The sequence below is a fragment of the Arthrobacter zhaoguopingii genome, from assembly GCF_009828595.1.
GTDB lineage: Bacteria > Actinomycetota > Actinomycetes > Actinomycetales > Micrococcaceae > Arthrobacter_D > Arthrobacter_D zhaoguopingii.
In genome coordinates, this window is record NZ_WPNY01000009.1 from 56713 (window position 1) to 113504 (window position 56792).

At 68.9% G+C, this 56792-nt stretch carries 51 protein-coding genes and 3 pseudogenes (2 of these 54 only partly in view); 22 read left to right on the forward strand and 32 right to left on the reverse strand.

All coding sequences use genetic code 11. From position 1 onward, the window contains the following. Both GVV86_RS12610 and GVV86_RS12615 read left to right on the forward strand, forming a co-directional pair. On the forward strand, positions 1-213 hold the 3' portion of the coding sequence (locus GVV86_RS12610) for a LacI family DNA-binding transcriptional regulator (RefSeq protein WP_159802987.1). 846 nt of this gene lie to the left of the window's left edge; the window shows 213 of its 1059 coding nt (coding positions 847-1059); its start codon lies beyond the left edge, outside the window; the stop codon is at positions 211-213. 88 nt (positions 214-301) lie between these two features. Then, entirely contained in the window at positions 302-2212 is a 1911-nt protein-coding gene (locus tag GVV86_RS12615; protein WP_159802988.1) for a glycoside hydrolase family 2 TIM barrel-domain containing protein, read from the forward strand. A 70-nt stretch (positions 2213-2282) separates the two neighbouring features. Here the strand turns inward: GVV86_RS12615 and GVV86_RS12620 are convergent, their stop codons facing one another. The 3 genes from GVV86_RS12620 to GVV86_RS12630 form a co-directional block, all read right to left on the reverse strand. Continuing rightward, positions 2283-3506 carry a helix-turn-helix domain-containing protein gene (locus GVV86_RS12620; RefSeq protein ID WP_159620599.1) on the reverse strand — a complete coding sequence of 408 codons (1224 nt, stop codon included), beginning with the start codon at positions 3504-3506 and terminating at the stop codon, positions 2283-2285. Between the two features lie 115 nt (positions 3507-3621). Then, a complete protein-coding gene (locus GVV86_RS12625) occupies positions 3622-4098 on the reverse strand; it encodes a carboxymuconolactone decarboxylase family protein (RefSeq protein ID WP_246669980.1) in 477 nt (158 codons plus the stop codon). Continuing rightward, positions 4095-4460, reverse strand: a complete 366-nt coding sequence (locus GVV86_RS12630; RefSeq protein ID WP_246199891.1) for a GNAT family N-acetyltransferase — start codon at positions 4458-4460, stop codon at positions 4095-4097. Before GVV86_RS12630 ends, GVV86_RS12625 begins: the two co-directional genes overlap by 4 nt. 212 nt (positions 4461-4672) lie before the next feature. Between GVV86_RS12630 and GVV86_RS12635 the strand changes: the two genes are divergently transcribed. Next, positions 4673-5407: a glutamine amidotransferase gene (locus GVV86_RS12635; RefSeq protein WP_159802990.1), complete on the forward strand. Its 735-nt coding sequence runs from the start codon at positions 4673-4675 to the stop codon at positions 5405-5407. 37 nt (positions 5408-5444) lie between these two features. Here GVV86_RS12635 and GVV86_RS12640 read toward each other — a convergent pair whose 3' ends face one another. From GVV86_RS12640 to GVV86_RS12655, 6 genes and pseudogenes are all read right to left on the reverse strand, one after another. Next, complete coding sequence (locus GVV86_RS12640; RefSeq protein ID WP_159802991.1) at positions 5445-6620, reverse strand: ROK family transcriptional regulator; 1176 nt, start codon at positions 6618-6620, stop codon at positions 5445-5447. A 67-nt stretch (positions 6621-6687) separates the two neighbouring features. Then, complete coding sequence (locus tag GVV86_RS12645) at positions 6688-7836, reverse strand: glycerate kinase (protein WP_159802992.1); 1149 nt, start codon at positions 7834-7836, stop codon at positions 6688-6690. A gap of 91 nt (positions 7837-7927) precedes the next feature. Further along, positions 7928-8068: pseudogene (locus GVV86_RS18915) on the reverse strand (TOBE domain-containing protein); the annotation flags it as partial. 31 nt (positions 8069-8099) lie between these two features. Further along, positions 8100-8498, reverse strand: a pseudogene (locus GVV86_RS18920) (ATP-binding cassette domain-containing protein); the annotation flags it as partial. Continuing rightward, positions 8438-8581, reverse strand: a complete 144-nt coding sequence (locus GVV86_RS18720; RefSeq protein ID WP_246669981.1) for a hypothetical protein — start codon at positions 8579-8581, stop codon at positions 8438-8440. The gene GVV86_RS18720 and the pseudogene GVV86_RS18920, both read right to left, overlap by 61 nt. Before the next feature lie 615 nt (positions 8582-9196). Further along, positions 9197-10711, reverse strand: coding sequence for an HNH endonuclease signature motif containing protein (locus GVV86_RS12655; RefSeq protein WP_159802993.1), 1515 nt, complete (start codon positions 10709-10711; stop codon positions 9197-9199). Between the two features lie 282 nt (positions 10712-10993). Here GVV86_RS12655 and GVV86_RS12660 point away from each other — a divergent pair, with 282 nt between their 5' ends. Both GVV86_RS12660 and GVV86_RS12665 read left to right on the forward strand, forming a co-directional pair. Then, positions 10994-11335 carry an ArsR/SmtB family transcription factor gene (locus GVV86_RS12660; protein WP_159802994.1) on the forward strand — a complete coding sequence of 114 codons (342 nt, stop codon included), beginning with the start codon at positions 10994-10996 and terminating at the stop codon, positions 11333-11335. Next, the gene (locus GVV86_RS12665; RefSeq protein WP_159802995.1) at positions 11332-11829 is read left to right on the forward strand and encodes an SRPBCC family protein; all 498 of its coding nucleotides are present in this window, start codon (positions 11332-11334) and stop codon (positions 11827-11829) included. The genes GVV86_RS12660 and GVV86_RS12665 overlap by 4 nt, the downstream gene beginning before the upstream one ends. Positions 11830-12054: 225 nt before the next feature. Here GVV86_RS12665 and GVV86_RS12670 read toward each other — a convergent pair whose 3' ends face one another. The 5 genes from GVV86_RS12670 to GVV86_RS12690 are packed head-to-tail and all read right to left on the reverse strand — an operon-like array spanning position 12055 to position 17717. Next, complete coding sequence (locus GVV86_RS12670) at positions 12055-12945, reverse strand: CPBP family intramembrane glutamic endopeptidase (protein WP_159802996.1); 891 nt, start codon at positions 12943-12945, stop codon at positions 12055-12057. Beyond that, positions 12942-14015, reverse strand: coding sequence for a GntR family transcriptional regulator (locus tag GVV86_RS12675; protein WP_159802997.1), 1074 nt, complete (start codon positions 14013-14015; stop codon positions 12942-12944). The genes GVV86_RS12670 and GVV86_RS12675 overlap by 4 nt, the downstream gene beginning before the upstream one ends. Before the next feature lie 43 nt (positions 14016-14058). Then, positions 14059-15090 carry a 4-hydroxythreonine-4-phosphate dehydrogenase PdxA gene (pdxA, locus tag GVV86_RS12680; protein ID WP_159802998.1) on the reverse strand — a complete coding sequence of 344 codons (1032 nt, stop codon included), beginning with the start codon at positions 15088-15090 and terminating at the stop codon, positions 14059-14061. Further along, complete coding sequence (locus tag GVV86_RS12685; RefSeq protein WP_159802999.1) at positions 15087-16517, reverse strand: four-carbon acid sugar kinase family protein; 1431 nt, start codon at positions 16515-16517, stop codon at positions 15087-15089. The genes pdxA and GVV86_RS12685 overlap by 4 nt, the downstream gene beginning before the upstream one ends. A 6-nt stretch (positions 16518-16523) precedes the next feature. After that, a complete protein-coding gene (locus tag GVV86_RS12690) occupies positions 16524-17717 on the reverse strand; it encodes a 2-keto-3-deoxygluconate permease (protein WP_159803000.1) in 1194 nt (397 codons plus the stop codon). A 600-nt stretch (positions 17718-18317) separates the two neighbouring features. Here GVV86_RS12690 and GVV86_RS12695 point away from each other — a divergent pair. Then, positions 18318-19829, forward strand: a pseudogene (locus tag GVV86_RS12695) (MFS transporter); the annotation flags it as partial. Positions 19830-19877: 48 nt separating this feature from the next. Here the strand turns inward: GVV86_RS12695 and GVV86_RS12700 are convergent. From GVV86_RS12700 to GVV86_RS12725, 6 genes are read right to left on the reverse strand one after another with little or no spacing between them, the layout of a single operon-like run. Beyond that, on the reverse strand, positions 19878-20219 hold the full coding sequence (locus GVV86_RS12700) for a hypothetical protein (RefSeq protein WP_159803001.1): 342 nt from the start codon (positions 20217-20219) through the stop codon (positions 19878-19880). 23 nt (positions 20220-20242) lie between these two features. Then, the gene (locus tag GVV86_RS12705) at positions 20243-20941 is read right to left on the reverse strand and encodes an SDR family NAD(P)-dependent oxidoreductase (protein WP_159803002.1); all 699 of its coding nucleotides are present in this window, start codon (positions 20939-20941) and stop codon (positions 20243-20245) included. Further along, the gene (locus GVV86_RS12710) at positions 20941-21708 is read right to left on the reverse strand and encodes an SDR family NAD(P)-dependent oxidoreductase (RefSeq protein ID WP_159803003.1); all 768 of its coding nucleotides are present in this window, start codon (positions 21706-21708) and stop codon (positions 20941-20943) included. The genes GVV86_RS12705 and GVV86_RS12710 overlap by 1 nt, the downstream gene beginning before the upstream one ends. Next, positions 21692-23086, reverse strand: a complete 1395-nt coding sequence (locus GVV86_RS12715; RefSeq protein ID WP_159615218.1) for an MFS transporter — start codon at positions 23084-23086, stop codon at positions 21692-21694. Before GVV86_RS12715 ends, GVV86_RS12710 begins: the two co-directional genes overlap by 17 nt. A 1-nt stretch (position 23087) precedes the next feature. Continuing rightward, positions 23088-23972, reverse strand: a complete 885-nt coding sequence (locus GVV86_RS12720) for a polysaccharide deacetylase family protein (protein WP_159615220.1) — start codon at positions 23970-23972, stop codon at positions 23088-23090. 3 nt (positions 23973-23975) lie between these two features. Then, complete coding sequence (locus GVV86_RS12725) at positions 23976-25031, reverse strand: asparaginase (protein ID WP_159803004.1); 1056 nt, start codon at positions 25029-25031, stop codon at positions 23976-23978. Positions 25032-25472: 441 nt separating this feature from the next. Between GVV86_RS12725 and GVV86_RS12730 the strand changes: the two genes are divergently transcribed. Further along, the gene (locus tag GVV86_RS12730) at positions 25473-26534 is read left to right on the forward strand and encodes a LacI family DNA-binding transcriptional regulator (RefSeq protein WP_159803005.1); all 1062 of its coding nucleotides are present in this window, start codon (positions 25473-25475) and stop codon (positions 26532-26534) included. 31 nt (positions 26535-26565) lie between these two features. Here the strand turns inward: GVV86_RS12730 and GVV86_RS12735 are convergent, their stop codons facing one another. The 8 genes from GVV86_RS12735 to GVV86_RS12770 all read right to left on the reverse strand — a co-directional run bounded on the left by GVV86_RS12735 (position 26566) and on the right by GVV86_RS12770 (position 33758). Then, positions 26566-27537, reverse strand: a complete 972-nt coding sequence (locus GVV86_RS12735; protein WP_159803006.1) for a 5-oxoprolinase subunit C family protein — start codon at positions 27535-27537, stop codon at positions 26566-26568. Then, positions 27527-28429 (reverse strand): 5-oxoprolinase subunit B family protein, encoded by a 903-nt coding sequence (locus GVV86_RS12740; RefSeq protein ID WP_159803007.1) that lies wholly within the window; start codon positions 28427-28429, stop codon positions 27527-27529. Before GVV86_RS12740 ends, GVV86_RS12735 begins: the two co-directional genes overlap by 11 nt. Next, complete coding sequence (locus GVV86_RS12745; RefSeq protein WP_159803008.1) at positions 28426-29787, reverse strand: acetyl-CoA carboxylase biotin carboxylase subunit; 1362 nt, start codon at positions 29785-29787, stop codon at positions 28426-28428. Before GVV86_RS12745 ends, GVV86_RS12740 begins: the two co-directional genes overlap by 4 nt. After that, positions 29787-30023: an acetyl-CoA carboxylase gene (locus GVV86_RS12750; RefSeq protein ID WP_159615232.1), complete on the reverse strand. Its 237-nt coding sequence runs from the start codon at positions 30021-30023 to the stop codon at positions 29787-29789. The genes GVV86_RS12745 and GVV86_RS12750 overlap by 1 nt, the downstream gene beginning before the upstream one ends. Positions 30024-30055: 32 nt before the next feature. Further along, positions 30056-30835, reverse strand: coding sequence for a 5-oxoprolinase subunit PxpA (gene pxpA / locus GVV86_RS12755; RefSeq protein WP_246199544.1), 780 nt, complete (start codon positions 30833-30835; stop codon positions 30056-30058). A gap of 78 nt (positions 30836-30913) precedes the next feature. Continuing rightward, positions 30914-31480: a hypothetical protein gene (locus GVV86_RS12760; protein ID WP_159803009.1), complete on the reverse strand. Its 567-nt coding sequence runs from the start codon at positions 31478-31480 to the stop codon at positions 30914-30916. Between the two features lie 217 nt (positions 31481-31697). After that, entirely contained in the window at positions 31698-32564 is an 867-nt protein-coding gene (locus GVV86_RS12765; RefSeq protein WP_159803010.1) for an AraC family transcriptional regulator, read from the reverse strand. Positions 32565-32702: 138 nt separating this feature from the next. Beyond that, positions 32703-33758, reverse strand: coding sequence for an AAA family ATPase (locus GVV86_RS12770; protein WP_159803011.1), 1056 nt, complete (start codon positions 33756-33758; stop codon positions 32703-32705). Positions 33759-34062: 304 nt separating this feature from the next. On the opposite strand from GVV86_RS12770, the gene uraD reads away from it, so the two are divergent. From uraD to xdhC, 6 genes are all read left to right on the forward strand, one after another. Further along, positions 34063-34557 carry a 2-oxo-4-hydroxy-4-carboxy-5-ureidoimidazoline decarboxylase gene (gene uraD, locus GVV86_RS12775; RefSeq protein ID WP_159803012.1) on the forward strand — a complete coding sequence of 165 codons (495 nt, stop codon included), beginning with the start codon at positions 34063-34065 and terminating at the stop codon, positions 34555-34557. Further along, positions 34554-34904 (forward strand): hydroxyisourate hydrolase, encoded by a 351-nt coding sequence (uraH, locus tag GVV86_RS12780; RefSeq protein ID WP_159615242.1) that lies wholly within the window; start codon positions 34554-34556, stop codon positions 34902-34904. Before uraD ends, uraH begins: the two co-directional genes overlap by 4 nt. 2 nt (positions 34905-34906) lie before the next feature. Beyond that, the gene (gene pucL, locus GVV86_RS12785; protein ID WP_159803013.1) at positions 34907-35848 is read left to right on the forward strand and encodes a factor-independent urate hydroxylase; all 942 of its coding nucleotides are present in this window, start codon (positions 34907-34909) and stop codon (positions 35846-35848) included. Positions 35849-35921: 73 nt separating this feature from the next. After that, positions 35922-37433 carry a xanthine dehydrogenase small subunit gene (locus GVV86_RS12790; RefSeq protein ID WP_159615246.1) on the forward strand — a complete coding sequence of 504 codons (1512 nt, stop codon included), beginning with the start codon at positions 35922-35924 and terminating at the stop codon, positions 37431-37433. Then, positions 37430-39823, forward strand: coding sequence for a xanthine dehydrogenase molybdopterin binding subunit (xdhB, locus tag GVV86_RS12795; protein ID WP_159803014.1), 2394 nt, complete (start codon positions 37430-37432; stop codon positions 39821-39823). Before GVV86_RS12790 ends, xdhB begins: the two co-directional genes overlap by 4 nt. Before the next feature lies 1 nt (position 39824). Beyond that, on the forward strand, positions 39825-40712 hold the full coding sequence (gene xdhC, locus GVV86_RS12800; protein WP_159615251.1) for a xanthine dehydrogenase accessory protein XdhC: 888 nt from the start codon (positions 39825-39827) through the stop codon (positions 40710-40712). A 56-nt stretch (positions 40713-40768) separates the two neighbouring features. On the opposite strand, the gene GVV86_RS12805 is transcribed toward xdhC, so the two are convergent. Then, complete coding sequence (locus GVV86_RS12805) at positions 40769-41263, reverse strand: nucleoside deaminase (protein ID WP_159615253.1); 495 nt, start codon at positions 41261-41263, stop codon at positions 40769-40771. A 321-nt stretch (positions 41264-41584) separates the two neighbouring features. Here GVV86_RS12805 and aceB point away from each other — a divergent pair, with 321 nt between their 5' ends. The 4 genes from aceB to allB are packed head-to-tail and all read left to right on the forward strand — an operon-like array spanning position 41585 to position 46742. Next, positions 41585-43183 carry a malate synthase A gene (gene aceB, locus GVV86_RS12810; RefSeq protein WP_159803015.1) on the forward strand — a complete coding sequence of 533 codons (1599 nt, stop codon included), beginning with the start codon at positions 41585-41587 and terminating at the stop codon, positions 43181-43183. Then, positions 43183-44517 carry a DUF6986 family protein gene (locus GVV86_RS12815; protein ID WP_159803016.1) on the forward strand — a complete coding sequence of 445 codons (1335 nt, stop codon included), beginning with the start codon at positions 43183-43185 and terminating at the stop codon, positions 44515-44517. The genes aceB and GVV86_RS12815 overlap by 1 nt, the downstream gene beginning before the upstream one ends. Then, the gene (locus GVV86_RS12820; RefSeq protein WP_159803017.1) at positions 44514-45329 is read left to right on the forward strand and encodes a bifunctional allantoicase/(S)-ureidoglycine aminohydrolase; all 816 of its coding nucleotides are present in this window, start codon (positions 44514-44516) and stop codon (positions 45327-45329) included. Before GVV86_RS12815 ends, GVV86_RS12820 begins: the two co-directional genes overlap by 4 nt. 45 nt (positions 45330-45374) lie before the next feature. Continuing rightward, positions 45375-46742, forward strand: coding sequence for an allantoinase AllB (allB, locus tag GVV86_RS12825; RefSeq protein WP_159803018.1), 1368 nt, complete (start codon positions 45375-45377; stop codon positions 46740-46742). Between the two features lie 25 nt (positions 46743-46767). On the opposite strand, the gene GVV86_RS12830 is transcribed toward allB, so the two are convergent. Further along, positions 46768-49596, reverse strand: coding sequence for an FAD-binding and (Fe-S)-binding domain-containing protein (locus tag GVV86_RS12830; RefSeq protein ID WP_159803019.1), 2829 nt, complete (start codon positions 49594-49596; stop codon positions 46768-46770). Next, positions 49593-50612: an N-acetylglucosamine kinase gene (locus GVV86_RS12835; protein WP_159803020.1), complete on the reverse strand. Its 1020-nt coding sequence runs from the start codon at positions 50610-50612 to the stop codon at positions 49593-49595. Before GVV86_RS12835 ends, GVV86_RS12830 begins: the two co-directional genes overlap by 4 nt. A gap of 232 nt (positions 50613-50844) precedes the next feature. Here GVV86_RS12835 and murQ point away from each other — a divergent pair, with 232 nt between their 5' ends. Genes murQ through nagA form a run of 5 tightly spaced genes read left to right on the forward strand, consistent with a single transcriptional unit; the run spans position 50845 to position 56462 of the window. Continuing rightward, positions 50845-51804: an N-acetylmuramic acid 6-phosphate etherase gene (murQ, locus tag GVV86_RS12840; protein ID WP_246669982.1), complete on the forward strand. Its 960-nt coding sequence runs from the start codon at positions 50845-50847 to the stop codon at positions 51802-51804. Next, the gene (locus GVV86_RS12845) at positions 51801-53000 is read left to right on the forward strand and encodes an anhydro-N-acetylmuramic acid kinase (protein WP_159803021.1); all 1200 of its coding nucleotides are present in this window, start codon (positions 51801-51803) and stop codon (positions 52998-53000) included. Before murQ ends, GVV86_RS12845 begins: the two co-directional genes overlap by 4 nt. Positions 53001-53014: 14 nt before the next feature. After that, positions 53015-54502, forward strand: coding sequence for a sodium:solute symporter (locus GVV86_RS12850; protein ID WP_159803022.1), 1488 nt, complete (start codon positions 53015-53017; stop codon positions 54500-54502). Further along, complete coding sequence (nagB, locus tag GVV86_RS12855) at positions 54499-55281, forward strand: glucosamine-6-phosphate deaminase (protein ID WP_159615271.1); 783 nt, start codon at positions 54499-54501, stop codon at positions 55279-55281. Before GVV86_RS12850 ends, nagB begins: the two co-directional genes overlap by 4 nt. 5 nt (positions 55282-55286) lie before the next feature. Further along, on the forward strand, positions 55287-56462 hold the full coding sequence (gene nagA, locus GVV86_RS12860) for an N-acetylglucosamine-6-phosphate deacetylase (RefSeq protein WP_159803023.1): 1176 nt from the start codon (positions 55287-55289) through the stop codon (positions 56460-56462). On the opposite strand, the gene GVV86_RS12865 is transcribed toward nagA, so the two are convergent. Further along, positions 56437-56792: the 3' portion of a GNAT family N-acetyltransferase gene (locus GVV86_RS12865; RefSeq protein WP_159803024.1), read on the reverse strand. 19 nt of this gene lie beyond the right edge of the window; the window shows 356 of its 375 coding nt (coding positions 20-375); the start codon falls outside the window, past its right edge — the gene reads right to left on this strand; its stop codon occupies positions 56437-56439. The genes nagA and GVV86_RS12865 overlap by 26 nt on opposite strands.

The window sequence follows — 56792 nt, forward strand, 5'->3', positions numbered from 1 at the left end:
CAGTACACGACGCCGAGCCTGACCTCGGTGGCTCCGGACAAATTTGCGCTGGCTTCGACGGCCCTCGAACTGCTGACCGAGCGCATCGACGGCTTCCGCGGTGTGGGCCGGCACCGGATCGTCCCCCATGGACTCACGATCCGGCAGAGCACTCCGTCCGTGCGCTCCGAACTGGCTGTGTCCGAGGGCGAGCCGGCCGTTCCGTCGGCCTGATCGGGCACCTCAACCGAACTAGCGTCATCATTGAACGTTTCGCAAAATCGACTTTACAGCGTTGAAAAATTCGGACAGGATTGACGCCATGCCTAACTCTTCCTCCTTCAGTGCAAGCACCCAAGACGGCACCTACCCGCGGCCCCAGCTCGTCCGGCGCCACTGGCACGATCTGTCGGGGGAATGGGAGTTCGAGCATGACGACTCAAATACCGGGATTGCCAGCGGGTGGGCAGCCGGAACGACCAGCTTCAGCAAACGGATCCTCGTCCCGTTCCCGCCCGAATCCACCCGCTCCGGCATCGGCGCCACGGGCTTCCATCCCGTGGTCTGGTACCGGCGCACCCTCACCCCGGCCGACATTGCCGCGAGCGGGTGGACCGGCGGTGACGACCGGGTGCTGATCCACTTCGGTGCGGTGGATTACCGCGCCTCGGTGTGGGCAGGTGACCGGCTGCTGGGCACCCACGAGGGCGGCCAGACGCCGTTCTCCTTCGACGTCACGGAGCAGGCGAGGACAGGGGAGGACTTCGTCCTCGTCGTCCGGGCCGAGGACGACCCCCACGACGTCTCCCAGCCGCGCGGCAAGCAGGACTGGCTCGAGGAGCCCCACGTCATCTGGTACCACCGCTCGACCGGGATCTGGCAGCGGGTCTGGCTCGAGGCCGTCCCCGCCACTTTCGTCCGCCGGATCGCGTGGCGAACCGACGTGCCCGGCGGGACGGTGAGCCTCGACGTCGAACTGTCCTCTCGTCCGGTCGACGAGGTGAGCGTCCGGGTCGAGCTCAGTTACCGCGGGAAACCCCTCGGCACCCATCAGGCGTTCTCCTCCCAGCCCCGGTTCACCATGACGAGCGCGCTGGCCCACCAGGCGAACGGCCAGGCCTACGAGAACCTCCTGTGGTCGCCCGCCCACCCGCGGCTCCTCGATGCGCGCGTCGTTCTAATGGACAGGGAGGGCAACGTCCTCGACGAGATCTGGTCCTATCTGGGACTGCGCAGCGTAGGCGAAGCCGGCGGCCACTTCCTGCTCAACGACCGCCCGTTCTACGTGCGCTCCGTGCTCGAGCAGGGCTTCTGGCCCGATTCCCTGTACACCGCGCCGGACTCCCAGGCCATCCAGGACGAGATCCAGCTGATCAAGGACCTGGGGTTCAACTCGGCACGGCTCCACGAGAAGGTTGAGGACCCCCGCTTCCTTTACTGGGCGGACCGCCTGGGCCTGCTGATCTGGGGCGAGATCGGAAGCACCTTCGAATTCTCCCCGACCGCCGTCCAGCGGGTCACCCGCGAATGGATGAGCGTCGTCGAACGCGACATCTCGCACCCCTCGATCGTCACCTGGGTTCCGGTCAACGAGAGCTGGGGCGTCCAGCACATCTCGCACGATCCCGCCCAGCAGCACTTCGTGCAGGCCCTGTACCACCTCACCAAGGCCCTCGACCCGACCCGCTCCGTCGTCTCCAACGACGGCTGGGAACACACCGAGTCCGATCTGCTGACCATCCACGACTACACGACGACGCACGACGGGCTGAAGGCGAACTATGCGAACGCTGAGGCGGTCGAGGGCCTCGTTGAGGGTGTGGGTCCGGCCGGCCGCAGGCTGACGACCCTTCCCACCGGTGCAAGCGGGAAGCCGGTGATGGTTTCGGAGTTCGGCGGAGTGACCTATGCGCCGAACAGCCCCATCGTCACCTGGGGCTACTCCACCGTCGATTCGCCCGAAGACTTCGCCGATCGCGTCGGCGGCCTGTTCTCCGCCCTGCAGACGAGCCCGGTCCTTGCGGGATTCTGCTACACCCAGCTCACCGACACGATGCAGGAGGCCAACGGGCTGACCGACGAAAACCGGAAGCCGAAGCTTCCGGTCGAGGTGATCCGTGCCATCGTCACCAACGGTGCGAAGGAAACCCACGAAAACGTCGTGGATGAGGGTGAGATGATCCTCCCGCAGCGGCAGCCGGGGCCCGCAGCCTCAGCCGCCGTCGGTTCCTAGGCCGCCGTTCCGCTTCCGCCCGCCCACCTGCGTTGAGCCGGTGGGCGGGCGGGTTCCATTAAGCGGCCGGTCAGGGGCTTGTGTCCAGCAGTTCGTTGAGGACCTCGGAAGCGGTTTCGGGGTCCCCGGCGTCGGAGTAGTGCTTGGCCGCCCGGAGGTAGTGCCTGCGGGCCGGCACCGGTGCGTCCACGCTGGCGTGGTACTGGCCAAGGAGGCGCTCCCTGAGGCCTGCGGATTCGAACTCAAGGTCCTCCGGCTCCTTCACCTGTTCGATCAGCGCATAGGCGGCACCGAGGTCGCCGCGCAGCGATTGGAGGTGGGCCCAGGCGAGCAGCAGTTCGGACCGTTCGGAGTCCGTGCCGGCGATGCGGAACCCCAGATCGGCGTTGGCGAGACACTGTTCGACGGCGTCGTCCGAGAGGCCGGCAAGGAGGCGTGCCGAGGCCGAGGCCCGGTTGAAGTGCGCCCAGAGCCCCACGTCGGTGTGGGGGGTGAGGTGCTGTGCCGCGATGGCGTGCTGGGCCAGGCCGGTTTCCACGTCGCCGCGGCGGAACGCGATATTGCCGACGACCCAGCCTGCCCTTCCGATCGTGGGGGAGGACATGCCCGGAACCGTTGAGAGGTCGGTGAGTGGAAGGGCTTCCTCCCAGGCCTCCTCGTAGTCCCCCCGCACCGACAGGGCAGCCACGAGGATGAATCCGCATTTGAGGCGGGTCACCGAGTGGTCGGGGAGTGAAGCCGCGGCGGCGACGGCGGAGCGGGCGAGGGTGATCGCCTCGTCGAGGGCTCCGGTGGCGCGTTTGGTTACGGAGAGCGCACTCAGCACGGTCGCCTCGAGCTCGGGCCATTCACCGGTCAGGGGGTGGGCGAGCAGTTCGGTGAGCGTCTCCTCCGCGAGATCGGGGCGCCGCAGGGCTGAGTACGCCTCGGCCTGGAGATTGGTGAAGTGCCACCAGATTGCTGAATTCGACTGCTCGCGGGCCAGGCTGGCCACATATTCGGACTCGGAGGCTGCGAGGGCGTAGTCCTTGAGGTCCCACGCGTTTTGGGCGTGCTGCAGGGCGGCGGCGAGAGCACCGCCGTCGTCGGTGGGGCCGGTTCGGATCCAGCCGAGGACGGTCTGCGGGTCGAGCTGGAGCAGGTCGGCGAAATGCCAGGCCATCTCCCTGCTGGGCTGGCGCTGGCCACTTTCCAGGAGGGAAACGTAACTCGCCGAGTACCGGCCGGCTCCGAGCTCGCTTTGGGTGAGTTTCTTCGCCGTGCGGGCGCTCCTCAGCTCGTCGCCGAATGCCATGCCAATTCCTCCCCCGGAGGAGCCCGGTGCGCCCCCGGGGAAAGCCTATGCGCCTTTACTGCCCCGTCAAATCGTTGACACGCCCTGTCACGCCGGACGGCCCTGGAGCTCCACGCTACTCCCGAACGGGATGGCGGCTGATAATCGAGATGCGGTTGAACGCCCCGATGGTGATGGCGATCCAGTTCACCGCCGAGAACTCGGCGTCGCTCAGGACCTTCCGGGCCTTCGCGTGTTCCTCATCGAGGACCTCCGAGGGAGGAAGCAGCGTGGCACTCTCGGCAAGGGCGAGGCCCGCCCGCTCCTGGTCGCTGAACAGGTCGGTGTCGCGCCAGGCAGAAAGCACCGACAGCCTGCGTTGGGCGACGCCCGCAGCGAGGGCCTCCTGTGTGTGGACGTCGAGGCAGTAGGCGCAGCCGTTGAGCTGGGAGACCCTGACCTTGATCAGTTCGGAAAGTTCCGCACCGATTCCCGCTGCTTCGGCCGTCTCCTTCACCTTCAGGGCCAGGCCGTTGAGGGCGCGGAAGAGTGCGGGGTCTTCCTTGTCGAGGAAGACGCGGCGGGCGGTGCGGGGCTCGGAATCCGTGGTCACGAAGGGTCTGCTTCCGGTCGGGCGGCGGAGGTGGCCGGCATGTCGATGAGGTGGTCCCATTCATGGTGGGTGCGGAGGTAGGCCGCGATGTAGGGACACAGCGGAACGATCCGCAGGCCGCTCGCGCCGGCGTCGTCGAGTGCGAAGCGGGCAAGCTGCGCCCCGAGTCCGCGGCCGGAGTAGGCACGGTCGACCTCGGTGTGGAGGAGCAGGATCTGGTTGGAGGAAGGACGCAGTCGATAGTCGGTGAAACCGATGGTGCCCGACCCCTCCTCCACGAGCTCGTATCGCGCGCGTTCGGGGACGTTCATCACCTGCAGCGGGGCATCCACGCCGGCGTTGCCGTTCTGCTCTGCGTCCATTGCCTGTCCTCCGTCGGAAGAAGGGCCGGCGGCAGGGTCCGCTCGCGCGGCTGCCGGTACCTCTCGGGCGGGCCCGTTGTGCTTTCGCTTTCCCTTTCAATTCTTGCACCGATCGGCCCGGACCACCTGCGCGGAGGAAGCGGCGCGTACGGGTGGTCCGTCCGGGTGGTCCGGACCGGCGGCCCCGTACGCAACGCAGTAGCATTCGAGGGGTGAAACCGTATCTCTTGCTGGCCACCCGTGCCGACGACGCTGCCGCCGAGGGCGAGTATCAGGGGTTCCTGCGCTTCGGCGGGCTGGCACCCGATGAGCTCCACCGGGTGCGGGTGGAGCAGTGCCCGCTTCCGCCGATCGATCTGGAGCGGTACTCCGGGATCTTCGTCGGTGGCAGCCCCTACAACTCGTCGGATCCCGAGGAGGAAAAGTCGGTCGAGCAGCGCCGGGTCGAGCAGGAACTCGGCACCCTCCTTGACGAGGTTGTGGCGGAGGACTTTCCCTTCCTGGGCGCCTGCTACGGCGTGGGAACGCTGGGCCGGCACCAGGGTGCGGTGATCGATCGGACGTTCGGCGAGCCGGTCGGCGCCGCGACGGTGACGCTCAGCGGACCGGGCGCCGAGGATCCGCTGCTCGAGGGCATGCCGGAGGCCTTTACCGCCTTCGTCGGCCATAAGGAAGCCTGTGCCACCCCTCCACGGGGGGCGGTGGTCCTTGCCTCGTCACCGGCCTGCCCAATCCAGATGTTTCGGATCAAGGAAAACCTCTACGCCACCCAGTTCCATCCGGAGCTCGACGTCGATGCCCTGGTCGAACGGATTTCCATCTACCGCAACGCCGGGTACTTCCCGCCCGACGAGGCCGAGGACTACATGCGGCGGGCCCGCGGCTTCCGGGTGGATCATCCCGCGCGGATCCTGCGGAACTTCGTCCGCCGGTACGCGGTGAGCTGAGCTGACTCCGGGGGCGCTGCGGCGGTCGCAGGTTGCGTTAGCCGAGCGCGTACTGCAGCAGGGACCCGTCGATGGCTACGGGGGCGAAGACCTTCCGCATCACCAGGGTGGTGAGCCCCTCGAGGGCGGCGTCGTCGCCCGCCTCCCCGCCTTCGACGGTAAGGCCCTCGGCGATCCGTCCGACGACGTCGGAAAGCACCCGCTCCCGCACCTGGTCGACGAACGCGGGGAGCACCCCGATCGTGCCGCCGAGGACCAGCCGGTCGGGGTTGATGGTGGTGACGGTGGTCGCAAGTGCCCGGCCCAGGACGTCGGCGGCCGCGGTGAGCGCGTCAATCACCACCGGTTCACTCCTCCGGGCGGCGGCGCAGATCTCCGGGAGGGTGGGGTAGCCGGCCGGGCCGAGGTTGAGGCCCAGGGAGCGCCCCGAACTGAAGGTGGCAAGGCAGCCGTGCCGGCCGCAGCTGCACACCGGTCCGTTGGGGGCGACGCGGATATGGCCGATGTCGCCCGCCGCGCCGTGGGCCCCGTGAAGGATCGAGCCGTCCACAACGATCCCGCAGCCGATGCCGGTGGCGACCTTGATGTAGACGAGGGTCTCAGCGTCGGTCCTGCGTTCACCCAGCGCCGCGGTGCGCGCGTCGTTCTCGATGACGAGGGGCACCGGCCAGCGCCCGGACATGGCGGCGACGACGGCGTCCGGCGGCCAGCCGGAGATCGTCGTTGAGTGGACCACATGGCCGGTGGCCGCCTCGACCGGGGAGGGAAGGCTCACCCCCACGCCGGTGAGGATCTCCGAGGTTTCCTGCTCCAGTAGCTCGGCCCCGGCCGCCAGCAGCGGCCTCAGTACTGTGTCGGCCGGTTCGGAGATGCGGTGGGCCAGCGTGCGGGTGCGCAGCTGCCGCCCTTCGGTGTCGGTGACGCTGACCGTGGCGTGGGTCTGGCCGAGGGCGAAGGCGAGGATCACGCGTCCCCGGTCGTCAAACCGGATCTTGCGGGAGCGGCGCCCGCCGGTGGCCTCGAGCGGTTCGGCCTCGTAGACCAGGCCGCGGCGCACCAGGGCATCGAGGCGTTCGTAGAGAGTGGCACGCGACATGCCGGTGGCCGCCAGCAGCTGCTGGCGGGACAGGCCGCCGGTGGAACGGAGCAGGTGAAGGAGGCTGCCGTGGGAGGCGGCCCCACCCAGCCCAGCCGGCACACGCTCAACAGCCATTCCGTCGCCTCCTGTTCGGTCGTCCAGCCTACCGCAGGCCGATTGGCCCTCCGGCACCGCGCCGGGGTCAGGCCGCCGGGAACCAGTCCTCGGCGATCCGGTGGCCGAGGGTGCCCAGCAGGGCGTCGGCGTTGCGGATGGATTTCTGCAGGTCCTGCTCCAGTTCGGTCAGTGCGTACGCGCGGGCGATTCCGAGTCCTTGCAGTTCCTCGGTGGTGAGGGTCCGCCGTCCGCAGACCGCGGCGACGGGCAGGCCGCGGGCCAGCGCGGCACGGGCCACCCCCGCCGGTGCCTTGCCGCTGAGGGTCTGGGCGTCGAGGGAGCCTTCACCGGTGATCACGAGGTCACCCTCGCCCAGCCGGGCGAGCGCGTCGGCGAACCCGACGAGTTCGAGGACCACTTCGACTCCGGGCCGGGTGGTGGCCTCGAGGACCGCCAGCGCGGCAAAGCCGAGCCCTCCGGCGGCCCCGGCCCCGGGCGCCTCGCTGACGTCGAGGGCGGACCCACAGGCACGGTGGACGGCGTCGGCGTAGTGCCGGAGTCCATCCTCGAGCGCGGCGACATCCGCGGGCGAAGCGCCCTTCTGTGGTCCGTACACCGCCGCCGCGCCCCGGGGTCCGAGGAGGGGGTTGTCGACGTCGGTCGCGAGGATCACCTCGCAGGTGGCGAGGCGGGCATCGAGCGTCGTGAAGTCGAGCCGGCCCAGGTCGGTCAGGGCCCCGCCACCGCGGCCGAGTGCGCGGCCGCGGCGGTTGACGGCGAGGGCCCCGAGCGCCTCAAGGAACCCCAGGCCTCCGTCGGTCGAGGCGCTGCCGCCGACGCCGAGGACGATCCGGCGGGCGCCGGCGTCAAGGGCCGCCCGCACCAGCTCGCCGGTGCCGAAGGTCGTGGCATCCAGCGGGGCGGGGATTCCACCGGGCAGTTTTTCGAGCCCCGATGCCTGGGCCATCTCGACGACGGCGGTTGCCGTCCCCTCGTGCCAGGCAAAGGCAGCGGCCAGCCGGTCCCCGGTGGGGCCGGTGACCATCACCTCCCGCCGGGCGTAACCGGCGCCGACGGCGGCATCGAGGGTTCCGTCCCCGCCGTCCGCGATCGGCATGCGCACCACCCGCAGGTCCGGGCGGTGCGCAGTCAGGCCGCGGCCGACGGCGGCGCACACGCCGGGGGCGTCCAAGGAGCCCTTGAACTTGTCGCTGGCGATGAGGACGGTTCTCATGAGGGGGTGTCCGGAGATGTTCCGCCGGGCGCGCCGATCCAATCGAGGGCCGCCGCGGCCGACCACGCCTGGGCGGCGGTGCCTGGACCTTGATGGTCTGGCCCTCCACCTCCACCGTGAGCAGGATCGAGGAACCCATCGGTTCGACCACCACGACCGTTCCCGGGGACGTCTCCGGAGGAGCGCTGGGAGTCGCCAGCGACGTTTTCGGCGCGGACCCCCAGCAGGACATCGGTGCTCGAGTAGGACTGCAGCAGGGACGGGGCGCGAAGGCGCTGGTCGCACACGATCAGTGCGCCGCCGTCACCGGAGACCGCCGTCTTGATGAAGTTCATCGGCGGGGAGCCGATGAAGCCGCCCACGAACCGGTCCGCCGGTGCGTCGTAGACATCGAGCAGATCGCCCAGCTGGGCGATCTGTCCCTTCCGCATGACGGCCACGCGGTCGCCCAGGGAGAGTGCCTCGCTCTGGTCATGGGTGACGTAAACGGTGGTCGTCTTGAGATCCTTGACGATTTTCTTCAGCTCCGATCGGAAGTTGAGACGCAGCAGGGCGTCGAGGTTGGAGAGGGGTTCGTCCATGAGGAGGTCATCGGCGTCCATCACGATGGCGCGGGCGACGGCGAAGCGCTGGCGCTGGCCGCCGGAGAGCTGGGCGGGCAGGCGGTCGAGGTAGGGCCGAGCTGCAGCAGGTCGGCGGCCCAGATGACCTGTCGATCGATTTCCTCCTTGGGCTTCTTGGCCATGGAGAGACCGAAGCCGATGTTATACCGGACCTTGCGGTGGGGGAAGACAGCGACGCCTGGAACACCATCGACATGTTGCGCTTGTTCGGCGGGAGGTAGGTGACGTTCGAGAGGGCCGCGCCGTGCCCTCCAAGGAGGGCACTGCGTCGTGAGACGGAGCGCTGCAGGAGTTGGGGAGGGGTGTTTCTCACTGGTGTTCCGATTGAGAGTGCTCCATTGCAGCTTCGGGCCAAAACTCAGACAAAAGTTCGGAGGTGTCAAGTGCCACAGGACAACGATGGTTCCGCCGACGCATGTTCGGAGCCGTCGGAGCCGAGAGGAACATGGCGGTGATGCGGGAGGGTCCATTGGAGCACCTGAGTGGGAAATCTCGAGTGCAGGAGGTCATCCGTTGGGCGCTCACTCGAAAAGTGGCCTGCCTGATTTGGTGGGCGCTTAGCCGAGGAGGAGTCCCGCCTCATGTGGTGAGCGCTCATTCAAGGAGGAATCCCGCGACAGGTGGTGAGCGCTCATTCAAGGAGGAATCCCGCGACAGGTGGTGAGCGCTCATTCAAGGGGGGGCAGCATGATTCAGTGGGCGCTTACCTGAGGGGGTCCGCGTGATTCGCTCGGCGATCACTCGAGGTGGAGTCCGGCGGTTCCCCTCGGTGGTCCTGCCGACCAGTACCCGTTCCGCCGGGGTCTCTGCTCAGGGTCCAGGTGGTGGGGTGGGAGGAAGAAGGGGATGCCGTGCCGGGAGTGCACGGTCCAGGAGCCGTCGTGGATGCGGTGGTGGTGATGGGAGCACAGCAGCACCCCGTCGCCGAGGGTGGTGGTGCCGCCCTTTTCCCACGGGGTGATGTGGTGGGCCTCGCACCAGGTGGCGGGGATGGTGCAGCCGGGGAAGGCGCAGCCCTTGTCCCGGGCCACCAGGGCCCGGCGCAGGTGCGGTGGGAACAGCCGCTGGGCGCGGCCAAGGTCCAGGACCTGGCCTTTGCCGCCCAGGACCAGGGGAATCAGGTCCGCGTCGCAGGCGAGCCGGCGGATGCTGCGGGCCGGGATCTGCTGGGCGAACACCGCATCGCCGGCGTGGTCGAGCTCGCCGGTCAGGGTCCGGTAATCGATGGTGACCATGACCTGGGGGCGGTGCCCGCCGGCGGCCGGAAGGCCGTCGGTGGCCAGGGCGATCCTGCAGGCGCCCACCAGGCCGTCCAGAAGCTGCTGCGGTCGGGTGGGCCTTTCGCGCTCGCCGCGTGCCGAGGCGCTACCGCAGTGCGGGTCGTCGGGTTCCGTCGGATCCTCCACCCCGCTGTCCTCCATCGCATGGTGATTCCCGGACGACTCAGGCGTCCCGTTGGTGGAACCTTCAGCGGCTCCACGGAGGCGGGGGTTGGTGGCGGTGTTCATCACGGTGACGAGGTGTTCGAACTGCTCGTCCGTGGCCCCGATCTCCAGGTAGTGCAGCCCGTTGCGGCGCCCGCGCAGGAACACGCCCTGGCGGGCCCGCAGCAGCTTCTCCGACGGTTCGTCCCCGTCCTGATCTAGGACGCTCTCCCACCGTCGTGCCACCGTCCGCAGAATGTCCTCATCGCTCTGCATCGCCTGGCTGGTGAGATGGTGTTCCATCGCCTCAAGGTCCGACGGTTGGGCAGCGGGCCTCATCCTTTCGACGGCATCCCGGATAAGCGACGCGGCACGGCCGCTCACCTTCCCCTGGTCGAACGCCCTGGCGAGGATCTCCAGCGGAGCCGGTGCCTCCTGTCCACCCGCCGGCACCCGGGGCTGGGTGCTCGAGGCGAGGCGGAGTCGCCGGTTCGCCTCGCTCCGGCTGATCCCAATCCGCCCCCGCAGATAGTCTGCGGTATCCCGAAACTCAGTGCGGGTGTCGCCCCCGTCCGGTCCGGCCACGCCGGGCCACGGCCCTTCCCCGGAGGCGAGGCGGTGCTGCTCCGCGGCATGGGCGCCCAGAACCTGCAGTTGGTCGACAACCTTCGAAAGGTCCTCGATGCGGGCTACGGTTTCCGCGATCTCGTGGCGTCCCAGTAGAAGGAACTTTGCGGCGAAGTCGGCGGCAAACTCAGTGAGCTCGGCATGGAGGGCGGAGAGTAGCTCCCTAGTGCCTGTGTGCTCCTCTACCGGTGCCGTTGCCATGCCTCATTTTATCGAACTGACGTTCGAAATTCCCCCGAAAGCGGCCGATGTGGAGGAGGAGTGGGGGTGGAGATATCCACAGGTGCCGACCCTCCGGTTCGGGCCAGGCCGGATGTGTTCGTGCAGTCGGGGTCCGGCGTCTCGACGCGAGTCGACAGGGGTGTCCCCAGGCGGGTCCGTATCGGATTCGATAGCAAAATTGTGCGGAAACCCTTGACCCGTTACGCGGGCAGGTCTACCTTTAGTCATCAACCGATTGGTTGATCAACTGACAGGTGGATAATGAACCAAGGATCCGAGGAGCAGCTCAACTCGGCATTCGCCGCCCTCGCAGACCCCGTACGCCGGGCTCTCATCGCCCGGTTGTCCCGGGGACCCGCGACGGTCAATGAACTGGCTGAACCGTTCACTATCACCAAGCAGGCCGTCTCGAAGCACATCCAAGTGCTCGAGCAGTCAGGGTTGATCACCCGTACCCGGGAGGGACAACGACGTCCCTGCCACCTTGATCCGGCTGCCCTGGAGGCATTGACCAGCTGGATCGACACTCACCGGCTCACCGTCGAGCGGCAATTCCGCCGCCTCGACACTGTGCTCGACACACTCAAGGAGAAGGAATCATGAGCAACGCAACAGTGATCACTGCAGTTCCGGACCTGCCGTTCATCGACATCGTCCGCGAGTATGACGCCCCACGCGACCTCGTGTACCGCGCCTACACCGACCCCGAACTTGTGGTGCAGTGGCAGGGCCCGGACCGGCTCGCCATGGAACTGGGGGAGTATGACGTGCGCGACGGCGGATCCTGGTCCTTCGTGCACCGCGACACCGACGGCACCGAGTATGGGTTCCGCGGCGTCTTCCACTCGGCAACCCCGCCGGAGCGGATCATCCAGACCTTTGAGTTCCTCGGCGCCCCCGGCTACGTCAGCATCGAGAGCGTGACCTTTGAAGAGCTCCAGGGAGGCCGGACCCGCGCCGTAGCCCACGCCGTCTACCCGACGATGGAGGCCCGCGACGCCATGATCGAAAACGGTATGGAGGGCGGCGTCGTCGAGGGCAACAACCGCCTCGACAAGATCCTTGCCGGCCTGCAGGAACATGCCGACAGCAAGTAGGCGCGCGTGAATCGGGGCCTGTTTCCGTCAGCTTCCGGACGGAAGGAGGCCCCGGCGCGGAGTGGTGCGGTATCAGGCGAGCGTCCGCCTGATTCCCGTTCGGTAGTCAGTGACACTGCCCGGCCCGACGACGGCACCGAACTGGAACGCGTCGACGACGTGCGGCTGTCGAAACTGAGACAGCATCTCGGCCCCCGCCCGCCTCTCCGGATTCGCATCTATCGCCTAACCCTTCCCGTTGGCTCTGCCCCGCGCGACTGCGCCCGCGGCCGCTGCGCTCCGGGAGTGGCGGGCACTCTCGCTCAGCCGCCCACGGGTCGCGGCGATCACGATGACGCCGACGACGGCGGAGACCAGGAGATGCGCCGGTCCGAAGTTCTCGCGGGGGAAGAGCAACGGGAGCATTCCGTCCCCTGGCCACTCCCGCACCGCGGCCGCGTTCCCCGCTGCATGGAACAGCCCCACGAGGAGCAAGCTCGAGGTGCGGTAGTAGAGCCAGCCCGTCACCGCCCGAAAGGGGATCGCGAGCAGGGTAAGCACCAGCAGGAGGACGATCGTTGCCGCGAACGACCCTCCCGCCACGAGCGCGGCATGCTGCAGTGCGAAGAGGGGGGCCGTGAGGAGCGCTGCACGCAGTGCGCCGTGCCGCTGCTGCAGCCGCACCTGCACGAAGCCCGTCCAGGCCACTTCTTCCCAGAGGTTGCTGATGATGAGGCCAAGCACTGTCTGCAGCACCAGGCCCTGGATCAGGGCCGCCGGAATGACCGGACCGGCGGTATCGGGCGGACCCGCAAGGAGGAGCGCGAGAACGAGGGCTCCCAGCGGGACCACGACGACGGTGAAGACGTACCACCAAGGGTTCCGCCGCCAGGTGAGGATGCCGTCCAGGAGGGCCCGAAGTCCTGCGCGTCCGTCGCACAGCCAGGTGAGGACGAGTGCGGGCAGCAGGAGCCCGAGAAGGTTGCTTGCCGTGACGAAGAGAGGCACGGAGAGCTCCACTCCCTGCGCTTCGGCGATGCGCGGAAGGAAGGCAAGCAGCTGCCCCACGGTGAAGAACCATACGAGCAGGGCGGTGAGCGGATGGCGCTTGATGGACGCGATCATGCCTTCACTCACGGCCCTTTCCGGCGGTCACGCTCCGAAAGTTCCTCGGCAAGCCGGGCGAGATCCCTGCTGAGGTCGCGGGCGCGGGCGGCCAGGTCCTCCGGCAGCGCACCGGCCCTCCCCCTCAGGGGTTCCGCTTCCGGCACCGGTTTCTCCGGCCGCGTTGAGCTGCTGTGCTGAGCTGAGTTGTTGTGCTGAGCTGAGTTGTTGTGTTGAGCTGGGTCGTTGGTCCGGCCGACGGACGGTTCCAGACCGGATGACCAGGCACGGCCGCCGGGCAGGAGGTCGCTCGTCCCAGCGCCCCGAGGGGTTGCCGGATCCACGTCGGCAGGGGACTGGATGACATCGATGTCGAACACCACCTGGTCCGGGTGATGCCAGGTCGAGAAGACTTCAACGGGCCTGCCGTCCGTGTCGAAACTCGATCCTTCGAGCAGCAGCACGGGGGCTGAGGCGTCCATACGGAGCAGGCCCATCAGGTCCGAGTCAGCCGGAGCCGCACGGATCTGCCGTTTCCCCGAGACGATGTCGATGCCGTACTTCCTCCTGAGGGCGGCGTGAAGGGAGGCATCCGTCAGCTCGTCCGCCGTGAGGGAAGCGCAGAGGGGCAGCGGAAGCCAGGTGTGGATGACAGCGATCGGGGTACCGTCAATCGACCGGAGCCGCTCGAGTGCAAGGACTTCGGCGGTCCCCAGCGCCGCGGCAATACCCTGCGCCGGCTGCACCGAGAGGGAGAGGACCCGCGTTTCGACCCGAACACCGGCCTGCGCGAGCTGGGTTGAGAGGCCCGTCAGACGGTGCACCAAGCGGTGATGTTCACGCCGGGGAGCCACCGTGCTTCCGCGGCCCCGGCCACGGTCGATCAGGCCCTCAGCAGCAAGGGCACCCAACGCCTGCCGCACCACCGAGCGCGATACGCCGTAGCGCTCCTGAAGCCGTGCCTCACTTGGAAGCACGGTTCCGGGTGGAAGCGAATGGTTCACGATCTGCGCCCGAAGGTGGGTGCTGAGTTGAAGGTGCAGAGGCAGAGGATTCGCGGCGTCGACCGGGCCTTTCCGCCCGGCTGCGCTGGAATTCTTCACCTGGTCGTGCCGCCCTCTGTCCTGTGTGCCTAGGGCTGCGGAGCTACCCCTGGCTCGTGCTCGCGGTGCGCCACACGTGGTCCCAGCCCGGCGCCAGCTGTGCCGCCCGCCGCAATGATAGAACGAGGCTCGCTTCGCGTGCCACTCCCTTTCCGGCGATGTCAAAGGCCGTTCCGTGGTCGACTGATACCCGCACCACAGGCAGTCCCACGGTGATATTGACGCCGTCGTCGCCGTAGACCGCCTTGAAGGGTGCATGCCCCTGGTCGTGATAGCACACGATCACCATGTTCCACTTGCCCTTGACCGCCGCCGGAATGAGGGCGTCCGCGGGCAGCGGGCCGCTGATGTTGACGCCCGCGGCCCGGGCGGCTTCAACGGCAGGGGCGAGGATGTCGGCATCCTCGTCGCCGAACAGACGGTTCTCTCCCGCATGCGGGTTGAGGCCGGCCAGACCGATGGGCTCCTCCGGGCGGCCCAAAGCCCTGGTGAAGGCGTTGACCAGATCGATAACGTTCGCTGTGCGCTCCGGTGTGACATCTTCGATCGCCCGGCGCAGGGACACGTGGGTGGTGAGGTGGAAGAAGTAGAGGTCGCCGGCGGAGAGCACCAGGGAGAAGTTCTTCACCCCGAACTCGTGGGCGAGCAGTTCGGTGTGCCCGGGCCAGTTGTGCCCGCCGGCGTGCATGGCTGCCTTGTTGAGCGGCGCCGTGACGATGCCGTCCACAAGTCCCTCGCGGGCCAGCCTGCAGGCCTCGACCACATACCGGTACGCGCCGTCGCCGGCCGCCGGGCTCAGTTCACCCAGCCGGACATCGGCGAGGGAGGGGCCCGTCTGAAGCAGTTCGATGGTGCCCGGCTGATTCGTCGCCTCCTGCACCGACCGGATCACCCGGACGGTGTCGGGATCGCCACCGACATTGAGGACGCCGGTGCGCATCGCCGCTTCATCCCCGACGACGATCGGCCGGCATTCCGCACGCAGTTCTCGGTGGCCAAGCAGTGACTTGGCCGTGATTTCAGGGCCGATTCCGGCGACGTCGCCGAGGGTGAGCGCGAGGGTGGGGATGCTCATGGAAGTGCCTCCTTGGACAACGGGGTGGACTCAAGCAGCTTACGAACAATACTCACCAGTGAATCCGGCTGCCCGAATCCACCGGCCTTGGTCACGACGGTTTTTCCGGCGGCCTGACCGCCCTCGACGACGCCGACCGGAACGCCCTCTTCGATGGCACCCGAGATAAGGATTGAGCGTGCTTCGCAGGCGCTCAAGACAGCCCGGGCGCCGTCTCCGCCGATCAGCGCGAGGGCCGCGACGTCGCCGCACGAAAGGACGTTCCCGGCGAGGACTGCGAGACCTGCGGCGATCTCGACTCCCCTCACGCCGGTGTCGGAGGCGCGGTCGATTGGAGACAAGACCATCACTACCCCGGGCAGCTCGCCGGAGGGAGCGAGCTGCCGGCCGATCCAGGCGGAGAGCGCCGGGCGGTCGGTTACCACGGCGAGCCCCGGCCGAAGAACGAGAAGCTCCTCAGGTGGGAGCTCGGCGATGAGCCGATTGACCTGCGCCCGAGAGGTGTCGTTGAGAGAGCTGACCACGATAAGGATTCGCCCGTTCCGGGAGGCGCCGCCATCTCGGCCGGCGGCGGGGTCCGGGACGGTGCCAGCGACGCTTTCGCCGGTACGTTCGACGTCGCCATTTTCGACGCCAACGCCTTCCCGGGTACTGGGGGAAGCACTCTCCGAGGCGCCGTCGGGTGTCGAAGCCGCAGCAGGGAGGCCCGCACGGCCCGCCCACACGGCGGCCATCGCCCCCGCCAACCCGGCCGATCCCACTGGAAATGCCCGTGGTCCCAGCTCGCTGATCGCAGCGGCAAGCAGTTCGAGACCCGAGTCGGTGACCGCATCGACGGTCACCATGCCGGATCCGGCCTCGGCTGCGCCCATCAACTGCTCGATGTGGTCGGCCGTTGAGTTTCCCTGCAGTCGAATGCCCGTGCTTCCCGGAATCAGCTGCTGCATCGCGCCTGTGCGGACGGGAGTCACAGGGTCCCTGCCAATCGGCGTATTCTCCACGGGCTCGCCGTTGACCCGTAGCAGGCCATTCTCGACCGTGCGGCCCATCGCGGGGTACGCAGGACAGACGACGGCAAAGGCGCCCGGGTGCCGCTGCTTCCATTCGGCGAGGGCGCCGTCGATCTGCGCCGCGGCGCTTCCCCGCATCGTTGAGTCGATCTTCAGATAGAGGTGATCCGCGCCCGCGCCGACGAGATGCCCGACGGCGTCCGCCGTCGCCCGGCGGGCGGCGTCGTCACCGAGCGCGCGCGCATCGGTGACCACCGCTAGTGCGCTTGAAGGCTCCGCGGGTTCTGGGGGAAGTTCGCCCAGGGCGAGGCGGGAGGACCACCCCGCGCGGGCGAACTGCACCACCGAGTCATTGGCGCCGGTGAGGTCGTCGGCGGCGATCCCGATAACCGCAGGGGCGATACCGATGGGTGACACCGCGACTCACCCGTTCGTTTCACGCCGCCGGCGCCGGACGCTCTCGGCACCATTCACCGTGTCGGCGGTTTGTGCCCTGCCGTCGGCATCACCCGCCGCAGGGGCGTCGTTCCTGCGGCTGGAATCGGCTCCGGCGGCGTTCTGTTGTGTCGCGCCATCATCATGAGGGTGTACCTCGTCTGGTGTCGTCTGTGTTCCCACCTCGGAGAGGGGGGCGTCTTCGTCGTCGTCGAGTCCGCCCTGGCGCTTGAGTACGAAAGTAGCCAGCAGCGGGGCGAAGATCGCCGTCACGAGCACAGCCGAAGCGACCTGTGCCGTGGCCACCTCGACGAACGGCTGGAAGCTTGGATCGGCCGCCGCCACGACCGCGGGAGTCGCGATGGAGTTGCCCGCGGTCGTCGCCGAGGCGATGCCGATGCCGGACTTCCGGCCCCGGCGCAGCATGAACCGGTAGCCGAGGTACACGAGCGTTCCGGTGATCAGGGTTGCCGCGATGCCGACGAAGATTCCGCCCAGGCCGCCGGTAAGGACATTGCCGAGGTTGATGCCGGTGCCGAGGGCAAAGGCGAAGAATGGGATCACGATATTCGGCACAGGACGCATTACCTCGGTCCAGCGGTGGTCCAGGTTGCCGACGATGAATCCGAGGATCAGCGGGATGACTGCGGCGAGCAGGGCAAGGAACGGAATTTCACCAAGTCCGGACGCGCCGAGGAAAAGCAGTGTGAAGAACGGCCCGTCATTGATGGCCGAGGCCATGTACGCGCCGCGGTCCCGGCTGTCGCCGTACCTGCCGGTGAAGGCAAGCCACAGGCCGCCGTTGCTGTTGTCGAAGGAGGCGAGGAGGGCGAGGATCGAGATGCCGAGGATTCCCTCGACGCCGACAATCAACCCAAGGCCCGCCACGAGTGCGGCGGGGATGATCGTCTTGCAGAGCAGGATCACTCCGGTGGTGGCGAGGACCGGGCCGGAGGTTTTCGCGGTGATCTGCATCCCTGTGGCGAAGATGAGGATCGCGATCAGCGGTAGCGCCGACTCCGCGAAGAGTGCTGTAGTGAAGCTTCCGATCTCAAGGAAGCCGGGGAAGAAGGTGCCCACGATCGAGCCGAGGATGAGCGGAATGAGCATCAGACCGCCGGGGATCCTGTTCATTCCGTCAAACAGCGGGACGCGGGACTTGGGATGCGATTCGGCTGCCATGGCGAATCTTCTCTCTACTCGGGCCGCCGCCTTCCGGCACCGGCACCAATGTCCGTACAAGATGTACCAACATTAGAAGTGGCTTTTTCGGCGATGCAACGGCTTGAGGTCCATGCCCATGACGCTGTCAAAAGCTTGCCAATCGCCGTGACTGTTGATCCGCGGGTCCCTGTTGACCCTCACACCCTCGAGGTTTATAGTTACTGTAAGCAACGATTCAGGTGGACGGCCTCTTTCGAGGGGGCGGACTACCTCGCGGCTGGTGAGGCGCCGACCGTAGGTCCTGGGTGGCCCTGAACAGGGACATCGAAGCGTCGCCGAAGGGGAGCGTCCCGCCCGACTGAGATACTCCGCCTTCTCGAGTCCACCTCCTTCACCTTCGCCAGACCGCACACCCGCTCCGCGCCCGCCACATCCACAACGGGCTCGGCGACGAATCTCCAACGCTGCAGGACCCCCCGACGGGCAACGACGACCGCCAGCCACCACCGACTCCCCGTCGGCGATCACGGAAGCACCATGGCAAATTCAACGGCACACCCAACCTCAAATTCGACGCCCGACGCGGCGGCTGGAATCCCGCCAACCGAGTCGACTTCCATGTCGCATGGGCAGATCCTGCAGGCCCTCACCGGACTGCTCGCGGCACTGTTCACGGCGATCCTCAGCAGCACCATCGTGGCCAACGCCCTGCCCACGATCATGGCCGACCTCAACGGCTCCCAGACCGACTTCGCCTGGGTCATCACGGCAGCACTCCTGGCCAACGCCGCCACCACCCCGATCTGGGGAAAGTTCGCCGACCTGTTCGACAAGAAGCTTATGGTGCAGCTCAGCATCGTCATCTTCGTCGCGGGCTCGGTACTGGCCGGCCTTGCCTCGACCATTCCGGTGCTCCTGACGGCCCGGGTCATCCAGGGCATCGCCATGGGCGGCCTCACGGCACTGGCCATGGCCGTCATCGGCACCATCATCCCGCCGCGCGAACGCGGCCGGTACTCGGGCTACCTCGGCGGCGTCATGGCCGTCGCCACGGCCGGTGGGCCGCTGCTCGGCGGCTTCATCGTCGACTCGCCCCTGGGCTGGCGCTGGACCTTCTTCGTCTGCGTCCCTCTCGCCGTCGTCGCCCTGATCCTTCTGCAGTTCACCCTCAAGCTTCCCCACATCCGCCGCAAGGTCAGCATCGACTGGGTCGGTTCAATCCTCCTCACCGCAGGCGTGAGCCTCGCGCTGATCTGGGTGTCCTTCGCCGGCAAGGCCGGATACTACGAATGGTTCTCCTGGGAGAGTGCCGCGATGGTCGGCGGCAGCGTCGTCCTGCTCGGGCTCCTGCTGCTCGTCGAGACCCGGGTGGCCGAGCCCATCATCCCGCTGAAGATCATCTCCGAACGCACGACGGCGCTTGCCATTCTCGCCTCCATCGCCGTCGGAATCGCACTCTTCGCGTCCTCGACCTACCTCGGCCAGTACTACCAGGTGGCACGCGGCGCGACGCCCACCGAGGCCGGCCTGCTCACCCTGCCCATGATCGCCGGCAACCTCATCGGCTCCGTCGGCGCGGGACAGCTCGTGTCCCGGTTCGGCAAGTGGAAGCGGTTCCTCATCCTTGGAGCCGTCTTCCTCATCGCCGGGCTCGGCCTCTCCGGAACTATCGACCACCTCACCGACCTCCGGCTCGTTGGCGTCTACACGTTCCTGTTCGGCATGGGCCTTGGCCTGATGCTTCAGAACCTCGTCCTGGCCGTCCAGAACACCGTGGCGCTGAAGAATGTCGGTTCCGCCAGCGCCTCCGTCGCGTTCTTCCGCTCCATCGGCGGCGCGGCCGGGGTCGCTGTGCTCGGCGCCATCCTCGGCACGCAGGTCACCAACCGGACCACCGAGGGCCTTGCGGCGGCGGGAGTGCCAGCCGACCCCTCCGGTGCGGCCGGAGGAAGCCTCGACCTCGTGAACCTGCCGGAACCGGTCGCCGAGATCATCCGGGCCGCCTACGGTGACAGCACCGCGCTGATCTTCCTGATCACGGCCGGCTTCGCAGTCCTCGCCCTGGTCTGCGTGCTCTTCATTCAGGAACGGCCGCTGCGGCGCACCGTCGACATGGAGCCGGCCCGGGAATCGAAGGATCCGGAGGCGTAGAGCGGAGCCTGCCAATTGGGGTGCGCGTCAGGGGGAGAACCGCAGGAGCCCGGCGTCAATCACCCGCCGCGTCAGTCCCTCGGCCGCGGCCCGCTGCGCCTCCAGACGCACGGCCAGCCGGGGAAACGCCGAAGCGGAACACTCGGCGGCGACGGCAGCCCACAGGTCCGTGACGGTGTTACACCGGATGACGTTCCCGGTGGCGCCCCGGAGCTGCCAGGAGTCCCCGGCGACCTGCACGCGGGGAACCCCCGGCAGCCCAGCGCAGAAGGCGTTGACTGCCGAGGCGACCAGGAGATGCTGACGCAGGGTGCGCACCGGTCCGACGACGTCATCGGCGGCGATGGTCCTGCCGCACGCTCCACACATGGTTCACCGCTTTCCCGGGAGGCTCACGGCATCACGTCGCCTGAGTTGGGCCCGAGGGTCTGCCCCACGAAGAGGTTCCCGCCCGGGTCACTCGCCAGCAGCAGCGCGGTGGGCGCGACCTCCTCCGGCGTGCCGAACCGGCCAAGCGGCAGCTCTTTCCGCTTGGCGGCCTTCCAGTCCTCGGAGATGCCGTCCACCAGTGGAGTCTCGATCGGCCCGGGCGCGATGCAGTTCACCAGCACGTTGTCTCCCGAGACCTCAAGGGCGAGGGACTTGGTCATTCCGATCACGCCGGCCTTCGCGGCACTGTAGTGGCTCAGCCCGGTTCCACCCTTGATGCCCAGCTGCGAGGCGATATTGATGATGCGCCCCCACTTCCGCTCCCGCATCTCCGCCACCACCTCCCGGCAGCACAGGAAGACGCCCGTCAGGTCGACGGCGAGGGTCTCGTTCCACTGGTCGAGGCCCATGTCCTGCAGCGGCGACTCGGTGAGCAGTCCGGCGCTGTTCACCAGGACGTCCACCTGCCCCAGATCCTCCCGGGCCGTAGCGAATGCCCGGGCGACGCTGTGCTCGTCGGCGACGTCGACGGCGATCGTGCCTTCCGCCGCCGTGCGGTCGAGCACCGCCACCCGGGCGCCCCCGGCCCGGAACGCCTCGGCGATGGCGGCCCCGATCCCGCTGCCACCGCCGGTGACGACGACCCCGCGCCCCTCGAACATCAGGCCCTCATCTTCACGGTCAGCCCGCCGTCGACGATGAGCGCCTGCCCCGTGACGTAAAGGGAGGCCTCCGAGGTGAGGAAGCCAATGACGCTGGCCACCTCCTCCGGCCGGCCGACCCGGCCCCACGGGATGTCCTTGCCCGCACGCTCCAGCCCCTCCGGACCCAGCGAGTTGACCGGATCGAGCGACTGCGGAGTTTCGATCAGCCCCGGGATCACCGCGTTGGCGCGGATCTTCCGGGGTCCGAGTTCGACGGCGACGCTGCGCACCAGCCCCAGAACGCCGGCCTTCGCGGCGGCGTAGTGGGCGTGTTCCTCCCACCCGTAAACGCCGCCGGCGATGGAGGACACCGCCACGAGCGCGCCGCCGTCGTTCATCCGCTGTGAGCCCGCCCGCAGGGTGCGCAGCACCCCGGTGAGGTCGACGTTGAGCATGTCGTCCCACTTGTCGTCGGACAGCGCGTGCAGCGGTGCGTTGCGCAGGATGCCGGCGTTGGCGATGGCGTAGTCGAGCCTGCCGTACTCGGCGATGGCACGCTCGGCAAACGCATCGACCGACTCGGTGGAACGGACATCCACTTCGTGGATGATCCCCATTCCGCCCGCGTGCTTCACCGCGTCGAGAGTCTGCTCGGGGTCGTGGGGATCCCCGGGGAAGGTGCCGATGATCGACACCGTCCCACGCTGCGCGTAGTGCACTGCAAGGGCGCGCCCGATGCCGCTCGCCGCACCCGTGATGATCGCGACCTCAGGTTGGGATGTCATGGGGTGACTCCTCCCGCATGACCGCGTCGACGTGTTTGGCGCCCATCATCATGAAGCCCGAGAGCAGGGTGCCCAGGGCGCCGACCCAGAGGGCCGCGGCACCGGTGCCGGCGGCCGTGGCGATGATTGTGAACAGCGCGCCGCCGAGAATAGTGCCCGGCTGGCTCATTGCCCCGATGAAGGCAAGGCCGGTAGCCCGGCAGCTGACGGGGTAGCACTCCGCCATGAAGTACTGGATGGCCGCGTACGGGCCCACGAGGAAGAACAGGCCCGTACCGTAGGTCAGGATGATCAGGAACGGGCTCTCAACCAGCGGGCTCAGCATGACGGCGAACGACAGCCCCGAGATGATCCAGCCGACGATGATGGTGCGCTTGCGGCCGAACCGGTCACCGACGTAGCCGTGGAACACGTAGCCGAAGTAGGCGAGCAGGTTGATGACGATCAGCAGCCAGAACGCCGTGGAGAGCTCGACACCCTTGGCGTTGGCGAGCACCGAGGTTCCCAGGACGCTGAAGATGGCGATGCCGAAGAAGTTGAGGATCCAGGCGAGCGAGAAAATGATGGTGTTCCGCCGCAGCTCCGGTTCCCAGATGCGCTTCAGGGGAGCGGTGGAGGAGTGCTCGACGCCGAAGCTGCGGGCCAGGGCGTGCGCCTCATCGGTCTTGCCCGTCTTCTCGAGCTCGGTCAGGCGGTGGTGGAGCTCAAACTGGGGGGTCTCCTTGAGCTTTTTCGAAATGACGAACACGATGATGAAGGCCGGGATGGTCGCCATGATGTAGAGGGCGCGCCAGCCGAAGAGGGGGAGGAACACGAGGGCCAGGGCGCTCGCGAGGAGGAAGCCCAGCGGCCAGCCGCCCTGGATGAACGAGTAGTGGAAGCCGGGGCGCTTGTGCTTCCGCTCGTCCTCGGTGACCTGGTAGACCTCGTTCATGTAGGTGGCGTTCACCGCCTGCTCGGAGAAGCCGAGGCCGCCGAAGGAGCGGACGAACACGAGCAGGGTGTTGCTGAGGGCGCCGAGCCCGGTGGGGATCAGGGCGGTGAGACCGGAGACGACGGCGGTGCCGCCCACGGTGACCATCATGCCCTTGCGCCGCCCGAGCCGGTCGATGACCGGGCCGATGCCGAAGCAGACAATCGCCGTACCGACGGCGATCCAGGTGTTGATGGCGTACGCCTCCGGTGCGGTCCAGCCGAACTCTTCCTGCATGGCGGGCAGGAGGGTGCCGAACAGGCCGTAGTCAAAGACCGCGACGGTCCAGGCGAGGAGGGCGAGGATGGTCGCCGTCGTCGTGTTCTTCTTGGTGAATGACGGGAAACGGCGCTTTTCGTCTCCCGTGGGCGTCGAGAGGTCGACGCCTGCCTCTTGGGTGGACATTTCAGCTTTCCTTTCGGGGGCTCCGGGCGAGGAATGAATCGGCAATTTCATCGAAGGTGTGCCAGCTGACTCCCTCGTGGGAGTTGAAGTGCTGGATGAGGCGCTCGAGCATGAGCAGGACCTGGGGGCGGCCCGAGACGTCGGGGTGGATGGTCATGGTGAAGACCGCCTCGTCCATCTCGGCGTAGACCCAGTCGAACTGGTCGCGCCACATCTCCTCGAGGTGGCGCGGGTTCACGAATCCGTGCGAATTGGGGGCGGCCTTGATGAACATCATCGGAGGGAGGTCATCCAAATACCAGTTGGCCGGGATCTCGACGAGGTCCGTCTCCTTCCCGCGCTTCAGGGGCTCCATCCAGGTTTCCGCGGGCTGGCCGTAGTCGATCTTCTTCCAGCTGTCGCCGACGCGGATGTAGTAGGGCTCGAAGTCGTTGTGCATCAGGGAGTGGTCGTACTTGATGCCCCGGTCCAGGAGGATCTCGTTGGTGACCGGTGAGAACTCCCACCAGGGGGCGACGTAGCCCGTGGGCCGGCGCCCCGAGACCTTCTCAATCAGTTCGATCGACCGGTCGAGGATCGCCGTCTCCTGCTCACGGGTCATGGCGATCGGGTTTTCGTGGGAGTAGCCGTGGACGCCGATCTCGTGGCCTGCGTCGACGACCAGCTGGGTGAGTTCGGGGAAGGTTTCAAGGGAGTGGCCGGGGATGAACCAGGTCGATGGGAGGCCGTGCTTCTCGAAGAGGCGCACGAGCCTCGGCCCGCCGACCTCGCCGCTGAAAAGCCCGCGGGAGATGTCACAGGGAGAGTCCTCGCCCCCGTACGATCCGAGCATGCCTGCAACGGCGTCGACGTCCACGCCGAATGCTAGTTGGATGTTCTTGGTCATGGGTCAGCCTTTCGACGGGGTGGATAACGGAGGACGGACAGTTGCATGCGGCACGAGGGTTCCGCGCCGGGAGAACTGCTCGGCGATCCGCTGTGGCGGCATTCCGAGCGTGAGGAGCAGTTGGAGCAGGATCCGGGCCTGCGACGGGCGCAACAGTCCCGAGGGGATCGCCCCCGCGGCGTGGAGGTCCTTTCCGCCTCCGCCGCCGTAGACCTGCATGATCGGCCCGGCATGGACGCGGGTGCTGACGACGACGACGACGCCGGCCGCTGTGGCCTCCGCCACGGCCGCACAGATGGCGGGGTTCGCATTGCCGTTCCCGGTTCCCTGCAGCACGATTCCCCGCGCGCCGGCCGCGAGGGATGCCCGCAGGAGGGCGGCGTCCGCGTCCGGATGGGAAGCAACGACGTCGACCCGCGCGGGGTCCGCCCCCGCCGGCGGCAGGGGGAGCGGCTCGTAGACCGGCGGGGCGGGCCGCAGCTCGACCTGCCCGTCCTCGCTCACGGTGCCCGCCGGTTCGAGGTCGGGGGTGCCGAAGGCATGCGCATTCACCGTGTGCGCCTTCCGCACGCCGGCGGCCCGGAAGACGTTCCCAGCGAAGGCAACGAGCACGCCCTGCCCGACGGCGGCGGGTGAGGAAGCGACCGCGAGGGCCCTGCGCAGGTTGCCCGGGCCGTCCGGGTGGTCGTGGTCCGCTGTGTGCTGTGCTCCGGTGAAGACAACGGCACGCGAATCGTCCTGGGTGAGGTGGGCGAGGTAGGCGGTTTCCTCGGTGGTGTCGGTTCCGTGGGTCACCACGATGCCGAGCACGCCGGGGTCCGCAAGGGTGCCTTCGATGGCGGTGCAGATGGTGAGCAGATCGGGGAAGGTCAGCAGGTAGGAGCCCTTCGTCATGACGTCGACCACCCGCACGGGGATGGTGCCGTTTCCGGCGCTGGAGAGCAGCGCGTTCCCGGTGTCGGCGGCCAGGGCGGCACCGCCGGCGGCGTCCGAGCTGCGCGAGGCGATGGTGCCGCCCGTCGCCAGCAGCGCCACATGGGGCGAATGGGTGGTGCTCATTTCACCTCCGGGGTTCCGGTGATGGCGGTGGTGAGGAGGGTGCAGGAATTCGGTGCCGCAGTTCGGGTGCCGCATTCGTTGCGGTGAACTGTCCGAGATGCACTGGATGCAGTGAGCCGCTGACAGGGACGGGGAAACGGAGGCTCGGGAGCGGGGTGGCTCGGGAGCGGCGATCGGCGGGTGCCGGATCGGTCGGTCGGCGGCGGTCCTGGGACCGGGGCCGGTGGCCGTCACGGGTGCTAAGAAGCGAAAGCGGAGGCGGAACGGCAGTCGGGGCTGCGGAACGGCCCGACAGCTGGATAGATGCCGGTCCTGCTCCGCAGTTACCCAATCGTTTGGGTGGCGTGGAATTTACCCTAAAATGTGATCTGGGTCTCGTCAACCGAAATGTCTCCAACAGGTTCATGCTTGAAAGATCGAACGCAACGGGGGAGGAACACGATGCGCGCAGAGGGAACAGGCCGACAACCGATCACCTTGAAGGACCTGGCCGCCGAACTTGGAATCCACCCCTCGACGGTGTCGCGGGTGCTTCACTCGACCTCGGAGATTGCCCGCGGAGCGGCGTCCTCGGCGACCGCCGAGCGGGTCCGGAAACTGGCTCGGGAACGCGGCTACTCGCCCGACCCTGGAGCCGCAAGCCTGCGCACCCGCCGGACGAAGGCCTTCGGGGTGATCGTTCCCCGCCTCTCCGACCTGGTCCTCGCCACCATGTACGAGGGGGTCGAGGAGGCCGCGGCCGAGGCCCGGTACTCCACGTTCGTGATGAACTCCCACGACAACCCCGAGGAGCAGCGCCGCAAGGCCGAGATCATGCTGGCACGCAGGGTGGACGGACTGATCCTCGGTGACATCCACGCAGGCAGCGAACTGGTCCAGGAACTTTCGGCACGGCACATCCCCTTCGTGCTGATGAACCGCAGGTACCCGGGCTTTCCGTCCTCAACCTGCGATGACACCCTCGGCGGAAAGCTCGTGGCCGACCATCTGTGGGAGACCGGGCACCGGTCCGTGGCGGTGATCGCCGGCGAGCCCTATGCCAGCACCGCGGTTGACCGTACGGCCGGCTTCCGCCAGCGCTGGCACGAACTGGGCGGGCAGATTTCCGACGCGGACATCGTCTGGTCTCGGTTCGACACCGAGGGCGGCCGCAAAGCCGCCGAAACCCTCCTGGCCCGCCGGGGCAGAATCCCCACCGCCGTCTTCGCCGTGAATGATTTCGCCGCCATCGGCGCCATGGGTGCCATCCGCTCCCATGGGCTCACCGTGGGACAGGACATCGCCGTCGTCGGATTCAACGACACCTCCTTGGCTGCCCAGCTTCCCATCCCGCTGTCCTCGGTGCGCTCGCCGATGCTTGAGATCGGACGCAGGGCCGTTGAGCTGCTGCGTCGGGTAATCGCCGGGGAGCAGGTTGAGTCCCTCCGCCTGACGCCCGAGCTTTTCGTTCGGGAGAGCAGCGCAGCCACGGCGCCGGCTGCCCGCAATGCGCTCGTGGGGTAGGGCAGGGCGGCCCGAACTCCGGGGAAACGGATCAGCCCCAGATCTGCGAGCGCACCTTCCGCCCCTCGGCCCGTGCCGCCAGCGCCTCCTCGAGGGTGACGGCCCGGAACGAGGTCTTCGTGCCAGGGGCGCTGCGGGCCAGCAGGTCCATGTCGGCGCTGATCACCGTGGCGACCATCGCATAGCCGCCGCCGGAGACGGCATCGCGGTGCAGCACGATCGGCTCCTTGCCGCCGGGGATCTGGATCGAACCCACCGCGTACCCGGCGTCAACGATGTTCGACGGATCGGAGCCCGCACCGAATGGTTGGGCGCGCGGCTTCCAGGCGATGTCGGGCCCGGAGTACCTCAGCCCGGTGCGGTCCGCGACCGGTGTCAGCGTCCAGGTGGCGCTCAGGAGGGTGTCGAGTCCTTCCTCGGTGAGGCGGTGGTCGTAGAGTCCGGGCAGCACCCGGACGGTAACCTCCTTGTCGAAGGAGGGCCGCAGCGCCTCCTCGAGCTCGGTTTTCTCCGCCCCGCCGGTTCCGACGTCCAGTGCCTTCCCGACGGGCAGCACGTCCCCGGCCTTCAGGGCCCTGCCTTCGAAGCCCCCCACCGCACCGAGGGTGTAGGTTGAGCGGCTGCCCAGGACCACCGGAACGTCGATCCCGCCCTGCACGGCCACGTAGTACCGGGTTCCGCCGCGCAGCATGCCGAAGGAGACCTCATCGCCTGCGGCGATTTCAAGCCGGGACCACTGCGGCTGCGGCTCCCCGTTGACCTTGAGGTCGACGGGCGCGCCGGCGACGGCGATCACCGCGTCGGCGTCGGTGGTGAACTTGGGGCCCAGGTAGGTGCATTCGAGGACCGCCTCGGCGGCGGTGTTGCCCGCCAGTGCGTTGGCCATCTCGGCCGACAGTGAGTCCATCGCGCCGCCCTGCGGGATGCCGACGTTGTAGTAGCCGGGCCGTCCCTGGTCCTGCACCGTCGTCGCGAGTCCGGGTTCGAGGATATTAATGGCCATGAAGGCGCTCCAGAAGGTCTCTGTTGTAGGCGGTGGGGTCATCGAGCGCCCGTTGGAGGTCGAAGACCACCGGTGCCTGACGGTAGGTGTAGGTGCCGGCGTCGACCTGCGCCTGGATGTCCCGGTACTCCGCCTCCTCGACGGGCCGGAACTTCACGATGTCGCCGGGGCGGAAGAAGATCATAAAGTCCCGGAAGTCTCCGAGGCGCTGGGCCGGGTCGAAGATCGGCGCCGCCGCGATGCCGAACATCTGGTACCCGCCGGCCCCCCGCACCGAGTAGATGCACGCGAAGCAGCCGCCGTGGCCCACCGTCAGCGCCGGGGTGTCGGTGCGCGGGCTCAGGTACTTCGGCACCTCCAGCTGATCCTTCTGCGGCACGATCTGGAACATGAAGGGCAGCCCCGCCACGAACCCGACCATCGAGACGAGCCAGGGCGATTCGTGGTGGCGCCGGATGAACTCGGCGGGGGAGTCCAGCCCGTTCTCCTCGGCAGCGAAGTCGAGGTCGGTGCCCTCGGGGCGCTGGTGCCCCTTGCGGAAGCGCGCCCCGGTCTCCCGCGTGTAAGGGTCGTCGTACCAGACCGGCACCTCGATGATGCGGGTGTCGAGGGTCTGGTGGCTCGAGTGCGCCACCTCGTCCTCAACACCGCGCACTTCGCGCTCCAGCCGGTCCGGGGGGATGATGTCCGGGTTGAAACGGAGAAGCAGCGACGCGTTCGCCGGGCAGATGTCGGTCACCCCGGGCAGGGAGCGCTCGGTCAGGAGTGCCGCCATCGCGTTCGCCTTGTAGTTCGCCGCAAGGCTCATGGCCTCGGCGATCTCAACGAACAGGAACTCGTCCCCGCCCCAGGTGTAGCGTGCATCGGTCCGCTGGACCGCGGTGTCTGTCATGGGGTCACTCCCAGTAGCTCGGGGGTCGATTCGATGAACTTGGTCGAGTGGACGACGTCGCGCACCTCGCTGCGGGCAAGCACCGCCTGCAGCAGGGGCAGGGTGGTCTTCACGCCCTCGATGCGAAGCTCGTCGAGGGCCCGGAGCGAACGGGCGATGGTGTCCTCCCGGCGCGAGTCCCACACGATGAGCTTGGCCAGCAGCGAGTCGTAGAACGGGGCGACGACTGAGCCGGTGACGACGCCCGAGTCCACCCGGATGCCGGGGCCGCCGGGCCAGTCGAGGCGGGACAGCGTGCCCGGGCTCGGCAGGAAGTTGCTCGCCGGGTCCTCGGCGTTCACCCGGAACTCGAATGCGTGGCCGGTGAAGGTGACGTCCTGCTGGGACAGGCGGAGCACACCGTCGCGCGCCACGAGGATCTGCTCGCGGACGAGGTCGAGGCCGGTGATCATCTCGGTGACGGGGTGCTCGACCTGCAGCCGGGTGTTCATCTCGATGAAGGCCGCCTCGTGGGACACCGGGTCGTAGAGGAACTCGACGGTGCCAAGGCCGCTGTAGGCGCACAGCTTCCCGAGTTCGATGGAGGACGAAAGGATCTTGGTCCGCACCGGTTCGGGCAGACCCGGGGCGGGTGCCTCCTCGACGACCTTCTGCTGGCGCCGCTGCAGGGAGCAGTCGCGGTCGCCAAGGTGGATCACGTGTTCGCCGTCGCCAAGGATCTGCACCTCAACGTGCCGGGCGGCGGAAACGAACTGCTCGAGGTACACCGACGCATCGCCGAAGGCACCCTGGGCCTCCGCCCGGGCCATTCCCAGGGTTGATTCGAGTTCCTCCGGACCTGTGACAAGGCGGATCCCGCGTCCGCCGCCGCCGGCTGATGCCTTCACCACCAGCGGATAGCCGACTTCTTCGGCGATGGCGGCGGCGTCGTCGTCCGGAGAGAGGCTGCCGTGGCTGCCGCGGAAGGTGGGGACGCCCGCGTCCTCCGCTGCCTGGCGCGCCCGCGACTTGTCGCCCATCAGTACGATGGCGTCCGCGGCCGGGCCGATCCAGGTCATTCCGGTGTCGGCGACGGCGCGGGCAAACGCGGCGTTCTCCGAGAGGAAGCCGTAGCCGGGGTGGACGGCGTCGCACCCGGTGGCCGTGGCGGCCCCGAGCACCGCCTCGACATTGAGGTAGCTTTTGCCCGCCGCGGCGGGGCCGATCACCTCCACCTCGTCGGCAAGATCGGCGGCGTAGGAGGTGGCGTCGGGTTCGCTGGCTGCCAGCACCGTCTGCAGGCCCAGCTCACGGGCCGTGCGGATAATCCGCACGGCGATCTCGCCGCGGTTGGCGATGAGGAGCTTGGAAAAGGTCATTACTCGGCCACCACTGCGATTACGTCGCCCGGGTTCACGGCTCCTGCATCTTCGACGGCGAAGCTCTCGAGGGTGCCGCTGACCTCGCTGCGGACCTCGGAGAACTGCTTCATAATCTCGACCATGCCGATGGCCTGGCCGGCCTCAATGCGATCCCCCTCGGTGGCGAAGGGCTCTTTGTCCGGGGCGGGCTTCCGGTAGAAAATACCGGGGAGCGGGGAGATGATGTCAGCCATGGTGCGGATCCTTCCGAGCGGGGAGAGTGGATTCAGGCGGAGGCAGGCTCCTGGGGCCGACCGGCATCGGAGAGCACCTCGCGCACGGCGGCGGCGACCTCCGGTGAGTTCGGGGCGTCGGAGTGCACGCAGATGCTGGTGAAGTCGATGCGCAGGAGCGTGCCGTCCGAGGCTTCAACGAGGCCGTCGTCGAGCACCCGGCGGACGCGTTCGGCCGCTTTTGCCGGGTCGGTGAGCTCGGGCCTGCGCTGGATGATCAGCTGACCCTCGGGGCCGTAGTTGAGGTCAACGTAGAGCTCGCCGATGAATTCGATGCCGAGGCTCTCGCACACCACCTGGTGCTGGGTGCCGGCCAGGCCGTAGAAGGGCACCCCGTAGAGGGCTGCGACCTTCCCGGCGGCCTGCATCAGGTGATGGTCGCGGGCCAGCATGCCGTAGAGGGAGCCGTGGGGTTTGATGTGGTGAAGGTCGACGCCCTCCCGCCGCAGGAAGGCCGAGAGCGCGCCCACCTGGTAGAGCATCAGGTGTTCGACCTCATTGGGGGTCAGCTTCATCTCCCGCCGGCCGAAGCCGACGAGGTCCGGCAGGCCGGGGTGGGCCCCGATGCCGAGGTCCCGGCAGGCGGCGGCGGAGACGGTGTCGGCCATGGCGTCCGGGTCCCCCGAATGGAAGCCGCACGCGACGTTGATTGAGTCGACGAGTTCCATCAGGGCCAGGTCATTGCCGAACGAGTGAAGGCCAAGCGATTCACCCATGTCGGAGTTGATGGTGGGCGTCAGTGCCTGAGTGACGCCGGATTGTGCATCAGTCATGCGCCTTACGCTAGACCCGTAGTCCACCCGGTGTCAGTGGGTGGAGGGGCTTTGAAAATTCGGTGAGGATGTGCTGTTTCAGCGCCGGGTCGCCCGACGGTCGGGAAGCAGTCCCTTGACCGCTCCGGCGGTGAAGTGGACGCCGAACCGGCCCAGGGCCCCGAGACGCAGCGGCACCGACTCCGCGGTGGCGCGCAGCGAGGCAAGGCACCGGAGCGCCTGCGGCGTCGGGGTGCGGAGGAGCCCCCGTAATGCTGTGCCATCGGGGGCGGTCAGCTCGAAGCGTGTCGTGGTGAAGTCGTACCAGAGTGCGCGCGGGCTGCCCGGCCGCTGGGCCTTGGCGCCCCGCAGATGCAGGTCGACGTGGTCGTCGCTGGAGAAGGAGAGGGAGTATTCGACGGCAGCCCCGGCGTCGTCGGGAAACAGTGCAAGCGTGCCGGTGACCGGTCGAGCGGTGGCGAACCCGTCGATGTCGATCGTCCCTTCGACGTCCAGCCGGTGGTGCGGGTCGGTGCGGAACGCCTCCCAGCCGGGCATCGAGGCACGGAGCACCAGGCGCACCGCAGCCTGGCGGAAGGGCAGTTCGAGCCAGCCGGAGAGCTGCTCGGTGAAGCTGACACTGTCCGTTGGGCTTATCTCGCTCATGCCTGCTCTTTCAGCCATGGCTTCATCTTGGGGCATTTCGCCGATATTTACATCAAGTGATCTTCGCTCAGGATTAGGTACCGTGAAGGGTCGGCCGGTTGCTGTTCCGCCTCTGCCGCAGTGTCCTTATGGGTTTCGGAGCAGTGGGTTGTCGAGCGGTGGCCGCGACGTTACACCCGTTCATCGAAACCCGCGACAGAATGGGGCGCCGCGATGGCTAGGCGCGTTCCACGGGCAGCCATAACTCCGACGTTGCGGTGCTGAAGTCGGGGGCGCGGTCGATGACGGCAACCATCGAGGGTCCGGGCCTCAACCGCCAGGGGTTGGAAGGGAACCAGTCGGCGGCGGTCGCCGCCCACGTTTCCTGCAGGGCCGCCGGGTACGGGCACGTGGTGCGAAACACGGCCCAGACGCCGGCCGGCACCTCGATGACGGTGAGGTCCCCGGGCACGGGAGTAGTTTCACCGACGGCGACGCCGTGGAGGTAGATCAGCTCGCTGCCCTCGGTGTAGTCGGGGTCCACATCAGCAGTCACCTGGAGCAGTCCCGCCGGCACGGTGCTGCTCATTTCCTTGAGGCGGAGATGTTCGGCTGCGGGCAGTGAAGCGATATGGGCCTCGATGGCGGGATTGGCGCCGTGGTGGATGAGTGGCACACGAGTCGAATGGCCTGCGAGTCGGAAAGCCGGACGATCTGTGATGCGGGTGTCCATGGGTGTGTTCCCTTCAACGGTCAGGCGGAACCTGAGCTTCGGTTGTGTGCGAAGGGGGCCACCGGAACGGCGCACGTCGCCGGGGCTGACGCCGTGCACCGCTCGAAAGGCGCGGTTGAATGCCTCAGTGGAGCCATACCCGTAGCGCACCGCGATTCCCAGCAGATCGCCGTCTCCGAGGACCTCCGCAACGGCGACCGCCATGCGGCGTCGCCGAACATATTCGGACAACGGCATGCCGGCGAGTGAGGAGAACATCCGGCGGAGGTGGTATTCCGTCGTGCCAAGACTGCCCGCCAGGCCGGTGATGTCGATGTCCTCGGTGAGATGGTCTTCAATGAGTCCGACGAGTTGGTTCAGAGCTGCGATCACGGTTTTCCCCCTTCAGCGTCAAGCCTGCCCGTCAGCGCAGGCGCGCACCCGACTATTGCGGTCCGATGCAGTCGCATTCCGTGTCGCGGGCCGGGCGTGCACGCATTCGGTGGCCCGCCGGGAGGATCTCCGGTTCGCTCAGGTCATCAGCCAGCGCCACCACCGCGACGGTCCGGTTGCAGGCGCCGGGCCCGGCTCCGGTTCCGGTTCCGGTTCCGGTTCCTCGCCCAGCGCCCGCGCGGCCCCGGCGAGGTCGTCCCCGGTAAGGATCATGACGTCGTCCCGGTCGAGCGCGTCGAGACTCCGGTCCTCATCGAGTGAGAGCCTCAGCGCCTGCCGGTTGAGCGCCTGCTCGAACAGGGTGCGGGCGAAGCGCGCATTGCCGGAGTCCTCGCCGGAGTGAAGGCCTGCGAGGATGCGGCGCAGCATCTGGTCCGCGCCCGGCTCGAGCACGTACTCGTGCTGGGCGAGCATCTGGCCGAAGATCGCCACCAGTGCGTCGACCGAGTAGTCGGGGAAGGTGATCTCGCGCGAAAACCGGGACCGCAGGCCGGGGTTCGAGAGCAGGAACATTTCCATCAGCCGCGGATAACCGGCCACGATCACCACCAGGCGGTGGCGGTGGTCCTCCATCCGCTTCAGCAGGACCTCGATCGCCTCGGGCCCGAAGTCCATCCGGTGATCCTCAGGCGCCAGCGCGTAGGCCTCATCGATGAACAGAACGCCATCCAGCGCCCGCCGGATCACCCGGTCGGTCTTGAGTGCGGTTTCGCCGACATACTGTCCGACCAGGCCGGAACGGTCGACCTCCACCAGGTGGCCCTTCTGCAGCAAGCCGACAGCGCGGTACATCTCGGCCAGGAGCCGCGCCACGGTGGTTTTGCCCGTGCCCGGGTTCCCGAGGAACACGAGGTGCTGCGAGGTGGCCACCTCCGGCAGGCCGTGCGCCTTGCGGCGGGCCTGCACCTGGAGCAGTGCGACCAGCGCCCGCACCTGTTCCTTCACGGTATCCAGCCCGATCAGCGCATCGAGCTCGGCCTGCAACTCGGAGAGCGGACGGGCCGGCCCCGGCTTGGGGCCAAACATCTCACCCACCCGGTCATCCACGCGGTCCCCGCCCGGCAGTTTAATCTGCTCGGCGAGGTGGCCGATCGTTTCGCGCAGTTCGTCAAGCGGATTGCGGCTGGCAGCCATTGCTTCTCTCCTGGAGCGGTGGTCGTGCGATGAACGTACGCAGAACTCCCCGGCGGCGGTTGCAGCCGGGTTCGTCTCACTGTAGTACCGGGATCCTGCGGGGTGCTGGCTATTTATTGGGCGTCGATGGAGCGCTTCCCTCGGTCTTCATGGCTGCGCAGGACTGTTGACACGTTCCGTGGAAGGGGGGTTACAGTGACGGGAAAATACAGTTCCGCTTTGCAGAAACATCGAATCAAGTCGATTCCGTCGATGGTCAAGGGTGTTCAGCGCTGCAGCGGAGAAACCAGGAAAGCTGACACCCATGCGCCTAGCCGACTTCAACGCCGCTCCTGTCACCGACGCCGCTGAGGTGCTGCGTCTCTGCCTCGACATTCCACGCTGGATCGACGAGATCGTGGTGGCGCGTCCCTTCAAATCGATCTCCGCGTTGACCTCATTCGCAGCGGCCGCAGCACCCGACTTCTCGGACGACGAACTCGACGCCGCCCTCGCGCACCACCCACGGATAGGAGAACCTCCCGCCGGGAGTTCGGCCGAGGCCGGGCTGTCGCGGCAGGAACAGTCGGGGCTCGGCGGGTCCGGGGACACGGCGGGCCGGATCGCCGCCGGAAACCGCGAGTACGAGGAGAAATTCGGGCGCGTGTTCCTGATCCGGGCCGCGGGACGCTCTCCCGAGCACATCCTCGTGGCCCTGCAGGAACGACTCAGGCATACCCCGCAGGAGGAGCGCCCCGTCGTCGCCGGCCAGCTGCGGGAGATCGCCCTGTTCCGGCTGGATGGAGTGGTCACACCGTGAGCTCCGTGAGCACGCACGTCCTCGACACCGGAACCGGCCGGCCCGCCGCGGGCATGCCGGCCCGGCTCCTGCGCCGCACCGGCGGGAACTGGGAGCAGGTGGGACAGGGGACCACCGACGTCGACGGCCGCATCAAGGACTTCGGCAGTAAGGACCTCGGCCCCGCCGTCCTGCCCGAGGGCGTCTACCGGATCGAGTTCGACACCGGAGCGTATTTCGAGAGCGCCGGAGTCGAGTCCTTCTTCCCCGAGGTGTCCCTCACCTTCACCGTGACCAGCGACTCCGAGCACTACCACGTACCCCTGCTCCTGAGCCCTTTCGCTTATTCGACCTATCGAGGGAGCTGACCATGACGTCTCAGCGCGACACCGACCAGCCGGCGTCGCAGCCCGGCACAGCGTCGGGAGGGACCGGCCGCATCGTGCTGGGCCGCAACCAGTATGGGAAGGCGGAGGTCCGGCTCGTCCGGATCACCCGGGACACCCCGCGCCACAGCATCGAGGACCTCAACGTCACCTCGCAGCTGCACGGTGACTTCGAACGGGCCCACACCGAAGGCGACAACTCGCACGTCGTCGCTACCGACACCCAGAAGAACACCATCTACGCCTTCGCGCGGGACGGCATCGGAACCCCCGAGGCGTTCCTGATGCGCCTCGGTGGGCACTTCACCTCACGCTTTGACTGGGTGACCGGCGGCCGCTGGGCGGCGGAGCAGTATTTCTGGGAGCGGATCTCCGAGCACGACCACTCCTTCAGCCGGAACAAGTCGGAAACCCGCACCGCAGTGCTGGTGGTGGAGGGCGGCCGGAGGACTCTCGTCGCCGGAATTTCGGGCCTCACCGTGCTGAAGTCGACGGGCTCGGAGTTCCACGGCTACCCGCGCGACCGCTACACGACCCTCCCCGAGACGACCGACCGCATCCTGGCGACCGATGTGACGGCCCGCTGGCGGTACACCAGCCTCGAGGCGGACTTCGATGCCCTGTACTCAAGCGTGCGCGGGATCCTCCTCGACGCGTTCGCCTCGACCCATTCCCTGGCCCTGCAGCAGACGATGTTCACCATGGGAAAGCAGGTCCTCGAGGCCCATCCCGAGATCGGCGAGATCCGGCTGTCGCTGCCCAACAACCACCATTTCCTGGTAGACCTCTCGCCCTTCGGGCGGGACAACCCCAACGAGGTGTTCTTCGCCGCGGACCGTCCCTACGGCCTCATCGAGGCGACCGTCCAGCGGGAAGGCGGCACCGGCGAACCGGAGGTCTGGGCCTCTATTTCGGGCTTCTGTTGACTGGAATTCGGATCGTGGAAGGCCCTTTCCGCCGGTTGTATAGTTTTGCTCACACCGCTGAGGAGTGGAAAGCATGGACGCTACGCAGATCACCGTCAACGGCCAGGTCCGCCCCTGCGAAGGGATCTCCCCGCACCTCCGGCTGCTCGACTGGCTGCGGGCCGAAGGGCTGACCGGGGCCAAGGAAGGCTGCGCCGAGGGGGAGTGCGGGGCCTGCGCCGTGCTGGTCGCACGGCCCGACGGCGACGGCCGCACCCGGTGGACCTCGGTGAACGCCTGCCTGCCTCCCGCCCTGGCCTTCGACGGCCAGGAAGTCGTGACGGCCGAAGGCCTCGGCAGGGCAGCCGGCCCCCGGACGGCCGAGGACCTGCACCCGGTCCAACAGGAAATGGTGGAACGCGGTGGCTCCCAATGCGGCTACTGCACCCCGGGCTTCGTCTGCTCCATGGCGGCCGAGTATTACCGCCCCGAGCGGGACGCCTCCGGCTCCGGCGAGCGCGTCGAGACCGGCACCGCCGTCGTGGGGGAGGAACACGCTAGCGACCACGAGAGCGGGCCTAACGGCTTCGATCTCTCATCGCTCAGCGGCAACCTCTGCCGCTGCACCGGGTACCGGCCCATCCGCGACGCCGCCTACGCCCTCGGTGCCCCGGCGGACGACGACCCGCTGCTGCGCCGCCAGGACCGGCCCGCCCCGGTGGCCCGGCCCACGCGGGCGGCGTCCGGCGGCTCCCGGTTCCTCCGCCCCGGCAGCATGGACGAGCTCCTCGGTCTGCTCGAGCAGAACCCGGAGGCCCAGGTGCTCGCCGGTGCGACGGACGCCGGGGTCGAGGTGAACCTGAGGCACAGCAGGCCGCCGCTGGTGCTCGCCGTCGACCGCCTCGAACCGCTCCGCGTACTTACCCTCGGCCCCGACCGGATCGAGATCGGCACCGCACTCACCCTGTCGGAGGTGGAACGCGGCCTGGCCGGCCGGGTGCCGCTGCTGAACCAGCTCTTTCCCCAGTTCGCCTCCCGGCTGATCCGCAACGCCGCGACGCTCGGCGGCAACCTCGCCACCGGCTCACCCATCGGCGACACCGCACCCGCACTGCTGGCCCTCGACGCCTCGGTGGTTCTTGCCTCCGTCGGCGGTGAGCGGGAGGTGCCACTGGCCGAGTACTTCACCGGGTACCGGCAGAGCGTCCGCAGGCCCGGGGAGCTCCTGCGCGCGGTGCACCTGCCGCTGCCGCTCGCCGAGACCACCGCGTTCTATAAAGTCGCCAAGCGGCGCTTCGACGACATCTCCAGCGTCGCCGTGGCCTTCGCCCTGCGGCTCGAGGGCGGCGTCATCACCGCGGCGCGGATAGGTATGAACGGGGTGGCCGCCATGCCCCTGCGGGCTCTCCGCACCGAGGAGGCCCTCGTGGGGCGGCCCTGGACCGAGGAGACCGCCGCCGGTGCCGCGGCGGTGATGGAGACCGAGGGCACCCCGATCGACGACCTCCGGGCCACCGCCCGCTACCGCTCCGCAATGCTCGGACAGTCGGTCCTCCGGTTCTACGCGCAGACCACAGCCGCACCCGCCCTGGAGGTGACCCGGTGAAATCCCTCGCAGACCGCCCCGTGAACCCCGTCGTCGGCGTGCCCGTTTCCCACGAAAGCGCCGCGCTCCACGTCACCGGCACCGCCCTCTACACCGACGACCTCCCCATCCGCAGCTCGGACGTCCTTCACGCCTGGCCGGTGCAGGCCCCGCACGCCCATGCCCGAGTCACTGAGCTGCGCACCGCACCAGCCCTGGGCGTGCCCGGCGTGGTGCGGGTCCTCACCGGAGCCGACGTGCCAGGGATCAACGATGCCGGGACTAAGCACGACGAACCGCTGTTCCCCAGCGAGGTGATGTACTACGGCCACGCCGTCTGCTGGGTGCTCGCCGAAAACCTCGAGGCCGCCCGCCTCGGTGCAGAGGCTGTCGAGGTGGACTACGAGCCGCTCCCGTCGATCGTCACCCTCGCCGAGGCCATCGAGAAGGAGAGCTTCCAGGGCGACCAGCCCACAGTGGCCCGGGGCGACGCCGGGGCCGCCCTTGCAGCCGCGGCCCACCGCTTCAGCGGGGAGGTGGAGATCGGCGGGCAGGAGCACTTCTACCTCGAGACCCACGCCTCCTACGTCTATGTCGACGAGAGCGGGCAGGTGTTCGTTCACAGCAGCACCCAGCACCCCACGGAGACCCAGGAAATCGTGGCCCACGTGCTCGGGCTCACCAGCTCCCAGGTGACGGTGCAGTGCCTGCGCATGGGCGGAGCCTTCGGCGGCAAGGAGATGCAGCCCCACGGCTTCGCCGCCGTCGCCGCCCTGGGAGCCACCCTCACCGGGCGGCCCGTGCGGGTGCGTCTGAACCGCACCCAGGACATCACCCTGACCGGCAAGCGCCACCCGTTCGCCGCTCGATGGGAGGTCGGGTTTGACGACGCCGGCAGGCTCGTGGCGCTCCGGGCCACCCTGACCAGCGACGGCGGCTGGAGCCTCGATCTCTCCCAGCCCGTCCTGGCCCGCGCGCTGTGCCATATCGACAACGCCTACTGGATCCCCAACATCGAAGTGCTCGGCCGGATCACGAAGACGCACAAGACCTCGCAGACGGCCTTCCGCGGGTTCGGCGGCCCGCAGGGGATGTTCGTGATCGAGGAGGTGCTGGGCCGCTGCGCGCCGCTGCTGGGGCTTGAGCCGTCCGAGCTGCGCCGGCGGAACTTCTACACCCCCGGCCAGAGCACGCCCTACGGGCAGCCGGTCCGGCACGCCGAGCGGCTGCACGCCGTCTGGGAGCAGCTGCTGGGCAGCGCCGACGTCGAGCGCCGCCGCACCGAAATCGCCGGCTTCAACGCCACCCACCGCCACCTCCGCCGCGCCCTGGGCATCACGCCCGTGAAGTTCGGCATCTCCTTCAACCTCACCGCCTTCAACCAGGCCGGGGCCCTGGTGCACGTGTACAAGGACGGGTCGGTGCTGATCAACCACGGTGGAACGGAGATGGGCCAGGGGCTCCACACCAAGATGCGGCAGGTCGCCGCCACCGCGCTCGGCGTTCCGCTCTCCAGCATCCGGCTGGCACCGACACGCACCGACAAGGTCCCCAACACCTCGGCGACGGCTGCGAGTTCCGGGGCGGACCTCAATGGAGCGGCGATCCGGAACGCGTGCGATCAGATCCGGGATCGCCTCGCCGAGGTGGCGGCCCGGAAGCTCAACATCCACCCCGACGACGTCCGGTTCGACGACGGCACGGTCACCGGCATCGGCTTCCACGACGACGGGATCCCCTTTGCCGGGCTGGTGAACGACGCCTACTTCCAGCGGGTGTCCCTCTGGGCTGCGGGCTACTACCGCACCCCGGGGCTGCACTGGGACGCCGTCCGTATGCAGGGGGAGCCGTTCAAGTACTTCACCTACGCCGCGGCGGTGTCGGAGGTCGAGGTCGACGGTTTCACCGGCGCCTACCGCCTGCTGCGCACCGACATTGTGCACGACGTCGGGGACAGCCTCTCGCCGCTGATCGACGTCGGGCAGATCGAGGGCGGGTTCGTTCAGGGCGCCGGGTGGCTCACGCTCGAGGACCTGCGCTGGGACGTCTCCGAGGGGCAGCGCCGCGGGCGCCTGGACACCCAGTCAGCGAGCACCTACAAGCTGCCGAGCTTCTCCGAAATGCCCGAGGATTTCCGGGTCCACCTCTTCGAGCGGGCCACTGAGAGTGGTGTCATCTACGGGTCGAAGGCGGTGGGGGAGCCGCCGCTCATGCTCGCGCTCAGTGTGCGGGAGGCGCTGCGCTCGGCGGCCGCGGCCTTCGGCCCCGATGGACGCAGCGTCGAACTGGCCAGCCCCGCCACCCCTGAGGCCGTCTACTGGGCCCTCGATCGGGCCCGCACCGCGTCCCGCGAGGCAGCGAAGCCGACGGGGATGGACGCGCCGGTTCCCTCTCCGGTGAGAGCGCAGTGACGTGGACTGGCTGAGCGCCCTCCAGGGCCTCCGGGCGGAGCGTTCACCCGGGGTACTCGCGACGGTGACCGAGGTGCGCGGCCACGCGCCCCGGGACGCCGGGGCGAAGATGGTCGTCGGAGCCGAGGCAACCTGGGACAGCATCGGCGGCGGCAACCTCGAGGCGAGTGTCATCGAGCGGGCGCGGGCGATGCTCGCAGCCTGCACCGGGGTCCCCGAAACCCTCGAGTTCTCCCTTAACGAGCACGCGGCCGCCCGGCACGGGCGGCAGTGCTGCGGTGGTGTTGTCCGGGTCCTCCTCGAGCCCTTCCTTCCCCGGCCGACGGTTGCCGTGTTTGGGGTGGGCCATGTCGGTTACGAACTGGCCCGGATTCTGTCGCGGCTGTCCCTCACCCTGCAGCTCATCGACAGCAGGGCCGACCAGGTTGACCCCGGACGGCTCGCAGCCGTCGCCGCCGGCACCGCCGACGTCCGGCTCTCGGCTAGTCCCGTGCCCGACACCGTGCTGGGCACCCTGCCATCCGGCTCGCACGTGCTGATTATGACCCACGACCACGCCGAGGATTTCCTGCTGTGCGATGCGGCGCTGCGCCGCGGTGACCTGGGCAGCGTGGGGCTGATCGGTTCGCGGGCCAAGTGGTCACGGTTCCGCCGGCGCCTGCGTGCCGAGGGCCACAGCGACGCCGCCATCGACGCGATTACCTGCCCCATCGGCCTGCCGGGGCTTGAAGGCAAGGCCCCGGCCGTCATCGCCATCAGTGTTGCCGCCGACCTGCTGAGGAAGTTCGCCCTTGGGGAGGCGGACGTGTCCGGAGCACCTGAACCGGCGTCCGGTCAGCTGCCCACTCAACCATTCGGCGCGGCGGTTCCCGGCCCGCACCCGAGGTAGTCGGGGAAGCCCCCGGCAGAAAGAGCCCGATGCCTGCCTAGTAAGGGATGCCCTGCCTAGTAGGGGATGCGGTCGGAATGGGCGGCCCAGGCATCGAAGGGCGCGCAGTGGTCAAGGCCTTCCGAGGCTGGAAGCCGTAGCTGGCCCGAGGGCATCGACCGCTCCTCCACGGGAGCCGAGAAGTAGTCGTAGAACACCGCGTCGTCGAAGCCGGCCCGGGCCGCATCATTGCGGTCCGCGGCATACACCACGCGGTCAACGCGGGCCCACAGCGCACTGGCGAGGCACATGGGGCAGGGCTCACAGCTGGAGTACAGCACGCTCCCGGAGAGATCGAAGGACGCGATGGAGGTGCACGCGGCACGGATTGCCACCACCTCCGCGTGCGCCGTGGGGTCGTTCGTCGCGGTGACCCGGTTGACGCCCGGGAAGACGCCGCCGTCCGGGGTGACGACGACGGCGCCGAAGGGGCCGCCACCGTTGGAGACATTGGCGACGGCGAGGGAGATCGCCTCGCGCAGGTACTGTTCATCCGGAGTTGCGGTGCTCATGGGAGCCTCCCAAGCGATGGCAGCCTACCCTCCGCGCCACCGATACGGAACGGAACAGGCGGCTCGGACAGACGGCTGCGGGTCGGTAATGCGGGTCCACCTGGTGGGTAGCGGCCTCGGAAAGGGCTGCCCGCCGTTGGCTTCGCCCTCGAACTGTAACACCGCGGCGGGGATGCCGCGCCTCCTGATGCTTGTGCTTCACCTTTGCAGACAATAACGTCCGTACTACGAATGTCAGGGCGTACTCGGGTGCCGTTTCGGCGGCGGTCCGGCGGCAGCGGCCTTACCCAGCGGGACTCGATCTTCCGAGGAGAGCACAGCATGGCCATTGAACTGACCGATCCCTCGCCCGCCGAAGGCGCCGACATCATCCTGACCCCCGAGGCCCTTTCCTTCGTTGAGCAGCTTCACCATCACTTCCGGGGTCGGCGCGATGAACGCCTCGCCGGCCGCGCGGCCCGCCGCGCCGAGGTTGCCGCCACAGGCCGCCTCGATTTCCTCCCCGAAACCCGGGGGGTGCGCGACGGCGAGTGGAAGGTGGCGCCCGCGCCGCCGGACCTGCGCGACCGCCGCGTGGAGATGACCGGGCCGGCCTCGCCCGTGAAGATGGCCATCAATGCGCTCAACTCCGGCGCGCAGGTCTGGCTGGCGGACCTCGAGGACGCCAGCGCACCGACCTGGCACAACGTCATCGACTCCCAGCTGAACCTCTACCGGGCGGCCCGCGGACGGCTCGATTACACCTCGCCGCAAGGCAAGGACTACTCGCTGCGGCAGGACGCGCCCCTCGCCGTCGTTGTCACCCGGCCGCGCGGCTGGCACCTGAGCGAGAAAAACGTGCGCATCGACGGCGAGCCGGCCATCGGTGCGCTTGTCGATTTCGGGCTTCACTTCTTCGCCAATGCGAAACAGCTGCTGAATGCGGGCAGCGGACCCTATTACTACCTGCCGAAGCTCGAAAGCCACCTCGAGGCCCGGCTCTGGAACGACATCTTCGTCTTCGCCCAGGACTACGTCGGGGTGCCGCAGGGTTCGGTGCGGGCGACCGTGCTGATCGAAACGATTCCGGCGGCGTTCGAGATGGAGGAGATCCTCTTCGAGCTCCGCGACCACGCCTCGGGGCTCAACGCCGGGCGGTGGGATTACCTCTTCAGCATCATCAAGTACTTCCGCGACGCCGGGCCGGCCTACCTGCTGCCGGACCGCGCCAGCATCTCCATGACCGCCCCCTTCATGCGCGCCTACACCGAACTGCTCGTGAAGACCTGCCACCGCCGGGGCGCCTTCGCGATGGGCGGGATGGCCGCGGTCATCCCGAACCGGCGGGAGCCCGCCGTCACCGAGGAGGCCTTCGCGAAGGTGCGCGCCGACAAGACCCGCGAGGCCGACGACGGGTTCGACGGGTCCTGGGTGGCCCACCCCGACCTGGTGCCGGTCTGCCGGGAGGTGTTCGACGCGGTGCTGGGGGACCAGCCAAACCAGCTCGACCGGCAGCGTGAGGAAGTGAGTGTCACCGCCTCGGAGCTGCTCGATATCCCCTCGGCCGGCGGTGCCGTGACCGAAGCCGGGCTGCGGCTGAACCTCTACGTCGCCGTCGCCTACGTCGCCGTGTGGCTCTCGGGTAACGGCGCCGTGGCGATCCACAACCTGATGGAGGACGCCGCGACTGCGGAAATCTCCCGGTCCCAGGTGTGGCAGCAGCTCCGCAATCAGGTGGTCCTCTCGGACACCGGCAACACCGTCACCCCCGAACTCGTGAAGGCCCTGCTCGACGAAGAGGTCGACCGGCTCCGGACCGAGGTCGACGCCGAAACCTTCGCCCGCTACTACGAGCCGGCACGGACGCTGATCGCCGAGATCTGCCTGTCCGAGGAGTACACGGACTTCCTCACCCTGCCGGCCTACGAGCTGGTCCGCTGATGCCCGCCGAGGCTGTCCTCGGCGCCGCCGACTACGCGCTGGTCGACGCGAAGCTGTCCGACACCGACCGGCTGCTGCGGCGCAGCTACCCCGGCGACGACGGGAGCCGCCAGCCCGTCCACACCGTGTACGTTCCGGCGGACCGGATCGAACCGGCGCTGACCGGACGCTGGGGCACAGAGGCGCTCGCCGCCGTCGAAGCCCACGGCGGGATGGAGGCACTGTGCAGGACGGTGGGCCTCCCCGAGAACCTCGTCGCGCCCATCGCCGCCAAGGTCGAGGTGAAACTGCTCCGGGAACCCATCGAGGACCTCCGCCTCGACTTCGAGGACGGCTACGGCAGCCGGAACGACGACGAGGAGGATGCGGCAGCGCTCGACGCGGCGGACCTCCTCGCCCGCGCCGTCGACGGCGGAACCGCTCCGCCGTTCTCCGGCCTCCGGTTCAAGTCCTTCGAGGAACCCACCCGGGCCCGGGGCATCCGCACCCTCGACCTCTTCCTCGCCGGGCTGCTGCGGCAGGGGAACCTGCCCGACGGGCTTACCCTGACCCTTCCGAAGGTCAGCACCGTCGCCCAGGTCGAGGCGATGGCCTACGTGTGCGGACGGCTCGAGAAGGCACACGGCCTGGCGCCGGGCAGGCTGCGCTTCGAGGTGCAGGTGGAAACCCCGCAGCTGATCCTGGGCGCCGACGGCACGGTTCCGGTGGCACAGCTGCTGCATGCGGGCTCGGGGAGGGTCTCAGGCCTGCACTACGGCACCTACGACTACAGCGCCTCGCTGGAAATCGCCGCTGGGAACCAAGCGATGGACCACCCGGCCGCCGACTACGCCAAGGCCGTGATGCAGGTCGCCGCCGCCGGAACCGGGGTGCGCCTCTCCGACGGCTCGACGAACATCCTGCCCGTGGGCTCCGCCGAAAACACCGCCGCGGCCTGGACGCTTCACGCCCGTCTGGTCCGCCGCTCGCTGGAGCGGGGCTACTACCAGGGCTGGGACCTCCACCCCGCCCAGCTTCCCACCCGGTTCATCGCCACCTACCTCTTCTATCTCTCGGGCTTCGACTCGGCGGCGTCCCGGCTGCGCAACTACGTGCACCGGCTCGAGAGCACCGTCCTGGACGAGCCGGCCACCGCCCGGGCGATGGCGCGGTTCCTTCAGCGCGGGCTCGACTGCGGAGCGCTCGACGGGCAGGACATTGAACAGCGGACCGGCGTCGACCCTGTCGGGCTGACCCGGCTCGCCCACCCGCGGCCCGCGCACCCTCGACCCGCCCCCGCAACTGCACCCGGCGTCGTCCCCGACCCAAGCCGCCGACCCGAAGGATCGTCATGACGAGCCCCAGCTACTACACGCCGCAGTCCGGTCTCCCGCCGCAGACCGACCTCCTCTCCGGGCGTGCCGTGGTGACAGAGGCATACACGGTGATCCCCCGGGGCGTCCTGCGGGACATCGTCACCAGCGTCCTGCCCGAATGGCACGCCACCCGCGCCTGGATCCTCAACCGCCCGGTCGCCGGCGGCGCGACGACGTTTGCCCAGTACCTGATGGAGGTCGCTCCCGGAGGGGGTTCCGACGCGCCGGAGCCCCAGCCGGAGGTCGAATCCTTCCTCTTCGTGCTCGACGGGACCCTCGACGTCACCATCGGCGGCGCGGCCTCTGCCCTGGGACCGGGGGGATTCGCGTATCTTCCACCCGGTGAGTCGTGGTCGGCGGGCAACACCGGTGCCGGCAACGCCGTGTTCCAGTGGATCCGCAAGCGCCACCAGCCCCTGCCCGGGCATGTCCCCGCCGTGGTCGTCGGCAATGAGCAGGACATCGAACCGGACGCCATGCCCGGCACGGACAACCGGTGGCGCACCACGCGCATGCTGCCGGTCGACGACCCCGCCTACGACCTTCACGTCAACGTCGTCACCTTCGAGCCTGGTGCCTCCATCCCGTTCGCCGAGACCCACGTGATGGAACACGGGCTCTACATCCTTGAAGGCAAGGGGGTGTACCGGCTCAATGACGACTGGGTGGAGGTCGAGGAGGGCGACTATCTGTCCCTGCGGGCCTTCTGCCCGCAGGCCTGCTATGCGGGCGGGCCCGGCAAGTTCCGCTACCTGCTCTATAAGGACGTCAACCGCCAGATCGTGCTTTGAGCACCCCGCGGGACTGCAGGCAGGGTACAGAAGGGAGGGAACTTCATGGCCGAGCCATCCGCCGCCGGTCCTTTCACCCCCGGCTTCGACCTGGTGATCCGCGGCCGCAGGGTCCTGACCGAGGAGGGTGTCCGGGAGCTTGAGGTCGGCGTCGTCGACGGGACCATCACTGCACTCGCGCCGTGGGGGACCGGACTCACCGGAGCGCGCACCGTCGCGCTCCGCGCTGACGAAACCCTGCTGCCGGGCCTCGTCGATTCCCATGTCCATGTCAATGAGCCCGGCCGCACCGAGTGGGAAGGCTTCGCCTCCGCAACCCGGTCCGCGGCGGCCGGGGGCGTCACCACCATCATCGACATGCCGCTGAACAGCATCCCGCCCACCGTGAACGTGGCAGCCCTCGCGCAGAAGCGGGCGGCGGCCGCGCCCCAGGCCTTCGTCGACGTCGGCTTCTGGGGTGGGGCGGTGCCGGGGAACACCGCGGACCTGCGGGCGCTCCACGAGGAGGGAGTCTTCGGGTTCAAGTGCTTCCTCCTCCACTCCGGCGTGGACGAGTTCCCGCCCCTGGACGCTGAGGAACTCAAGAAGGACCTTGCCGAACTGGCCAGCTTCGACGCGCTGATGATCGTCCACGCCGAGGACGCCCGCACCATTGAGGAGGCGCCGCGGGCCGGGGGCAGCCGCTACGACAGTTTCCTCGCCTCCCGGCCCCGGCGCGCGGAGAACATCGCCATCGCCGCGGTCATCGAGCGGGCACGGTCCACCGGCGCCCGGGCGCACATCCTCCACCTCTCATCCTCGGACGCCCTGCCGATGATCGCCGCCGCCCGGCGTGACGGCGTGCGGCTCACGGTGGAGACCTGCCCTCACTACCTGACGCTGCGCGCCGAGGAAATCCCCGACGGCGCCACGGCTTTCAAATGCTGCCCGCCGATCCGCGAGGACGCCAACCGGGAACTGCTGTGGAAGGGACTCGAGGACGGGGTGATCGACTGCATCGTCACCGATCATTCCCCAAGCACCCCGGACCTCAAGGACCCCGAGAACGGCGACTTCGACGTGGCCTGGGGCGGGGTGTCCTCCCTCCAGCTCGGCCTTCCCCTGGCCTGGACGGAGGCCCGGAAGCGGGGGATCCCGCTCGAGCGGGTGGTCGGGTGGATGGCGCAGGCGCCCGCCGCGCTCGCCGGCCTGTCCCGCAAGGGCCGGCTCGCCGTGGGCTGCGACGCGGACCTCGTGGTCTTCGCCGCCGAGGAAAGCTTCACCGTGGATGTGAACACCCTGCACCACCGCAACCCCGTCAGTCCGTACTCCGGGAAGCGGCTGACCGGAGTGGTGCGGCGGACCTACCTCCGGGGTACGGAGGTGGACGGATTGATTCCCGTCGGTAGGCTGCTCCGGCGCGGCGAAACCTGAACGCTCCTGCCCGGTGGCTCCGGCGTCAGCGGCGTGGCGCGGCCGGCCGGCTAACCTCTTCAAGCAGCTCCAGCACGTGCTGGTACTGCTCGCCCGTGGCCCGGGTCATGCCGAGCTCGCACGTCCGGTTGCACGAGGCGTGGGCGCCGGCGTCGAACGCCGCTATCTCGGCCGCCTGCCGTGCGGTGGCCGACGCGGTCAGCTCGGGGTGAAGCATGCCGCGGTCGCCGGCGAAGGCACAGCACCCCCAGTTCTCGGGGATCGAGACCTCGGCGGCGACGGCCCCCGCAACCGCCTCCAGTGCCGGGTTCACTCCGAGCCGCGTTGAGGAGCAGGTGGGGTGGAGGGCCAGGGAGTCCCGCTTCTCGTACGGTCCGAGGACCGGCAGGATCCGTTCGGCGGTGAACTCGACGGCATCGATGACCCGCAGCGGGCGCTGACCCGGTGCGGGAACCTCACCGGCGATCACCGCAAGCAGGCCCTCGGTGCAGGAGGTCGCATCGCAGATCACCGGAAGCTCGCCGTCGCCGGTCGCCTCCCGCAGCGCCGCGAGGGTACGGGCTGCCATGGCCTGCTGGCCGTCGGCCAGTCCCTTGGAGGACCAGGGCGTGCCGCAGCACAGCCCGTCGATGCCCGGCGGCACCAGCAGCGTCAGCCCGGCCCGCGCGCAGAGCTCCTCGAAGCTCACCTGCACCCCGGGCGAGGTGTTCCCGCCGGGTGACGCCGGCCCAAACATCGTTCCGACGCACGCCGGGAAGTACACGGCGTCCGCGGCGCCCTCGGGCGCCGGGCGCCGCCGCCGGGAACCGCCGGCGGGCAGCTCGGGGGAGTGGAGCGGCACGGTGTCGGCGCCCAGGACGGCGCGGGCGAGAGTGTTCGGCCCGCGGACGACGGGGGAGGGAAGCTTCGCGGTGAGGCTCAGGGCGGCGCCTGCTCCCCGGGTGACGCCGGCCCAGGAGCCCGCGGCGGCGGTTCCGATCCGCCCGGCGACGGGGGAGGCGCTCTCACGCCGGAGCCGCTTCACCAGCGATCCGGTGTTGATGTCGACGGGGCACGCCGTCTGGCACATTCCGTCGACGGCGCAGGTCTGCACCGACTCGTAGTCGTAATCCTTCTCAAGCTCCGCGACAAGGGCGGTATCACCGTCGAGCCGTGCCTGTTCGATGGCGCGCAGCGTCACGATCCGCTGCCGAGGGGTCAGGGTGAGGTCCTTGCTGGGGCAGGCTGGCTCGCAGTAACCGCACGAGACGCACCGGTCCACCTCCTCGGCCACGGCGGGAACGGCCTTGAGGTGGCGCAGGTGCGCCTGCGGGTCCTCATTGAGGATCACGCCCGGGTTCAGCACCCCGGCCGGGTCGAACAGCGCCTTGATCTCCCGCATCACCTCGTACAGCTCGTCGCCGTACTGGCGCAGCACGAAGGGCGCCATGACGCGCCCGGTGCCGTGTTCGGCCTTGAGCGAGCCGCCCTCGCCGAGCACCAGGCCGACGAGGTCCTCGGTGAACGCCGCATACCGCTCGAGCTCGGACGCCGAGGCGAACTGGTCGGTGAGCATGAAGTGGATGTTCCCGTCCTTGGCGTGCCCGAAGATCACGCTGTCGCGGTACCCGTACGTTCCGAACAGTCGAGTGAGCTCGCTGCAGGTGCGTGCCAGCGCCGGCACGGGGACGACGACATCCTCGAGCAGCGCCGTGGTCCCCTGCGGGCGCGCCCCGGCCACCGAGGCGTAGAGGCCCTTGCGCAGCCGCCACAGTTCGGCCCGGGCGGCGGCGTCGGTGCTGAAGACGGCGGGGGTGCTCAGGCCCAGCGGGGCCAGCACCGCGGCACCGGCCGCCGCGGCCTGCGCCAGTTCCTCAGCGGTGTCCGCCGAGTATTCAACCAGCAGGGCGGCGTGGTTGCGGACGGTCAGGTCCTTCACGACGGCGGGGGTGCCGCGGAGGTTCTGGCCCACCTTCAGCGACAGCGCGTCCATCAGCTCGGCGGTGGCGGCGCCGGAGTCCACGAGCGCCGGCAGCGCCGAGTTGGCGGCCTGCAGGTCGTCGAAGACGAGCAGTCCCGTGGTGGTGTGGGGATGCACCGGCACCGTGCGGAAGACGGCCTCCGCGACGAAGCCCAGGGTCCCCTCGCTGCCCACGATCAGGTGCGCCAGCATCTGGGCCGGGGTCTCGAAGTCGAGCAGCGAGTTGAGGCCGTAGCCCATGGTGTTCTTGCGGGAGAACTGCTCGGTGATGATCCGCACCGAGGCGGGGTTGGAACGCACCCGTGCGGCGAGCCGCAGCAGGCCGTCGAAGAGTGCGGGTTCGAGGGCGCGCAGGCGCTCGTCGGCGTCGGCGGCGCCGGTATCGATCACCGTGCCGCTGGGGAGGACCACCGTCACGGATTCGAGGGTGCGGTAGGCGTTGTCGGCGGTGCCGCAGTGCATGCCCGAGGAGTTGTTCGCGACCACGCCGCCGATAGTGCACGCGGATTCGCTGGCGGGGTCCGGCCCGAACTTCCGGCCGTACCGGGCGAGCCGGGTGTTGAGCATCCGCACGGTGACTCCGGGCGACACCTTGACCCGGGCGCCGTTATCGAGCACCTCCACGCCCCGGAAGTGCTTGCGCACATCGACGAGCACGCCGTCGGTGACGGCCTGGCCGCTGAGGCTGGTGCCGCCCGAGCGCAGGGTGAGGGGGATACCCTGCGCGGCCGAGGCGCGCAGCAGCGCTCCCACCTCGGCGGCGTCCACCGGAGTGGCCACCGCCTGCGGGATCAGCAGGAAGTGGGAGGCGTCGTGGGCGCCGGCGTGGCGGTCGATGGCGCGTTCGCTGACCCGGGCGGCGTCGGCGACGGCGTCACGCAGGGCGGCGATCACGCGGAACCCCCCGGCTGCTGCGGGCGGCCTGCCCGGTGGTGCTGGGTCGAGAGGAAGCCCTCGCGCTGTTCCGGTCCGGAGCCGAGGGCCGTGGCGGCGCCGAGCTGAAGCGCGCCCTCGAGCGAGGTTCCCTCGCCAGGGGCAAGGTCGAGGCCCGGGTGGCCGCGGTGGAGTTCCTGGCCGAATTCCTCGAGGAGATCGGGGGAGGCCTCGAAGAGTCCGCCGACCCAGCGGATGCGCGGCGGCAGGCCGTCGACCAGGGCGGCGGTGGCCGTGCGGGCCAGTTCCAGGCCGGCGGAGCGGAAGATGCCGAGGGCGACGGCACAGCCCTGCGCGGCGGCCTCGGCGACGTCGGGCACGAAGGAAGCGAGCACGGCCGCGCGGTCCTGCCGGGTGTAGACGCTGCGCACCAGGTCTTCCGGGGTGCCGAACCGTTCGAGCAGGCGGTCGAGCAGGCCAGCCGACCCGCCGGCCCGCCCGTCGTAGCTGCGGTAGGCGGCCTCGAGGCCGCGCGCGCCGATCCAGGCGCCGCTGCCGGCATCACCGAGCAGGTGGCCCCACCCGTCGACCCGCTGCCAACGACCGGCGTGGTCGGTGCCCAGGGCGACGGCCCCGGTTCCCGCGGCGACGACGACGCCCGGCTGCGCCGACAGGGCGCCGATGTGGGAGGTGAGGACGTCGGAGGCCAGGACCGTTGTGTGCGCGCCGAACCGGGCGGAAAGCTCCGCGTGGACGCCCTCGGCGCTGCGCAGCAGGGTGACGAGGCTCGCCGCGCCGAGGACCAGGGTGTCGAGGCTCCGGGCCCCGGAGGCCTTCCGCGCCGCCTCGACCAGCGGCTCGAGAGTGATCATGAGTTCCTCGACGTCGAGGCCCGAGCCGCCGATGCGCAGCCCGCTGCCGGTGAAGACGCGGGCGGCCGACAGACCCGTGGTGGGGGTGGTCACCGCGACGCGACAGCCGGTGCCGCCGATGTCGATGCCGCAGATCGCCGCGGGAGCACGCTCAGGCGACGGCATGGTGCGTCCTCCGGAAGCCGGGAGCAGCGGTGGTCGTGGGGTGCGTCGTCCGCCTCCGGGTGTTCGGGCGTCTCATGGAGGTCCTTCCGGGCGGTGGGAGTGGCAACGTCAACGGTAACGCGGTTGGCTTCTCCAGAGGTGAAACCAGCGACCGAGTGAAACTAATTTTCACGATATTACACAGTTATGAAAACCATTGACCATCCTTGGGGGGCTGTGGTCTTCTTGGATCGTGAACAACTCCTATCGCGCCCAAAAGGCGGTGGACCGTCGGGAAGCACCCGCGGACCTCGACCGTCTGGAGACCGAACAGTCCCGCCCCGACCTGGCCGACCTTGACCTGCGGTCGACCCGCGAACTCGTCGCCCAGATCGCCGCCGAGGACGCCCTCGTTCCCGCGGCCACCGCCGCCGCCGGTGAGGCCATCACCGCCGCCGTCGACGCTGTCGTAGACCGGCTCGGCAGGGGAGGCCGCCTCATCTACGTGGGCGCCGGCACCCCGGGACGCCTCGCCGGCGTCGACGCCGCCGAATGCGTTCCGACCTTTGGGGTGGCTCCCGGACTCGTCGTCGCGCTGATGGCCGGCGGGCCCGCCGCCCTGGTCTCCGCCGTCGAGGGGATCGAGGACGATCCCGACGCCGGTGCCGCCGATCTGCGGGGCCTGTCGGTGGGGGAGCTCGACGCCGTCGTCGGGATCGCCGCCTCCGGCCGGACCCCCTACGTGCTCGGGGCGATGGCTGCCGCCCGCGCAGCCGGCGCCGTGACCATCGGCCTCTCAAACAATCCGGGGACGATTCTCAGCGCCGCCGTCGATTTCCCCATCGAGGTCCTCACCGGGCCCGAGGTGGTCGCCGGATCGACCCGCATGAAGGCCGGCACTGCCCAGAAGCTCGTCCTCAACGCCATCTCCACCGCCGCCATGGTCCGTCTGGGCAAGACCTACGGGAACCTCATGGTCGACGTGAAGGCCACCAACGGCAAGCTGCGCCAGCGGGCGCAGCGGATCGTCCTCGAGGCCACCGGGGCGTCCCCCGCGGAGGCGGCCGGCGCCCTCGATGCCTCCGGCTGGCACGCCAAGACCGCCATCGTCATGCTCCTGAAAGGGGTGAGCGCGGCAGAGGCCCGCGTGCTCCTCGAGGAGCACGCGGGCAGCGTGCGGGCCATCCTCGGCGCGGCACCCGTGCGCCCATGAGGGTCCTCGGGCTGTCCTCGGGCACCTCGGTTGACGCCATTGACGTCGCCGCCGCGGACTTCGACCTCGACGGCACCGAGCTGCGCATGACGCCGCTGGCCCACCGCGAGGTCCCCTACAGCGAGGGGCTGCGGGAGGAAATCCAGCGCGCCATGCCACCGGCGGCCACCTCGATGGAGGCGGTGACCCGGCTCGACACCCTCATCGGGCAGGAGTTCGCCGCCGCCGCGCAGCCTTTCCTCGCCGACATCGGCGGGACCGCCGACCTCGTCGTCTCCCACGGGCAGACCCTGTTCCACTGGATCGAAGACGGCATTGCCCGCGGCACGCTCCAGCTCGGCCAGCCCGCCTGGATCGCGCAGGCCACCGGGCTGCCGGTGCTCTCCGACGTGCGCAGCAACGACATCGCCGCCGGCGGCCAGGGCGCACCGCTCGTGAGCCTCTTCGACTCCCTGCTGCTCGCCGGGCGCGGGGACGCGGCGGCTGCCCTCAACTCTGCTGCTTTGAATCTTGGCGGGATCGCCAACGCCACGGTGATCCGCCCCGGCCAGGACCCGGTCGCCTTCGACTCCGGACCGGCGAACGCGCTCCTTGACGCCGCGGCGCGCGCCGCCACGGACGGCGCCGAGTCGGTCGATCGGGACGGCGAGGGCGCCCGCGGCGGAACGGTCGACGACGACCTCCTCGCGGGCCTGCTCGCCCACCCCTACTACTCACGGCCCGCGCCGAAGTCCACCGGTCGGGAGATCTTCAACTCCGGGTACCTCGACGCCGTGACGGCGGGCCGGCCGCTCAACACTCCCGACCTGCTGGCCACCCTCACAGAATTGACGGCCCGCACCGTGGCCGATGCCCTCGCGCCCTTCGGGGTCGGCGAGGTGTTCGTCTCCGGTGGCGGTACCCGCAACCCGTTCCTCCTGGAGCGGCTGCAGGCCCACCTGGCACCGGCGCAGCTGCGCGACGCCGCCGAACTTGGCATCGACGCCGACGCCAAGGAGGCCTACCTCTTCGCCCTGCTCGGCTTCTTCACCTGGCATGGGCTCCCCGGCACCCTGGCCAGCGCCACCGGAAGCACGACGCCGCCGCTCGCCGGCCGCATCACCCCGGGCGCGCGCCCTCTGCGCCTGCCCGAACCGGTGGCCGTTCCGCCCTCCCGCATCACCGTCTCAGCTCCCGCGCCCGTCCGGCACCCTTAGCCCCTGGAGATCCTGTGCAACCCCTCGATCTGATCGTCATCATTGCCTACCTTGTGGGCTCCGCCTGGCTCGGCCTGAAGCTGTCCGGCAAGCAGTCAAACGTCAAGGACTACTTCCTGGGCAGCCGCGAGCTCCCCTGGTGGGCCGTCTGCCTCTCGGTAGTCGCCACCGAAACCAGCGCCCTCACCGTGATCAGCGTCCCCGCCGTGGCCTACCTTGGGAACATCACGTTCATCCAGGTGGCCATCGGCTACCTGATCGGTCGCATCGTCGTCGCCTTCGTGCTCCTGCCCCGCTACTACCGCGGCGAAATGACCACCGCCTACGCCTACCTCGGCCAGCGCTTCGGCCGCGGCATGCAGAGCACCGCCTCGGTGGCCTTCATCCTCACCCGGCTCCTCGCCGACGGCGTCCGGCTCTTCGCCGCCGCCATTCCGGTGAAGGTGATCCTCGATTCCTACGGGCTGAACCTCAACTTCTTCGCCATTATCGCGATCCTCAGCCTCGTCACCATCGCCTACACCTTCTTCGGCGGTATCAAGGCGGTTGTCTGGGTCGACGTCGCGCAGATGGCGCTGTACGTGGTGGGCGGCATCATCGCCCTGATCTTCATCACCGGAAACCTCGAGGTGAACTTCTGGTCCGAGGCGGCCGACGCCGGCAAGACCCAGTTCCTCGACTTCGCCTCGAGCCCCATCTCCGCCCCGTACGCCTTCATCACCGCCGTCGTCGGCGGAGCACTGCTGTCGACGGCTTCCCACGGCGCCGACCAGATCATTGTGCAGCGGCTGCTCACCACCCGCACCCTGCGGGACGCCAAGAAGGCGGTCATCGGCAGCGCCGTGATTGTGTTCCTCCAGTTCGCCCTGTTCCTCACGGTGGGACTGGCGCTGTGGAGCTACTACGAGCGCAAGTCCGTCGAGGAGCTCGGCCTTGAGCGCGGCGACCAGATTTTCCCCACCTTCATCGTCGAAGGCCTGCCGAGCGGGCTGTCCGGGCTGCTCCTTGCGGGCATCCTCGCCTCCGCCATGAGCACGCTGTCGTCGTCGCTGTCGGCCCTCGCCTCCTCGACCATGTCGGACCTCTACGAGAAGTTCAGCACGCGCCCGCTCTCCGAGGTGCGGGCCCTGCGCCTGAGCCGGCTGTTCACCCTCGGCTGGGGCGTCGTCTTCATCGGCGCCGGTGCACTGTTCACGGGCACCGACAACCCCGTCGTCGAACTGGGACTCTCCATCGCCGGGCTCACCTACGGCGGTCTGCTGGGCGCGTTCTTCCTCGGACTCTGGGTGCCGAAGGCCCGCCAGAACGACGCGATCCTCGGTTTCGCCGTCGCTGTCGCGCTGATGACCTACCTGTTCCTGTTCGAGCGCACCCTCATCGGCTTCACCTGGTACACAGCCATCGGCGTTGTGGTTACGGTGGGCCTGGGCTTCCTGCTCTCGCTGCGCCACCGCGGCGCCGCCACCCCAGCTCCGATCACGACAGAGGTCAACGCCCGATGAGAATCGCCATCCACTCCGACGCCGCGGCCGTCGGAGAGCATGCCGCCCGCATCCTCGCCTCCACGGTCGAGCGAAAGCCCGACGCCGTCCTAGGCTTCGCCACCGGGTCAAGCCCAATGGCCACCTACGAGGCCCTCGCCCGGCACCGCCGGGACGGGCTGTCCTTCGACCGTGTGCGCGGCTTCGCCCTCGATGAGTATGTCGGCCTGCCCGCCGAGCACCCCGAGAGCTACCGCTCGGTGATCGACCGGGAGGTCGTGCGGCGGCTGGGGCTCACCCCGGGCAACATCCGGGTGCCCGACGGCGCGGCGGACAACCTCGAGGCGGCCTGCCGGGCGTACGAAGACGCGATCGCGGCCAGCGGCGGGGTCGATGTGCAGCTGCTGGGCATCGGCGCCAACGGACATATCGGGTTCAACGAGCCGACGTCGTCCTTCTCCAGCCGGACGCGCGTCAAGACGCTCTCACCGCGCACCCGGGAGGACAATTCCCGGTTCTTCGGCGGCGATGTCGCCCAGGTCCCGATGCACTGCCTCACCCAGGGCATCGGCACCATCCTCGATGCGCGGGCCCTGGTGCTCGTGGCCACCGGGACGGCGAAGGCCGCCGCCGTGGCGCAGATGATCGAGGGCCCACTGGGCGCTTTCTGCCCGGCGACAGCCCTCCAGCTTCACGCCAAGGCGACGGTGATCATCGACGAGGAGGCCGCCTCGGAGCTACAACACTCCGCGTACTACCGGCACACTGAGGCCAACCGGCCCGCCTGGCAGCTACCCTGAGTCCGGTGACCTTCCATCCGGCGACGCAGCCCCTCCTCCTCCACTCAGCCCAGCGCTTTACCGGGACGGCCGTCGTGCCCGACGCCTGGCTCCGGCTCGACGGCGGCGTCGTCACCGACGTCGGGACCGGGGACTCCTGGCGGGGGCTCACTGCCGGTGCAGCGGCCGCGGGGAACGCGGTGGGGACCGGCGCGGACGGCGACGTGGAGGTGCTCGACGCGGCCGGAGCGTACGTGGCGCCCGGATTCGTCGACCTTCACTGCCACGGCGGGGGTGGGGCGTCCTTCGAGGATGCCGACATTTCGGCGGCGCTGCGGGTGCACCGGGCCGCGGGTACAACGAGCCTCGTAGCGTCGCTGGTGACCAACCCACTGCCCGTCCTTGAGGCCTCGCTGCGGGCGCTCGGTGGTGTCCACGATCCGATGCTGCGCGGCTTCCACCTCGAGGGGCCCTTCCTCGCGACGAGCCACTGCGGGGCGCACCGCCCCGACTACCTCGTGGCCCCCACCGTCGAGGCCGTGGACCGGCTCGTCGAGGCAGGGGGAGGTTCGCTCGTTCAGGTCACCATGGCTCCCGAGCTCGACCCGGACCTCGCGGCCCTGCGGCGCTTTATCCAGCACGGCGTCCGGGTGGCCGTCGGGCACACGGCCGCGGACTATGAAACGGCGCTGCGGGCCTTCGACGCCGGAGCGAGCCTGCTGACCCACGCCTTCAACGCCATGGAGCCGCTGCACCACCGCCGGCCCGGGCCGATCGCGGCCGCGCTGGATTCCCCTCACGTCACCCTCGAACTGATCGCCGACGGGCTCCACGTCCACGACCCGATGGTCCGGCTGGCGTTCGCGTCCGCGCCGGGACGGGTGGCCCTGATCACCGATGCGATGGCCGCGGCCGGCGCCGGGGATGGCAAGTACACGATCGGCTCCCTCGACGTCACTGTGGCGGGCGGGGAGGCCCGTCTCGCGGGCAACGGCTCGATCGCCGGCAGCACCCTGACCCTTGACGCCGCCGTCCGCCGCGCGGTGGGCGCCGGCGTCGGGGCGGTCGAGGCGGTTGCGGCGGCGACCCTCGTTCCGGCACGCGCCCTCGGGCTCCCGGACTACGGCACGACGGAGGTCGGGGCGCGCGGCGGCGTCGTCCTGCTGGATGAGGACCTTACGGTGCTGCGGGTCCTGTCCTGACGAGGTCGGAATACTCGGGGTTCTCCGCCAGGAAGCGTTCGACGAAGCTGCACCCGGCCACAACCTTCAGGTTCCGTTCCCGTGCGTCGGCCATCGCCTGATGAATCATGTCCGTCGCGATGCCGCGGCCCTCGAATTCCTCGTCAACGATGGTGTGGGTGTATTCGATGACGCCGTCAGCGAGGCGGTAGGCGGCCAGGCCCACCGGGGTCCCGTCGAGGTAGGCGATGTACCGGCTCTTCTCCGGGGTGTCGGTGACCGTCAGCTGCGCCTTGGTATCTCCGGAACCGGTCCTCTGCTCGCCCGCTGACGTGCCTGCCGGGCTGCCTG

Excerpts from the sequence above, each read along its gene's own strand:
- GVV86_RS12615 (WP_159802988.1), top strand. The coding sequence starts at position 302 with ATGCCTAACTCTTCCTCCTTCAGTGCAAGCACCCAAGACGGCACCTAC.
- GVV86_RS12620 (WP_159620599.1), bottom strand. The coding sequence starts at position 3,506 with ATGGCATTCGGCGACGAGCTGAGGAGCGCCCGCACGGCGAAGAAACTC.
- GVV86_RS12630 (WP_246199891.1), bottom strand. The coding sequence starts at position 4,460 with ATGGACGCAGAGCAGAACGGCAACGCCGGCGTGGATGCCCCGCTGCAG.
- GVV86_RS12640 (WP_159802991.1), bottom strand. The coding sequence starts at position 6,620 with ATGGCTGTTGAGCGTGTGCCGGCTGGGCTGGGTGGGGCCGCCTCCCAC.
- GVV86_RS12645 (WP_159802992.1), bottom strand. The coding sequence starts at position 7,836 with ATGAGAACCGTCCTCATCGCCAGCGACAAGTTCAAGGGCTCCTTGGAC.
- GVV86_RS18720 (WP_246669981.1), bottom strand. The coding sequence starts at position 8,581 with ATGGCCAAGAAGCCCAAGGAGGAAATCGATCGACAGGTCATCTGGGCC.
- GVV86_RS12655 (WP_159802993.1), bottom strand. The coding sequence starts at position 10,711 with ATGGCAACGGCACCGGTAGAGGAGCACACAGGCACTAGGGAGCTACTC.
- GVV86_RS12660 (WP_159802994.1), top strand. The coding sequence starts at position 10,994 with ATGAACCAAGGATCCGAGGAGCAGCTCAACTCGGCATTCGCCGCCCTC.
- GVV86_RS12665 (WP_159802995.1), top strand. The coding sequence starts at position 11,332 with ATGAGCAACGCAACAGTGATCACTGCAGTTCCGGACCTGCCGTTCATC.
- pdxA (WP_159802998.1), bottom strand. The coding sequence starts at position 15,090 with ATGAGCATCCCCACCCTCGCGCTCACCCTCGGCGACGTCGCCGGAATC.
- GVV86_RS12690 (WP_159803000.1), bottom strand. The coding sequence starts at position 17,717 with ATGGCAGCCGAATCGCATCCCAAGTCCCGCGTCCCGCTGTTTGACGGA.
- GVV86_RS12700 (WP_159803001.1), bottom strand. The coding sequence starts at position 20,219 with ATGTGTGGAGCGTGCGGCAGGACCATCGCCGCCGATGACGTCGTCGGA.
- GVV86_RS12705 (WP_159803002.1), bottom strand. The coding sequence starts at position 20,941 with ATGTTCGAGGGGCGCGGGGTCGTCGTCACCGGCGGTGGCAGCGGGATC.
- GVV86_RS12710 (WP_159803003.1), bottom strand. The coding sequence starts at position 21,708 with ATGACATCCCAACCTGAGGTCGCGATCATCACGGGTGCGGCGAGCGGC.
- GVV86_RS12715 (WP_159615218.1), bottom strand. The coding sequence starts at position 23,086 with ATGTCCACCCAAGAGGCAGGCGTCGACCTCTCGACGCCCACGGGAGAC.
- GVV86_RS12720 (WP_159615220.1), bottom strand. The coding sequence starts at position 23,972 with ATGACCAAGAACATCCAACTAGCATTCGGCGTGGACGTCGACGCCGTT.
- GVV86_RS12725 (WP_159803004.1), bottom strand. The coding sequence starts at position 25,031 with ATGAGCACCACCCATTCGCCCCATGTGGCGCTGCTGGCGACGGGCGGC.
- GVV86_RS12730 (WP_159803005.1), top strand. The coding sequence starts at position 25,473 with ATGCGCGCAGAGGGAACAGGCCGACAACCGATCACCTTGAAGGACCTG.
- GVV86_RS12735 (WP_159803006.1), bottom strand. The coding sequence starts at position 27,537 with ATGGCCATTAATATCCTCGAACCCGGACTCGCGACGACGGTGCAGGAC.
- GVV86_RS12740 (WP_159803007.1), bottom strand. The coding sequence starts at position 28,429 with ATGACAGACACCGCGGTCCAGCGGACCGATGCACGCTACACCTGGGGC.
- GVV86_RS12745 (WP_159803008.1), bottom strand. The coding sequence starts at position 29,787 with ATGACCTTTTCCAAGCTCCTCATCGCCAACCGCGGCGAGATCGCCGTG.
- GVV86_RS12750 (WP_159615232.1), bottom strand. The coding sequence starts at position 30,023 with ATGGCTGACATCATCTCCCCGCTCCCCGGTATTTTCTACCGGAAGCCC.
- pxpA (WP_246199544.1), bottom strand. The coding sequence starts at position 30,835 with ATGACTGATGCACAATCCGGCGTCACTCAGGCACTGACGCCCACCATC.
- GVV86_RS12760 (WP_159803009.1), bottom strand. The coding sequence starts at position 31,480 with ATGAGCGAGATAAGCCCAACGGACAGTGTCAGCTTCACCGAGCAGCTC.
- GVV86_RS12770 (WP_159803011.1), bottom strand. The coding sequence starts at position 33,758 with ATGGCTGCCAGCCGCAATCCGCTTGACGAACTGCGCGAAACGATCGGC.
- uraD (WP_159803012.1), top strand. The coding sequence starts at position 34,063 with ATGCGCCTAGCCGACTTCAACGCCGCTCCTGTCACCGACGCCGCTGAG.
- pucL (WP_159803013.1), top strand. The coding sequence starts at position 34,907 with ATGACGTCTCAGCGCGACACCGACCAGCCGGCGTCGCAGCCCGGCACA.
- GVV86_RS12790 (WP_159615246.1), top strand. The coding sequence starts at position 35,922 with ATGGACGCTACGCAGATCACCGTCAACGGCCAGGTCCGCCCCTGCGAA.
- GVV86_RS12805 (WP_159615253.1), bottom strand. The coding sequence starts at position 41,263 with ATGAGCACCGCAACTCCGGATGAACAGTACCTGCGCGAGGCGATCTCC.
- aceB (WP_159803015.1), top strand. The coding sequence starts at position 41,585 with ATGGCCATTGAACTGACCGATCCCTCGCCCGCCGAAGGCGCCGACATC.
- GVV86_RS12815 (WP_159803016.1), top strand. The coding sequence starts at position 43,183 with ATGCCCGCCGAGGCTGTCCTCGGCGCCGCCGACTACGCGCTGGTCGAC.
- GVV86_RS12820 (WP_159803017.1), top strand. The coding sequence starts at position 44,514 with ATGACGAGCCCCAGCTACTACACGCCGCAGTCCGGTCTCCCGCCGCAG.
- allB (WP_159803018.1), top strand. The coding sequence starts at position 45,375 with ATGGCCGAGCCATCCGCCGCCGGTCCTTTCACCCCCGGCTTCGACCTG.
- GVV86_RS12835 (WP_159803020.1), bottom strand. The coding sequence starts at position 50,612 with ATGCCGTCGCCTGAGCGTGCTCCCGCGGCGATCTGCGGCATCGACATC.
- GVV86_RS12845 (WP_159803021.1), top strand. The coding sequence starts at position 51,801 with ATGAGGGTCCTCGGGCTGTCCTCGGGCACCTCGGTTGACGCCATTGAC.
- nagB (WP_159615271.1), top strand. The coding sequence starts at position 54,499 with ATGAGAATCGCCATCCACTCCGACGCCGCGGCCGTCGGAGAGCATGCC.